A 53,490-nucleotide genomic window follows, 5' to 3' on the forward strand; every position below is an offset into this window, starting at 1 on the left:
AGATGTGTATAAGAGACAGTCCATGGCCCCCGCCGGCCCCGCCCCCGGCACGCGCGTTCCGCTCGGCAGCGATGCGCACAAGACCTTGTTCTGCCGCACCATGCTCGACACGCACGACCCCTATCGCCCCGCGCTGATCGACTGGCCGGTGATCGACGAGGAAACGCGCCAACGCATCGTCTCGCTGCCGATCTGGGATATCGCGGTCGCGACCGAGGGTCGCGCGGGCATGAACGTCAAGACGTACGGCGAGCAGATCGCCGATCCGTTGCTGCGCGACGCGATCGACATGAATGCGTATGAGGAGAGCCGCCACAAGATCGTGCTCGCCGACATGGTCACCTTCTACGGCATCGAGCTCCAGCCCGAGGAAGAGTATAAGCGCCCGCGCGATCCCGAATTCGCCTTCATGCGGACGGGCTTTTCCGAATGCATCGATAGCTTTTTCGGCTTCGGGCTGTTCAAGATCGCCAAGGACACCGGCTTCTTCCCCGAGGAACTGGTCGAGACGTTCGAGCCGGTGATGCGCGAGGAAGGGCGGCACATCCTGTTCTTCGTCAACTGGGTTGCCTGGCACCGCCGCACCATGCCGCTGTGGCGCCGACCGTGGTTCGAACTCAAGGTGTGGGCGGTGTGGATCGCGCTCATCTGGGAACGGATCGACATGGCCAAGGGCATGGGCGACGACAATACCAAGGCGCAGGAGAACAATTTCACGCTCAACGGTTCGAAGGAGCTTGGCGTCGAGATCGAATTCCCCGAGCTCGCAGCGATCTGCCTTGCTGAGAACGACCGGCGGCTGTCGGTCTATGATCAGCGGCTGATCCGTCCGAAGTTTGTCCCTGGCGCGATCCGGCTGGTGTTGCGCTTTATGGGAAAGAAGAAAGCTGTCACAGCGGCTTAACTCTTTCGGAGATGGCGATACGTGGCTGGGGTTGAAGGGTTCGCGCAGCGGCGCAGAGGCGCAGAGATAGTGCGGAAGCCGCGCGCGAAGCGTTTCCATTCCGCTCGGAAGAAGCAAGCGCGCTGCGCCACGAGCGCACCCCCTCCGCGTCTCCGCGTCTCCGCGCGAATCCTTCCCCGGCCAGACTATGCGGGCCCCATAGGGGCCCGCGATCCCGCCGCCCCAAACCCGTCACCCCGGCCCCGTGCCGGGGTCCACCGTGCCGCGCTCGCTCGGCCCGCAGGCCGCGCATCCCGGTGGACCCCGGGACAGGCCCGGGGTGACGAAGGTAGCCCAGCTCCAGGATCGGGCACACGATGAGCCGCTCCGCCCGTATCGGGCTCCTCCTCGCAACGATCGTCGGCCTCGCCGTTGCTGCGGGGACCGTCGGCACCGTCGGGATCGGGCAAGTCCTGGCCGCGATGGCGTCGATCGGCTGGATCGGCATGGCGACGTTCGTGCTCTGGTCGGCGGGCGTGCTCGGCCTGCTCGGCATGGCGTGGCTCGCGGTCGCGACCGACCAGCCGAGCGAGCGGCTGTGGCTGTTCGTCTGGGCGCGCACCACGCGCGAGGCGGCGACCGACATCCTCCCCTTCTCGCAGCTCGGCGGCCTCGTCGTCGGGGCGCGGACGCTCGCCGCGTTCGGCGTGCCACAGCCGGTGATCTACGCCTCGATGATCGCCGACATGACGACCGAGATGGCGGCGCAACTGATCTTTACGCTCGGCGGCGTCGCGGTGTTGCTGATGGTGCTGTCACACGCCCCGGTGCAACAAGGCATCGTCTCGCTCGCGCTCGGCGGGGTGGCGGCGATGATCGCGCTGATGCTGCTGTTCGTGTTCGCGCAGAAGCCGGTGCTGAAACTCGCCGGCTCGCTCGGTGCACGGATGCTCCCCGGATCGGTCGCGGCGATGGCGGCGGTGCGCGACCAGCTCGACGCGATCTATCGCGAGCCCAAGCGTGTCCTTCTCGCCTTCGCCTTCAACCTCGCGGCGTGGCTGGCGAGCGCCACCGGGGCGTGGATCGCGCTGCAGTTCATGGGCTCGCACGTCCCGCTGTGGGCGGTGCTGATGATCGAAGCGCTGATCTTCACGCTGCGCAGCGTCGCCTTCGCGATCCCCGGCGCGATCGGGGTGCAGGAGGCAGCGTATGTGCTGATCGGCCCGCTCGTCGGCCTGCCGCCCGCGACCGCGCTCGCGCTGTCGCTGCTCAAGCGCGCGCGCGACGTGATCATCGCGGTGCCGGCGCTGCTCGCCTGGCAGGTCGGCGAGGCGCGGCGCGTCGTCTCGTGAATTGCCCGACTTCTCGGGCGATCGTATAGCCCGGGCGATCCTCCGGCAAAGGCGACCCCCGATGCGTTCCCTGTTCCTGCTGTTCGCCCCCGTCCTCGTCGCCGCGCAGGCGGCGCCGATGGAGCACGCGCCCGAGACCTGCCCGACCCCCGCCGCGCCGCTCCCCGCCGAACTGGCGGCGTGGAAGACCGGCCCGAGCCTTGCCGCCGCGACTGATCGCACTACGCTCGCCCGCACGCGGCTGACGGTCGGCCGCCGCACCGAGCTGATGCTCGCGCCCGCCGACACCGTCCGCTATCCCTTCACCCCGTCTAAGCCGGGCGAGCCGACCAGCCTCGGCGGCATGGCGAGCTTCACCATCGCGCGCACCGGCACCTACCGCGTGTTGCTCGGCACCCCCGGGTGGATCGACGTGGTGAAAGGCCGCAAGGCGCAGACCTCGACCGCGCACGCGCATGGCGCGGCGTGCAGCGGCATCGCCAAGATGGTCGACTTCAAGCTCGTACCCGGTCGCTACGTGCTCCAGATCGCCGGCAGCAAGGCCGCCGCCGCGCCGGTGCTGATCACGCGTAGTCCCTGACCGGCGGCAGCGGCGCCGCGCGCAGCAGCGCGTCGAGCTCGGCCATCGCCCCGCTGCCTGCCGATTCGGCCAGCGCCGCCTCCAACGTGCGGTAAGCGACGAGCACCGCCGCCCCGGTCGGCGTGAGCGAAGCCCCCCGCCCCGCCCCGCCACCGGCGACGGTCTCGACCAGCCGCTCGACGAAACACCGGTTCATGCTGTCGACGAGCAGCCAGCTGCGCCGATAGCTCATCCCCATCGCGCGCCCCGCGCCCGAGATCGACCCCTCGCGCGCGATCGCGTCGAGCAGATCGGCCTTGCCCGGCCCCATCGCGAGCTCGTCGCCGCAATAGAGCTGCGCCTTGATCTTGAGGCGGCCGATCCGGCTCATCGCGCCAGCCCGAGGCGCGCGCGTACGCGGATCTGCATTGTCGAACCTCCTGGTGATGGCCAACCGACCGTGCAGGGTGTCGCTTTCAAAAGCAAAGCCCGTTAAGCGCTTGTGGATGGCGAAGGCGCACCCGTTCCATTCGATCCACAGCCACGGGCTGATCCGCGTCGGCGCAGCGACCCCGCGCGCGACCGTCGGCGATTGCGCCGCCAATGCCGCGGCGACGATCGCGCTCGCCGAGGACGGTCACGCCAAGGGCGCCGACCTGCTCGTCTTCCCCGAGCTCAACCTCACCTCCTACGCGATCGACGATCTCCATCTGCAGACCGCGCAGCAACGCGCGACCGAGGCGGCCATCGCCGCGGTGGCGGAGGCGACCACCAAGCTGCGCCCGGTTCTCGTGCTCGGCGCGGCGCTGGTGCGCAACGGCCGGCTCTACAATTGCGCAGTGGTGATGGCGCGCGGGCGGATCCTCGGCGTGGTGCCCAAGACCTTCCTGCCCAATTACCGCGAATATTATGAGAAGCGCTGGTTCGCGAGCGGCTCCGGCCTGCCGGTCAGCGACATCACGCTCGCCGGGCAGACCGTCCCATTCGGCACCGACCTGCTCTTCGCCGCCGATGATCTCGCCGATTTCGTGCTCCATGCCGAAATTTGCGAGGATTATTGGGCGCCGACCCCACCCTCGACGATGGGCGCGCTCGCCGGCGCGCTGATCTGCTGCAACCTGTCCGCATCGAACATCGTCGTCGGCAAGGCGCGCGAACGCGCGATGCTGTGCGCCTCGCAATCCGCGCGCGCGGTATGTGCTTATGTCTTCTCCGCCGCCGGCTCGGGCGAGAGCACGACCGATCTCGCCTGGGACGGCCAGGGCATGGTCCACGAACTCGGCGAGCTGCTCGCCGAATCGACGCGCTTCGGGCGCGAATCGGAGCTGGTGCTCGCCGATGTCGATGTCGGGCGAATCGCGCAGGAGCGGATGCGCGTCGGCACCTTCAACGATTCGGCGCGGCTCGCCGGCGACCCCGAGACGCGCTTCCGCCGCATCGGCTTCACGCACCAGCCCGATTTCGGCGACATCGGCCTGCTCCGCGACCAGCGCCGCTTCCCGTTCGTGCCCAACACCCCCGAGAAGCTCGACGAGGATTGCTACGAGGCCTTCAACATCCAGGTCGAGGGCATCCTCAAGCGCTTCGAAGCGGCCCGCGCCGAACGCCTCGTCATCGGCGTGTCGGGCGGGCTCGATTCGACTCACGCGCTGATCGTCGCCGCGAAAGCGATGGACCGGCTCGGCCGTCCACGCGACCATATCCTCGGCTTCACCATGCCAGGCTTCGCAACGAGCGACGGGACCAAGGACAACGCCTGGGCGCTGATGCGCGCGCTCGGCGTGAACGGCGCCGAGATCGACATCCGACCCGCCGCGCGCCAGATGCTCGGCGACATGGGCCACCCGTTCGCGGATGGCGAACCGACTTACGACGTGACCTTCGAGAACGTCCAGGCGGGCCTGCGCACCGATTACTTGTTCCGCCTCGCCAATCAGCGCGGCGGGCTGGTGGTCGGCACGGGCGACCTGTCCGAACTCGCGCTCGGCTGGTGCACCTATGGCGTCGGCGACCAGATGAGCCATTACGCGGTCAATGCAGGCGTCCCCAAGACGCTGATCCAGTTCCTGATCCGCTGGTGCATCCGCACGAACCAGTATGACGGCACGACCGACGCGATCCTCGAAGCGATCCTCGCCACCGAAATTTCGCCCGAACTGGTCCCCGCCGGGGCGGACGGCGCGATCCAGAGTACCGAGGCGCGAATCGGTCCGTATGCGCTCAACGATTTCTTCCTGCACCACGTCGTGCGCCACGGCATGGCGCCGTCGAAGATCGCCTTCCTCGCGCTCCACGCCTGGCGCGATGCGAACGCGGGCCGCTGGCCGCGCGATTTCCCGGCGGCGGGGCGAGTCGCCTACGACCTCCCGACAATCGCCGGCTGGCTCGAGAAATTTCTCCACCGCTTCTTCGCGACGAGCCAGTTCAAGCGCTCGGCGATTCCCAACGGCCCCAAGGTCTCGTCGGGCGGCGCGCTCAGCCCGCGTGGCGACTGGCGCGCGCCGTCGGACGGCACAGCGCGGGTGTGGGTCGAGGAACTGGCGCGCGGGCTGCCGTAACGGCGTCGGCGCTCAGCCCCAGCGTGTCTTGAGATGCGGCGAGGCGACGAGGCTCGCCGGACGCGGGATCGACGGTGGTGGATCGAACGCCCCGTCCGCCAGATACTTGATCGCGTTGACGACACCGGCATGCGAAAACGGCTTGGCGATGACACCGTGCGCGCCCGAGAAATCCGCCGGGATCTTCGAGACGTTCGCGGTCACGAAGATGATCAGCGTGTCGGGCCAATGCTGGCGGATATAGCTGCACACCTCGAAGCCGGTCGAATTGTGCGCCAGATGGAGATCGACGAATGCGAGCTGCGGATTGAGATCGTCGGGCAGCGCCTGAACGTCCTGCAGGCTGGCCGCCTCGGCGAGGACGCGATGCCCGCTATCCTCGATCATCGCCTCGATATCCATCGCCAGGAGCATCTCGTCCTCGACGACCAGCACGTCCATGGTCCGCGTCATGATCGCATCTCGGTCTTGGGGAAGGTGATCGTCACGCACGTGCCGGGCTTGGCGTCGCGCCACGTCGCCTCGGCATTGGCCTGCCGCGCGAGACGCGTGATCAGCGACGTGCCGATGCTCCGGCTCCGCTGGCTCGAGGGCATGCCAGGACCGTCGTCACAGATCTTGATGATCCCGTGATCCTCCTCGCCCTCGACCAACAGGCTCAAACTCCCCGACCGGCCATCGGCAAAGGCGTGCTTGACGGCGTTGGTCAGGATCTCGTTGAGGATCAGGCCGAGCGCCGATGCGTTCGCCGCATCGACGAACAGCGGTTGCGCCTTGATATCCAGATCGATGTCGCCCCGGCCGCTCGACCCCACCACGTCGGAAATCAGATTTTCCGCAAAGCTGCCGATATCGAACCGCGCGATATCGGACGATTGATAGAGCTGGCGATGCACCACCGCCAAAGCGTCGACGCGTTCGAGCATCGAATCGAGCTTGGCCGCGATCGACGGATCGTCGATCGTGCGGACTTGCAGGCGCAGCAGCGAGCCGATCATCGTCAGATTGTTTTTGACGCGATGATCGACCTCGTGGAGCAACAACGTCTTTGCCTCGAGCGCGGCGCGCAGATCGGCGGTGCGACGCTCGACTTCGCGCTCGACCAGCAGTTTCTGGTCGTTGATGATATTCTGCGCCTCGACGCGCTCGGTCACGTCGAACTGCGAGGCGAAGAAGAAGCGCACGACGCCATCGGCGTCTCGGACGGGCGACAGATACAGCGCGTTCCAGAAGGTCGTGCCGTCCTTGCGATAGTTCAGCAAGTCGACGTCGACGGCGTGCCCGTCGCGGACCGCCTCGCGGATTTCCGCGATCTTGGCAGGATCGGTGTCGGGCCCCTGGAGGAATCGGCAATTGCGACCGATGATTTCTTCGCGATCATAGCCCGTCAGGCGCTGAAACGCGACGTTGCAGAAAACGATCGGATTGTCGGGCTGTGCGGGGTCGGTGATGACCATCGGCATGCGCGTCGCGCGAACCGCAGCGGCGAACGGATCGCCGCGGCCGTGTTCATACTCGAGCACGTCGGTAAGATGCCAGTCGTCGCGTTGTCTCAAGATCACCTCCGGCGTCTAGCCGGATGGCTGCGCGCGGAATGTAACGTCAGTTAATAAAAAGCGTTCCTCACCAGCGCACTGGCGCAGACGCTATCGCGACATGCGGATCGCGTCGAACGGGGAGACGCCCCCCGTTCGCGCCGGACGCTTACTTGCGGCTTTTCCGCGCGGCGTAACGCGCGTCGCGCGCCGCCTTCTTGTCGATCTCGGCCTGGATCGCGGCCTGCTCGGCATCCTTGATCGCCTGCTCGGCGGCGGCGGCCTTGGCGAGCTTGTCGAGGCGGGCCTGTTCGAGCGCGGCCTTTTTCTCTTCGCGCTTCTTGGCTTCGGCCTCTTCCTTCGCTTCGCGCGCGGCGGCGCGGGCAGCGACGACGGCGGGATCGACCGGCGGCTTGGCCTTCAACTTCTCGAGGGCGCGCTGCTTGGCGTCGGCCGAGAGGGCGGCGCGGTCTTTGAAGGAAGGTTCTTTGTAGGATGCCATGTGGCGGGCTTTAGCCTTGTCTTGCAGATAAGGAAATGGCGGAGAGGGTGGGATTCGAACCCACGGTACCCGTGAGGGCACGCCGCATTTCGAGTGCGGTACATTCGACCACTCTGCCACCTCTCCGCGAGGTCATATGATGCCGTCTGTGAGGGAGACCCACGAAGCGGCACCGGTCGGTGAGCGGGGGCCACTAACGCAGTCGATCGGGGAGCGCAAGGCTTTGCCGCAGCATTCTCTTGTGCAGCGCGGAACAGGGCCTAAGTTAGACCCATGCACCGCACCCCGATTACCTCCCCGCCCTTCTCCGCCGAAATTCCGCTGGCGCCGATCAGCCACGCACGCTTCGCGATCGGCGACGTCGTGCGCCACCGCATGTTCGATTTCCGCGGCGTGGTGTTCGACGTCGACCCGGTCTTCGCCAACAGCGACGAATGGTATGACGCGATCCCGGAGAACATCCGCCCGCGCAAGGACCAGCCCTTCTACCATTTGCTCGCCGAGAACATGGAGTCGAGCTACGTCGCCTATGTCAGCCAGCAGAATCTGGTGCCCGACGATCTCGACGAGCCGGTCGATCATCCGGCGATCTCGGGGCTGTTCGGCGAGTATGAGGACGGCAAATACCCGCTGCGGCGCGAACACCGCCACTGATTCGCGCCTGCGCGTAACGAGGAGAAAGGGGCGGTGGATCGTGCGATCAGCCGCCCCTTTTCGTTGATCGTGTCGCAACCCAGGCCCGGGAGCATCGCTGCCCCCGGATCATGCTACCCTCAGTATTTGACGCGCAGGCGGGCGTAGTAGAACCCGCCGTTCATGCCGAACGGTCCGCCCGAGCGTGGATAGACCTGGCCGTCGTTCAGCCCGCCCGAAAGCGCATAGATCGGGTTGACCGGCGATGCCTTGATCTTGTCGGGGAAGGTGTTGAACACATTGTTTGCGCCCAACGTCAACGTGAAGTGCTCGGCAAAGGTGTAGCTGACGTCGAGGTCGAACAACGCCTTCCCCCCGAAGATCTGCGACGCCGGTGCCGTCGTTGCGCCGGCGGCCGGTGCGACGAGGTTGTACTCGAGCGCGTTCGACCATTCGCCGAAATAGTTGGCGCGCGCGTTGATCGAGAAGTCGTCGACCTGCCACCCCGCCGACGCGGTAATGCGGTGGCGCGGCGCGAGGTTGGCGATGTTATATTGCTGCTGCAAGCTGACCAGCGGCTGTCCGGTGGTCGTCAGCTTGATGTTCTTCGCCTTCAAATTGTTGTAGCTATACGCCAGCGTGAAGTTGATCGGCCCGCCCAGCAGCTTGGTGCGATAGTTCGCCACCGCCTCGATCCCCTTTGACGAGACGTCGAAGCCGTTGGTGAAATAGTTCACCACGCCGCCGAGACCGACCGACGCGAGCGCCGGCAGCGCCGTGATGTTCGCCGGGGTCACCGTGAAGTTCTGCGAGATGCCGATGCGGTTTTTGATCTGGATGATGTAGCCATCGACCGTTAGCGAGAGCGCGCTGGTCGGCTTCAGGACGATACCCGCCCCATAATTGGTCGACCGCTCGGGTTTGAGCAGCCCCGCGCCGTAGAATTGCGCGATCGCGCTCGACGTTGGATAGGTCCCGGTCTGCACCTGATTGCCGCCGAGGAAGTTCGTCGTCACGACCTGCGTGTTGTTCTGGCCCGGCGAAGGCGCGTGGAAGCCGTTGCCGACCGTAGCGCGCAGCGAGACCGCGTCGGTCACGCGGAAGAGCGCGTTCGCCTTACCCACCAAGACGCCGCCGAAGGTGTTGTAGTTTTCGTACCGGCCCGCAAAGCCGACCGTCAGCGCCTTGGTGATGTCGGTTTCGGCACCGACGTAGAACGCATAGCTTTTCTGGGTCGACACGCCCGCAAAGTTCGGGCTGGTGCCGCCATAGCCGCTGGCGGCCGGCGACTGGGTCGCGGTGACAGGCTGGACGGCGCCGTTGAGCAGGACCGGCACGCCGGCTGCATCGCGCACGATGGTGCGCTGGTACACGCCTGGCGCGACCAGGTCATAGAGTGGCTGCGATGCAAAGGGCCCTGCACCATAGGATTGCAGGTCACCGGTCGTCTTTTCATACCGCTCGCGGCGATACTCCGAACCGGCCGAAAGCACGATCGGGCTGTCGAAGCCGACTTCGAGCGGATAGGTGAAATCGGCGTTCAGCGTGATTTCGCTTTGGATCAGCTTGCCGAACTGAAAGCTCGTCTGGCTCTGCGGGCCGTAGGATGCCGACAGCGAGTTGTTCATCGACAGGTCGAGCGAGTTGCGGCTCAACGTCCCCGACAGGTCGTAGGTGAAGCCGCTGCCGGTCTTGCCCTTGAAGCCCAGCGTCCCATAGATTTGATCGACCTTACCGATGAACCGCGGCGTAAAGCCACCCGGATAGAGGCTCGCGAAACTGTAGGTCGCGCCGTTGTTCAGCGGGAATTGCGTCGACGCCGAATTGACAAAGCCACCCGTCGGGCAGGTCGCATTGCCTGCAGGGCAGGCCGTCGTGAAGATCGGGTTGAACGATCCGTTGCGGCTCAATGTCACAGTTGAGTTCGCCGTGCCATCGTTGCGAACGAACCCGCCATTCGTCTGCGACGGGCGATAGTTGAAGCTCTGGTTGGTCTCGCTATGCGCCAGGTTTCCGGTGAAATAGATTTGGCTCTGCGCGCCCACGTCGAGCGCCGCATTGGCGAACAGCTTGTAGCCATGGCCCGGCGAGGTTCCCCAGATCTGCGCCGGGTTCGGCACGGTGAGCGCGGGGTTGTTCGCCTGGATGGTGATCGCGCTGGCGCGCGTAACGCCGCGGCTGGTCTGGCCCTGGTCGTAATATTCGCCCGCAAGGCTGACGAAGCCACGTTCGCCGAGCTTCAGCCCACCATATCCCGAAAAGATCTTGCTTTCGCCGTCGCCGCGATAGGTCTGTCCGTAAAGCGCCTGCGCCTCGAAGCCGACGTCCTTGCGAATCGAATAGTTGAGCACCCCCGCCAGCGCGTCGGCGCCATATTGCGCGGTCGCGCCGTCGCGCAGCACTTGCAAATTGCCGATCGCGATCGCGGGGATGTTGCCGATGTCGGAGCCTTGCGACCCGAACGACAGCGCCGTGTCGGCACCGGTATAGACGTTGACGAGCGCCGAGCGATTGTACCGCTTGCCGTTGATCATGACCAGGATCTGGTCCGCCCCCAGGCCGCGCAGCGACGGCGCGCGCACGAAGGTCGATGCGTCGGAGATGGTGTTCTGCGGGACGAAGAAGGACGGAACGAGGTTGCGGACGGCGTCGAGCATGTTCACCGCCGGCTGCTGAGCCAGCTCGGCTGAGCTGATCACATCGATCGGCGATGCCGAATCGGTGACCGATCGATCGGTCCGGCGCGTGCCGATGACGACGATATCGCTCGGCGCTTCCTGCGCAACGGCGGCTCCCGCTGCGGTGGTCAGCGCCTGTGCCGGCGCCTCGGGCGCCGTGGCGGGTGCCGTGGCGGGTGCCGCGAACGCAGGTGATGCGCTCAGACCGGCAGCAAGTGCCAGCAACGAAATGGACTGTCTGGACATCACGGCTATTCCCCCTGTTTTGATAGATTTCACCTGAACCTACACCGTATCGTGCACCGCCCGGATTGGACGCGCACAGTCCCCCCTGCCGCTCAACCCGGCATTTACAGAAATACTATTCGACTTCAGACATGCGCTTCTTCAGCGAACACAGAGACTTCTGCGCCGCAGCCTGCACTGTGGAAACCATGCGCTGCTGGAGACTCTCCGGCACTCGTGCTGCGCCGGATTCGTCTTCGCCTCGTCTGTTCCGAATCGGATTGCGCCACAGGTCGTTTAGCGATGCAACATAAACTTCACGATCGGGCATCCACTCATCCAAAATAGGGCGATTTCGGCCCTACTATTGCGTTTGAGCAACGCTTTTGCAGCGCATCGCCCGCACCTCGGCGGTTGACAGCGAGCTCGCTCTCGCATAGCTGGCGCTTCTTTCCCGCGCTCGGCTTGCCGTTGCGTGGAGCACAGGTATTTTTGAAGGTGATGAGGGCCATGTTCGCAATCGTGCGCACAGGCGGCAAGCAGTATCGCGTTGCCGCCGGAGACAAGATCGTCGTCGAGAAGCTCGACGGCGAAGCTGGGGCGTCGATTACGCTCGGTGACATTCTGCTCGCGGGCGAAGGCTCGGAGATGGCATCGCTCGAGGGCCTGACGGTCACCGCAGAGATCATCGCGCAGGCGAAGGCCGACAAGGTCATCGTCTTCAAGAAGCGTCGTCGCCACAACTATCGTCGCAAGAACGGCCATCGTCAGCGTCACACGATCCTGCGCATCACCGCGATCGGCGACCATAAGGCAGCCGACAAGAAGTCCACCGAAGCAGCGGCGCCCGAAGCGTCGGCCGCTCAGGCGTAAGGAGTAATCCCAGATGGCACATAAGAAAGCAGGCGGCTCTTCGCGCAACGGTCGTGATTCGGCAGGCCGTCGCCTTGGCGTCAAGAAGTTCGGCGGCGAAGCCGTCATTCCGGGCAACATTCTCGTGCGTCAGCGCGGCACCAAGTTCTACCCCGGCGTCAATGTCGGCATCGGCAAGGACCACACCCTGTTCGCGCTGACCGAAGGTCGCGTGACTTTCCACCAGGGCAAGCTCGGTCGCAAATTCTGCTCGGTAGAGATGCCGGCAGCGATTGCCGCTGAATAACATCGGGTAACCGGACGGGTTGCCCACCAGGGCGACCCGGGACCGCGCAAGCGGACCGAACAAGGGAGACGGGTCGCCCCGGCTCCCTTTTTTCATGCTCCCTCCCCACCCATTGTCCTTCGTTCGTCATGCAAGACGGGCAAAGGGCGGCGACGAGGAGAGTATCGATGTTTGCTCGGACCCCGAGACTGACGCTGCGGCCCGGCTGGCCGGAGGACGCGGCTGCGCTGACGCAGGCGATCGCGCATTACGACGTGGCCTGCATGCTGTCGCGACTGCCCTGGCCCTACACCAAGGCCGATGCCGAGGCGTGGCTCACGCGCGCGCCGGGTGCGGACGAGGTCAATTGCCTGATCTTCAGCCACGAGCACGCCTATCCCGAACTGGTCGGTGCGATCTCGATCCTCCAGCGCGACCCCGGCGGCGCGCACGAGCTCGGCTACTGGCTGACGCCGAGCGCGCGCGGGCGTGGCTATGCGACCGAGGCGGGCAAGGCGATGCTCGGGATCGCCCGGTATGCGATGGGTCTCGACCGGCTGCGCGCCAACCACTTCATCGACAATCCCGCATCGGGCAAAGTGCTGGCCAAGCTCGGCTTCCGGCCGACTGGAGAGGCGATGCTCCACAGCATCGCGCGCGGCGCCGAGGCACCATGCGCGACGCTCGAGCTCGATCTGGCCGAAGAGGCGCACGGCGCAGTCTTCAGCCTGGCGGCTTGAGGCTGCGTCACCCCGGCCTCGTGCCGGCCGTCACGCGAGGTGCGCGGTGTCAGCGGTGAGCGCGACACCGCGGTCGCGCATGACGCCGGGTCGATCCCGACACGACGGGGCGTGGGGTCAGGCCGCGACCGCCACGCGCGGCAGAACCGCATCGGCATAATCGCTCTCGGCGAGTGCGATCAGCTTGCGGTCATCGTGGTTCCACGGGTGGAAGCCCGGCAGGAAGAAGGCGACCCACGCGCCGAGGATCTTTCGCGCCATCCCCGGCTTGCCGAGCGCGTACCACACGATCCCGCAATGCGCGCGTACACCCGTGATCCCGTCCTGCCGCAGCAGCTCGAGCATCCCCTTATAGCGTCCAGCGAAGAACTTCTGCGTCGTGCCGATCATCACCAGCGCCTTGATCTTCCAGCGCATCCAGCGACTCCAGTCGCGCGTCGCATGGAGCCAGGTGTCGTAGGCGACACCCTTATGCTCGATCTCCTCGGCGGCGTGCCAGCGCCACAGCGCCGCCGCCTGCTCGTCACCGCCTGCCAGGTGGCGCGGATCGGCAATCAGTTCGTGCGCCAGCATCGCGGTAAAATGTTCGAGCGCCATCGTCGCGGCGAGGCTCGCGATCGGCGGACGGCCCTTGGTCAGCGCGAGCGCCTGGTCGATATGCTGTTCGAGCAGCTTGGTGTCATATCCCTGGTCGGTGACATGGCGATTGAACGCGACATGCTCGCGCGTGTGGATCACTTCCTGCTTGATGAAGGCCTGGATCTCGGCGTGGAGCCGCGGCGGCGTGCCCTCGCGGAAATTGCGGACGCTGTCGACGAAGAACCCCTCGCCCTTCGGAAACGTCACCGACAGCGCGTTGTAGAACGCGGTCGCGAACGGATCGTTGTTGAGCCACCAGCGCCGCATCTGGACGCCGCGGCCGAAGCGCAGGTCGCGCGGGGTGATGGTGAGATCGGCGGGACTGGTTGCTTTCGCCACGAAAATCTCCAAACAGCAAGACAACAGGCCTCGAATTAAGCGTTACTTACACCAGTGTCAATAGTCCGCAAACGTCTCAGCCCCGAAGAATCGCGCGAGGCCGCGATCGAGGCCGCCCGCGCCTTGCTCGTCGAACAAGGTCCGCAGGCCGTCACGCTCAAGGCCGTCGCTGCGCGAATCGGGCGGACGCATGCCAATTTGCTCCATCATTTCGGTTCGGCGGCGGATCTGCAGAAGGCGCTGATCACGCATCTCGCCGATACGATCACCGCGCAGATCGGCGCCGCCGCCAAACGCGCGCGCGCGGGCGAGCAGGATCCGCGCGTCGTCGTCGACATGACCTTCGACGCCTTTGCGCAAGGCGCGGGGGCAATGGCGAGCTGGATGATCCTGACCGGCAACGAGGATGCGCTCGACCCGATCCTCGAGGCGATTCACCGGCTGGTCGACGATCTCGCCGCCGATCCCGACATGGTCGGCGGCAAGCCGATCCACGAGGAAACGCTGCAACTCGTGCTGATGGCGCTGGGTGATTCGCTGCTCGGCGGGCCGATGGCGAAGGCGCTCGGCCTGCCGCTCGGCAAAGCGCGCGAGCTCGCGCTCGAACAGCTGATATCGGCGCGCGTGGCGCTTCCCGCAGCGACTGGCTAAAAATCGTATCTTCGGCTAAGGGCCGCCGATGCATTTTCTAGACCAAGCAAAGATCTTCGTCCGGTCGGGCGCGGGTGGCCAGGGCGCCGTCAGCTTCCGCCGCGAAAAGTTCATGGAATATGGCGGCCCCGACGGCGGCAATGGCGGCAAGGGCGGCGACATCATTTTCGAGGCCGTGCCCGGTCTCAACACGCTGATCGACTTCCGCTACACGCAGCATTTCCGCGCACCGCGCGGGCATGGCGGCTCGGGCTCGAACCGCACCGGCGCTGGCGGCGACGACCTCCTCATCCGCGTTCCGGTCGGCACGCAGGTGCTGTCCGAGGACAAGGAAGAGGTGCTCGCCGACTTCACCGTGCCGGGCGAGCGCGTCGTCTTCCTGCGCGGCGGTGACGGCGGGCGCGGCAACGCGACCTACAAGACCTCGACCAACCGCGCGCCACGTCAACACGGCACCGGTTGGCCGTACGAGGAAATGTGGATCTGGCTGCGGCTGAAGCTGCTCGCCGATGCAGGTCTCGTCGGGCTGCCCAATGCCGGCAAATCGACCTTCATCAATGCGGTGACCAATGCGCAGGCCAAGGTCGGCGCCTACCCCTTCACCACCGTGCGCCCGCAATTGGGCGTCGTGAGCCGCCACAATCGCGAATTCGTGATCGCCGACATTCCCGGCTTGATCGAAGGCGCGGCCGATGGCGCGGGGATCGGCGATCGCTTCCTCGGGCATATCGAGCGCTGCAAGGTGCTGCTGCATCTGGTCGATGCGACCGAGGACGATCCTGTGGGTAACTACCGGATCGTCCGTGGAGAACTCGACGCGTACGGCGCGGGACTTGTGGATAAGCCGCAAGTCATCGGGCTCAACAAGATCGACGCCCTGGATCCCGCCGAGGTCAAGAAGCTCGTCACCAAGTTGAAGCGCGCGAGCAAGGCCGATGTCCTGCCGATGTCGGGCGCAGGCGGCACGGGGATCGAGGCGGTGGTCGAGCGGCTGATCGAGGAAATCGGTCCGCCCGAAGGCGCCCCGGCGCGCGATGATGATTCGCCGGGGGAATGGTCGCCGGTTTGAGACCGGTAGCGGGTATGATATGAGCAGGGCATGGCTACGCGTCCTGTCTATCCGCTGCTGACCGCCGAGCAATTCCTTGAAATCGACTTCGGCGATCTCAAGGCGGAACTCGACAATGGCGTGATTCGGATGATGGCGGGCGGGACGCAACGCCACGCTCGTGTGCAGAGCAATCTCATCGTAGCGCTCGCCCCACGTCTTCGCGGGACGGGCTGCGCCGCCTATGGACCCGACATGGCGACCAGAACGCGCGACATGTCGATCCGCTATCCCGATGTGAGTGTGTTTTGCGGGCGCGAAAGCGCTGAGCATGACGACGACACGTCCGCGCCCGACCCACGAATCCTCTTTGAAATTCTATCCGACGGCACGGCCCGAACGGACCTGGGGATCAAGCTCGCCGAGTATCGGGCGCTGCCGAGTGTGGATACGATTGTCTTTGTCGACATCGCGATCGAGCGCTTGCGCGTGATCCAACGTACCGGTCCCAACGGGTGGAACGACACCGCGCATAGCCTTCCGCTTGATCTCCCCCTCCCCGCACTCAGTCTCACGATCCCGCACGACGAGATCTTCGCGCGCGACTGAACGCGGTTGGCGCACGCCGCGCTGCGCGCTAACGCTCGTCGCAATGTCCGTCTTCGCCCCCGCCGCTTGCCCGCGCCTGATCGTCAAGGTCGGTTCGTCGCTGCTCGTCGCGCCCGATGCCACGGTGCGGCGCGCCTGGCTGGCGAGCCTCGTCGCCGATATCGCCGCGCGCGCGCGCGCTGGTCAGGAGATCGCAGTGGTCTCCTCGGGCGCGATTGCGCTTGGTGCGCGGCGCCTGAAGCTCCCCAAGGGCGGCCGCGCCAGCCTGGAGGACGCGCAAGCCGCCGCCGCGACCGGGCAGATCGCCCTTTCGCAAGTCTGGGCCGAACTGCTCGGCGCCGAGGGGCTGACCGCGGCGCAGATGCTCGTGACGCTCGACGATCTCGAGGATCGCCGGCGCTATCTCAACGCCTCGGCGACGCTCGGGCGATTGCTGTCGCTCGGCGTCGTGCCGGTGATCAACGAGAATGACAGCGTCGCCACCGCCGAGATCCGCTTCGGCGACAACGACCGTCTCGCCGCACGCGTCGCACAAGCCGCGGGCGCGCAGGGCGTCATCCTGCTGTCGGACATCGACGGGCTCTACGATGCCAACCCCAACACCAACCCGAATGCCACGCTGATCCCGCGCGTCGAGCGGATCGACACGCGAATCGAGGCGATGGCCGATGGCGGATCGGGCTCGGGCATGGGCTCTGGCGGGATGGTCTCGAAGATCGCAGCGGCGCGAATCGCGACCGCCGCGGGCGCGCATCTCGCAATCGTGTCAGGGCATGTCGAGCATCCGCTCGCCGCATACGACACGAGCGGGCGCGGGACGGTGTTCGTCGCCGAGAAAACCGCGCCGGCGCGCAAAGCCTGGCTCGCGGGCGGGCTGACCGCCAAGGGCGACATCACGATAGATGCCGGCGCCGCGGCCGCGCTGCTCGGCGGCAAGAGTTTGCTCGCGGCAGGCGCGACATCGGTTTCGGGCGGCTTCGCACGCGGCGATCTGGTCGCGGTGGTCGGCCCCGACGGGCGCACGCTCGCCCGCGGCTTGAGCGAATATGACATGGCCGACGCCGTCGCGATCACCGGCAAGCGCAGCACCGATCATGCCGCGATCCTCGGCTACGCGCCGCGCGCCGCGTTGATCCATCGCAACCACATGGCGTTGCTGTGACGCGCTCCGTCCTGCTGAAGGAATTCAATTCATGAGCGTTCTCGCCCTCACCGGCGGCACCGGCTTTGTCGGATCGCATGCGATCACGCTTGCGCTCGCCGCGGGACACGACGTCCGCGCCCTCACCCGCCGCCCGCAACCGCCGCGCGCAGGCGTCACCTGGATCGAAGGCGCGCTCGACACATACGACGCGCTCGATCGCCTCGTGATGGGCGCGGACGCGGTCGTCCACATCGCGGGCGTGGTCAACGCACCCGACCGCGCCGGCTTTGCCGCGGGCAATATCGCGGGCACGCAGGCGATGATCGACGCCGCGACTCGCGCTGGCGTGCAGCGCTTTGTCCACGTCTCCTCGATCGCCGGACGCGAGCCGTTGCTGTCGAATTACGGCTGGTCGAAAGCCGAATCCGAACGCGTCCTCGCCGCGTCGGGGCTCGACTGGGTCGTGGTGCGTCCCCCCGCGATCTATGGGCCCGGCGACATGGAGATGCGCGACCTGTTCCGCATGGCGTCGCGCGGCATCGCCTTGCTCCCGCCGGGCGGGCGTGCGTCGATCATCGCCGCCGATGACATCGCCGATCTGCTGATCGTCCTCGCCACGAACGCAACGCCGCGGCTGATCCTCGAACCCGACGACGGCCGCCCCAATGGGTGGAGCCATGCCGAGATGGCCCGGGCGATGGGGGTCGCGGCCGGACAACACCGCGTGCTGCCGATCGCGCTCCCCAAGGCGATCCTGACGCTCGGCGCGAAACTCGATGGCGCGTTTCGCGGCAAGGGTGCCAAGCTCACCGCCGACCGCGTCGGCTATCTTTCGCATCCCGACTGGGTCGCCGACCCCGCCAAACGCCCCGACCCCGCTGTGTGGCGCCCCAAGGTCGCGACGGCTGCGGGGTTTGCCGAGACGGTGGCATGGTATCGCGCCAACGGCTTGCTATAGGCTTGCTGCAAAACTGCCGCATTTGTGCGGCAACGACCAACAGAGTGATCAAGGACCGACCATGAGCGACCGCCAGGCCATTTACGATACCGTCACCGCACAGATCGAACCCTTCAACAAAAAGGGCGTCACGCTGAGCGATGCGACGACCTTCCAGGGCGATCTCGAATGGGACAGCCTGACCGTCATGGATTTCGTCGCGGCGATCGAGGACGAATTCGACATCATCATCACGATGAACATGCAGGCCGAGATCGAGACCGTCGGCCAGCTGGTCGACGCCGTTGCCAAGTTGAAGGGGTGATTCGATGACCGATGCCGGCCTTGTCGCAGAGAAGCTGCCCGTCGATCCCGTCGAGGTCGCGCCGGAACGCGACCTGATGTCGAAATTCGACGCGCTGATCGCCGAACGCCAGGCGCTGATCGACACTGGCGTCACCGATCCGTTCGCGATCGTGATGGAGCAGGTCAAGTCGCCGACCGAGGCGGTGATCGCCGGCCGCGACACGATCCTGCTCGGCACCTACAATTATATGGGCATGACCTTCGACGCCGACGTGATCCAGGCAGGCAAGGACGCGCTCGACCAATACGGATCGGGCACCAACGGCAGCCGGATGCTCAACGGCACCTTCCGCGACCATATCGAGGTCGAGGACGCGCTGCGCGATTTCTACGACGTGTCGGGGGCGATCGTCTTCTCGACGGGCTATATGGCCAATCTCGGGATGATCTCGACGCTCGTCGGCAAGGGCGAATACGTCATCCTCGACGCCGATAGCCACGCCTCGATCTATGACGGCTGCAAGCAGGGCAATGCCGAGATCGTCCGCTTCCGCCACAACGACGTCAACGATCTCGACAAGCGCCTCGGGCGCCTGCCCAAGGACGCCGGCAAGCTCGTCATCCTCGAGGGCGTCTATTCGATGCTCGGCGACATCGCCCCGCTCAAGGAAATGGTCGCGGTCGCCAAGAAGCACAATGCGATGGTGCTGAGCGACGAAGCGCATTCGATGGGCTTTTACGGCCCCAACGGCCGCGGCGTGTACGAAGAGCTCGGCTGCGAGGGCGATGTCGATTTCATCATCGGCACCTTCTCCAAATCGGTCGGCACCGTCGGCGGCTTCTGCGTGTCGAACCACCCCAAGTTCGAGGCGATCCGCCTTGCGTGCCGCCCCTATATCTTCACCGCGTCGCTCCCGCCTTCGGTCGTCGCGACCGCGGCCACCTCGATCCGCAAATTGAAGCATGCGCACAAGAAGCGCGCGCAGCTGTGGGAGAATGCCCGCTCGCTGCATGCCGGCCTGAAAGCGCTCGGCTTCAAGCTTGGCACCGAAACCTCCGACAGTGCGATCATTGCGATCATCCTCGATGACCAGGAGCGCGCCGTCGCGATGTGGCAGGCGCTGCTCGACGGCGGGCTCTACGTCAACATGGCGCGCCCACCCGCGACTCCGGCAGGCACCTTCCTGCTGCGCTGCTCGCTCTGCGCCGAGCATACGCCCGCGCAGATCGCGACCGTGCTCAAGATGTTCGAGGCTGCGGGCCGAAGCCTGGGCGTGATCGGCTGAACCCCCGCCCAGACCGCCGCTCGGGCCTATTCACCAGTTTTGCCATAGGTTAGACTGATCCGATGAGCGGGATAGTGGGCGAAGCGAGCGACGAGGATACGTCGCGGTCGATCTGGCGCACCATCACGCTGGTCGTGGTGGCGGCGCTGGGCGTGTTCGTGCTCGTCGCGCTGATCCTGACGCTCGGCGACGCCAATCGCCAGCGCGACCGTGCGCTGAAGCTGCAGACGCACAGCTACGAGGTGATGATCCTTTCGGCGAACCTGTCGGGAACGATCGCGCGCGCCGAGGCGTCGCTCGGGCGCTACGTCATCAGCGCCGATACCAATCTCGGCCAGACCTATTCGGCCGACTGGCAATTGGCCGGCCAGCAACTCGCGCGGCTCGACCGGATCACGCGCGACAATGCCGAGCAGCAAGCGCTGATCCTCCCGTTGCGTCGCGCTTTCGACGCGCGCGGCGCCGAGCTGTCGACAATCGCGCTCAATACTTTCTACAAGCGCAACGGCCAGGCGATTCCGCTCTATTACAAGGCCCGCCAATCGGCCTCGCTGAGCCAGATCGACGACCTGCTCGACAAGATCGGCACGCAGGAGCGCGCGCTGCTCGCCGACCGCACAGGGGATGCGATGCGCTCGGTCGCGCGCTCGAGCGGACTTGCCAGCACGCTGTCGGTGCTCGGCATCCTGCTGCTCGTCGGCGCGGTCGCACTCGGCTGGCTGACCGTCACCGCGCTCGGCCAAAGCGCGGTCGCACGCGCCGAGGCCGATGCCGAACGCGACCGCGCGATCGAGCTCGAGGCCGCGGTCGAGCGCGCCTCGGCGGTATTGCTCGCGCAGGAAAGCAAGCTGCGCCAGGTCCAGAAGATGGAAGCCGTCGGCCAGCTTACCGGCGGCATCGCGCATGATTTCAACAATATGCTGGCGGTCGTGCTGGGCGGGCTGGAGCTCGCCAAGCGCCAGCTCGGGGCCGAGGCGAGCGCCGCGCACCGGCATATCGACAACGCCACCGAAGGGGCCAATCGCGCCGCCGCGCTCACGCGCCAATTGCTCGCTTTCTCGCGCGAAGAGGCGCTGCGCACCGAACCGATCGAGCCAGTCGCGCTCGTGCTCGGCATGTCGGACTTGCTCGACCGTACGCTCGGTGACGGCGTTTCGGTCGCGGTCGATGCCGCGCAGGACGCCGCCTGGCTGGTGCGCTCGGATCGCCATCAGCTCGAAAACGCCGTGCTCAACCTCGCGGTCAACGCACGCGATGCGATGAACGGGCGCGGCAAGCTGACGATCACTGCCGCCGGGGTCACGCTTGCCGAAGGTGCGGTCGGGACGTGCCATGCCGGCGACTATGTCGCGCTGAGCGTCGCCGACAGCGGCTGCGGCATGAGCGCCGATCTGCTCGAGCGCGTGTTCGAGCCGTTCTTCACCACCAAGCCGGCGGGCAAGGGCACCGGGCTCGGCCTCAGCCAGGTCTTCGCCTTCGTCCGCCAGGCCGACGGCCAGGTCGGGATCGAATCGGTCGTCGACCAAGGGAGCATCGTGACGATGTACCTGCCGCGCTACCGCGAAGGATCGGCGGTCGCGCCGCGGGTCGAGACCGCGCCCGATACGGTGATCGAACATCTAGCCCTCGACATTCTGGTGGTCGAGGACGATCCGCGCGTGCTCGCCGCGACGATGGGCGCGCTCGAGGAACTCGGCCATCGCCCGATCGCGTGCGACGATCCGCTCGCCGCGCCGGGGATGTTGGCACAGGCCGCGCATGTCGACTTGCTCGTGTCCGATGTTTTGATGCCGGGGCAGACCGGCCCCGAAATGGTGGCGGCGTTGCTGCCGGCAAACCCCGAGCTCGCGGTGCTGTTCGTCACGGGCTATGCCGGCGAAGCGGGCGGCGAGGCCGAATTCGGCGGGCATCACGTGCTGCGCAAGCCCTTCACGCTGGTCGCACTCGAACGCGCGGTCGCCGCCGCGATCGCCGCGCGTGCGGCAACGATTCTAGACCGCCTTGCCGCCGCGTGATTTGGTAGCTGACGCGGCGTCTGCGGCTCGATATAGCCGCGCGATGCGGGTGTTCCCCTCCCTCCGGCCAGAAGCCCTTCGCCCCAGCTCATGAAGTCCATCGACCGCTATCTGGTGCGATTGATCGCGGTGCCGCTCTTTGCGACGCTCGTCATCTTCGCGATGCTGCTCGTGCTCGACCGCATGTTGCGGCTGTTCGATTTCGTCGCGACCGAGGGTGGCCCGGTCAGCGTGGTGTGGCGGATGCTCGCCAACCTGCTTCCCGAATATTTCGGGCTCGGCATCCCGGTCGGGCTGCTGCTCGGCACGCTGCTCGCCTTCCGCAAGCTTGCCACCTCGTCCGAGCTCGACGTGATGCGCGCGGTCGGCATGAGCTATCCGCGGATGCTGCGCGTGCCCTATATGTACGCGATCGCGCTCTGTGCGCTTAACTTCGCGATCGTCGGCTTCGTTCAGCCCGACGCGCGCTACAATTACGAGAAGCTGCGCTTCGAGCTGCGCACCGGCGCGCTCGGCGCGTCGATCAAGGTCGGCGAGTTCACGCATTTCGGCAACGACATGACGCTCAGGATCGAAGAAAGCCACGACAATGGCCGCCGCCTGTCGGGCATCTTCCTGCGCAAGGACGACAATAAGGGCGGCTCGATCGCGGTGACCGCCGAGACCGGCCAGTTCTTCGCGACCGACAATCCCGACGAGATCATCTTCCGGCTGACCAACGGCACGCTGGTGCGCACCGAAGCCAAGGTCGCGACGCCGCGCGTGCTGCGCTTCAGCAGCAACGACCTGCCGATCCCGCTGCCCAAGACCGAGAATTTCCGTGTCCGCGGCGGCGAGAATCTCGAGCGCACGCTGCCCGAGCTCGCGCGCATCGGCAGCGACCGCAAGGCCGACAAGGAACTGCGCGACACCAGCCGCGCTGCCTTCCACTTCCGCACCGCCGAAGTGCTGTCGATCCTGCTCCTCCCGCTGCTCGCACTCGCGCTCGGCATCCCGCCCAAGCGCTCGACCTCGGCGCTCGGCGTGTTCCTCGCGATCATCATGATCGTCGCCTATCACAAGGTGAACGAATATGCGCAGGCAGTCGGCGGGCTCGGCAAGATCGATCCGGTACTGGCGATCTGGATCCCGTTCACGGTGTTTGCCGGGCTGACGCTGTGGATGTTCTACACGATCGCCTATGTCCCCGGCGGGCAACCGATCGGTGCGCTCGAACGCGTCTTCTCGAAGCTCGCGAAATCTGTCCGCAAGCTGCTCCCCGGTCGTCGTGATAAGGGCGCCAAGGCATGATCTCGCTCGAACTGTTCCCGTCGCGCACCGTCTCGCTTTACATGGGCAAGATGTTCCTGATCCGCACCTTCGCGGTGCTGGCGATGTTCGTGCTCGTGCTCCAGGCGCTCGACTTGCTGAGCGAGAGCGGCCACATCCTGGCCTATGCCGGCAATGGCCAGGCCGAGATCACGCGCTATCTCACGCTGCGCATCCCCGAGATCATCGCGACCTTCCTGCCCTTCTCGGTGCTGCTCGGCACGATCATCACGCTGTCGACGCTCAACCAGAACAGCGAAGTCATCGCGCTGAAAGCATCGGGACTGTCGGCGCACCAGATCCTCGCGCCGTTGCTCGTCGCGAGCCTCGGCGTCGCGATCATTTCGTTCAGCTTCAACGACCGGATCGTGAGCCGCGCGACCGCGACGCTCAATCAGTGGCAGAAGGTCGATTACGGCCCGATGCCGATCGACCGCGGCGACCGCGCCAATGTCTGGGTGCGTGACGGCGACGATCTGATCCAGGTCGAACAAGTCCGCGGGCATGGCGATGCCGCCAAACTCGGCGGGATCACGCTGTTCGACCGCGAGGGCGGCAGCCTCGTCGCGGTCGTCTCGGCCAAGACCGGCGTGCGCGTGTCGGGTGGCTGGAAGATCGGTCCTGCGACGCGCTTCGACGTGGCGAGCGGCAAGCTGACCCGGCTCGCCTCGGTCGTGATCGGCCGCGACGTACGGCCCGATCAGTTCACGCTTGCGACGATCGACGCCAACGGGCTGTCGTTCGGCGGGCTCCACGCCGCGATCGCCGATCTGAAGGCCGGCGGACGCCCGACCAAGGCGCTCGAGGGCGCGATGTGGCACAAACTGTCGGGGCCGCTATCGTCGATGCTGATGCCGCTTCTGGGAGCAGTCGCGGCGTTCGGGCTGGCGCGCTCGGGCAAGCTGTTCGTCCGCGCGGTGATCGGAATGATGCTAGGCTTCTTCTACTTCGTCGCCGATAATTTCGCGCTGGCGATGGGCAATCTCGGCGCGTACCCGCCGTTCCTGGCCGCGTGGGCGCCGTTCCTGCTGTTCCTGATGATCGGCGAAGCGGTCCTGATCCGCACCGAGGAATAAGCGCCTGCCGCCATCGGGACAGGCGCGCGACGCCATTGCATCGTAGGGAATAGTGGGTCCCCGGCAATGGTCCGGGTCCGGGCAAGGTGGGCTCGCCCATGTGCAGTGGACCGGCCCGCTACTGGGCCCCGGCCTTCGCCGGGGAACGCGCAAGCCGGGGAGGCGAGTGCTAGCCGCGGCGTCCCATCGTGCTGCGCACCAGCCGTGAGACCAGCCCCGGCAGCCCCTTATAGCTCGCCTTATGATACGGCGAGTCGGGTGCGAGCGCAGCCGACAGGCGACGATGCGCCTCGGCCAGGCCGTGATACGGCACGCCTGGGATGAGATGATGCAGCGCGTGATAGCGCAGACCGACCGGCGCCCACAGCACGGGCAGCAAAGCCGGCGGCGGCACATTGACCGTGTCAAGGTATTGCGCCGTGACGGTCATCGTCTCCCCCTCATTCTCCCACAGATGCGCGACGAGCGTGCGGACCTGGTTGAGGACATAGGTGACCGACAGAATCGCCCCGAAGATCGCCGCCTGCCGCAGCGGGAGCACGCCCGTCGCGATCAGCACGATCAGCGTGATCGCCCAAACGCTGCACGCAATCTCGAGCAGCAGCATCTGCCGCGCGACCTCGCCCTCGGGCATGCGGCGGCGGAACGACGGGTTGATCGACAGCGACGAATAACGCTCGATCAGCGTGCGGCGCAGACCCGGCACGACGAGCGACAATGGGCTCAGCACGCCGAAGCGGACCAGCAACGCGATCGGCGCGAGCAGCGCGGTCAGGATGAACACCGGCAACGTCCACGGCTTCATCAAAGCGAGCGGCAGATATTCGGGATCCTCGACCGTGCCGTAGCGCGTGCGGGCGTGATGAAGGTTGTGGACGCCCTCGTACATGAAGCTCGGCACCAACAGCGGCACGCCGGCGATCAGGTTCCAGCCCAGCCGGAAGCCGGGCACCGATGCGTGCCGCATATGCGTGATTTCGTGGATGAAGCTGCCCGCACGATACAGGCCGAGGATCGCGACCAATGCCGCAACGAGACCGAGGCCAAGCGACGGAGTCGTCATCGCGATCGCAAGCCCGGCATAACCGACTCCCGCCGAAAGCAGGAAGTCGGTCCAATAGATCAGCGGGCGTGGCGCGTTGAGATCGCGCGTCAATTCCGCAACCGTGCGCAACATCGCGCGATCATCGGCAATGCTCGACAGCGCGACGCGCGGAGCAATCGTTGGCGCGGCCGCGCGCTGGTCCAGGGAAATCGAAGCGTTCATGGAGTGTGCCATTGCAAGAAGATAGTGGCTAGACGGTGGCAAAACAGGGGGGAGCTGCGCGATTGCTTGACAGTGAGCGGACAGACCCGGAAGGGCGTTGACCGATCTTCTCGAGGTGAACCGCTCATGGCCCCTGCCCCGCTAACCATCCGGCCGATCGACAGCAAGGCCGATCGCAAGCGCTTCGTCGACCTGCCGTTTCGGCTCTACGCGAACGACCCCAATTGGGTTCCACCGCTGAAAGGCGAAGCGCTCGGGCTGATCACGCCCGAGAAGAACGGCTGGTTCAGCCATGCGATCGCACAGCTCTTCCTCGCCGAGCGCGGCGGCAAGGTCGTCGGGAGGATTTCGGCGCATATCGATACGCTCGCGCTGACGATGGATCCGTCCAAGGGCTTCGGCCCCGGGTGCGGACAATGGGGCCTGTTCGACGCCGAAGACGCGACGATCGCGGCGGCGCTGATCGCGGCGGCCGAGGGCTGGCTGCGCGACCAGGGCATGACGCGCGCGCTCGGGCCGATCAGCATGTCGATCTGGGAAGAACCGGGACTGCTGGTCGAGGGCTTCGATCATCCCCCGACGATCATGATGGGCCATGCCAAGCCCGAATATCGCGGCTGGATCGAGGCGGCGGGGTATCACAAGGTCAAGGAGTTGCTGACCTATGACCTCGACATCACCAAGGACTTCCCGCCGCTGCTCCAGCGGATCATCGCGTCGGGCGAAAAGAACCCGCGAATCCGCATCCGCAACGTCGACAAGACCAAATTCGAGGAAGAAGCCGCGATCATCCTCGCGATCCTCAACGATGCGTGGGCCGACAATTGGGGGTTCGTGCCCCTCACCCCGCCCGAGATCAAGGATGTCGGCGTCAAGCTGAAGCCGATCGTGTTCAACGATCTCATCCGCATCGCCGAACTCGACGGACGCCCGGTCGCGTTCATGATCGACCTTCCCGATCTCAACGAAGTGATCAAGCCGCTCAAGGGCAATCTGCTCCCCTTCGGCTGGGCCAAGATCCTGCTGTGGCTGCGCAAGCCGAAGGTGCGCACGGTCCGCGTGCCGTTGATGGGGGTGCTCAAGGAGCTCCAATCCTCGCGGCTCGCCAGCCAGCTCGCCTTCATGCTGATCCAGTACATCAAGGATGCTTCGGTAGAGCATTACGGCGCGACGCGCGGTGAAATCGGCTGGATCCTTGAGGACAATCAGGGGATGCGCTCGATCGCCGATGCGATCCAGTGCACGATCAACAAGCGCTACTGGATCTTCGAAAAGACGCTGTAGCGCAGGCGGTCGATGGTGCCGCGCGGGTCGCGGCACCATCCGATCGGTCAGTCGGCCTTGGCGAGCGGATCGACACCCTCGTCGGCAAGCCAGTCGGCGCGCGTCTTGCAGGTCCGGCGTGGAATTCGCGAACCGGTGACCTGGTTGACGACGCAATAGCGAGTCACGCGTTGCGCCGTCGGTGCGCGCGTGCCAGCCTCGATCGACTGCGAGGATGGCGTCGCCGCCGGGCGCGCCTCGCCAGCGAAGGGGGCGGTTGCGATGCTCAGGGCGCTGGTGGCGAGAAGCAAAAAGATGGTCATGGTCTGTCCTCCGCAAAGTTCGCGAGTTCCGCTGAACGGCTCGCGACTGAAGCAGTGCATTAGTCATGCCGAACACTTAACAGACTGATTTAGATAGCTATTTTTCGATTCTTTCATTCAGATGAATGGCCTCGCACACCAAGCTCCGGCGGATAATACCGATTGTCGGTGGCAAACCTCAGCGCAGCGTCACCCAAGTCGGCGCATGGTCGCTTGCCTTCTCGCGCGCGCGATACGCCTTGTCGACGCCGGCATCGAGCAGCCGATCGGCTGCCATCGGGCTGAGCAGGAGATGATCGATGCGGAAGCCGGCATCACGTTGCCATGCGCCTGCCTGATAGTCCCAGAAGGTCCACACCCCGCCACCCGGGTGACGCGTGCGCAGCGCATCGGTCCAGCCTTGCGCAACCAGCGTGCGGAAGCCGGCGCGGCTCTCTGGCTGCATCAGCGCATCGTCCTGCATCGCGCGGACCGAATAGGTGTCGTCGTCATTGGGAATGACATTATAATCGCCCGCGAGCACGACGGGCAGCTCGTCGGCAAGCAAAACGCGCGCCCGCGCGGCGAGGCGATCGATCCAGCGCAGCTTGTAGTCGAACTTGGGTCCCGGCTGCGGGTTGCCGTTGGGGAGGTAGATCGAGGCGACCACCAGCCCGTCGATCTCGGCCTCGAGATAGCGGCTGTGCTCGTCCTCGGGCTCGCCCCCGAGGCCGCGCTGGCGCTCGACCGGATCCTGCCCCTTCGCGAGGATCGCAACGCCGTTCCAGCTCTTCTGGCCGTGCCACAACACGCCGTAGCCCGCCGCGCGGATGTCGGCCTCGGGGAAGGTCTCGTCGCTGGTCTTGAGTTCCTGCAAGCACACGACGTCGGGCTGCTGCTCGGCGAGATATTCCAGCAGGCGCGGCAGGCGCGCCTTGATGCCGTTGATGTTGAATGTAACGATCTTCACGTGGCGCTGCCCCTTGGTTGGGGCCGGACGTTACACCGAGAAGCTGGAACCGCAACCGCAACCCGACGCCGCCTGCGGGTTGGTCACCTTGAACGCCGCGCCGCCGAGTTCCTCGACATAATCGACGGCCGCGCCGCGGACGAGATCGAGGCTGATCGAATCGACCACCAGACGCACGCCGTCCTGCTCGGCGACGGCATCATCGGCATCGACCGAATCGGCAAAGCCGAATTTGTACTGGAAGCCCGAGCATCCCCCGCCATCGACCGACAGCCGGAGGATCGGGGGCTTGCCTTGCTTGCCCGCGATCATCGCGACGCGAGCGGCGGCAGAGGGCGTGAGCGCGATTTCGGGAGCGAGTGTGGCCATGCCGCCAAGATAAGCCTTTGCAGCGCCAACGGCAACCAGCGCGCAGATCAGTCCGCCGCGGCAGGCCCGCCGACCGAGACCGGGATCGTCGAGATCGACTTGTCCTGCGCCGCGACGAGATAGTCGGCGGTCTGCAGGAACGGCACGGGGTTCACCGCGCGACCGTCGATCCGCACTTCATAATGGAGGTGCGGCCCGGTCGAACGCCCGGTCGAACCCATCAGTGCGATCAGCTGGCCGCGATGCACGCGCGTGCCCGGCTCGACCAGGATCTTCGAGAGATGGCCGTAGCGCGTCTGGATCCCCTTGCCATGATCGAGCTCGACCATGTTGCCATAGCCGCCAGCGCGCTCGGCGCGATCGACCATGCCGTTGGCGGTAGCGTAGATCGGCGTGCCGACCGGGCCAGGGATATCGACGCCGGCATGCATCGCGGCGGTGCCGCGGAAGGGATCCGAGCGGATCCCGTAATTGCTGGTGTAATTGAGATGCGCGACGGGCTGCGCCGAGGGGATCGCGATCACGCCCTGCTGGAGCGTGTCGAGCTTCTTCCACGTCATGAACAGCGAGCGGAACTGCGTGTCGGCGCGTAGGTCGGCTTCGGTCGCGGCGCTGTCGGCGGCTTCGTACGGGCCACCCATTGCGGGCTGCTTGGCGACGATCCGCGCCGGGTTGAGCCCGAGGCTGCGGACATGCGCGACAGCCTTTGCAAAGCGCTGGTCGACGACACGGCGCGCCTGCACCGCGACCGCGACTTGCTGCAGTTCGATCTTCTTGAGCGGCGCGACGACATCGGCGGCGAGCGCATCGGCCTTGGGGTCAACGCTAGGGGTAGGCTTGGTCAGTGCAGCGACATCGCCCTTGCCCGACACGACCGCGACGAGCAGCGCCTGGCGCTGGTCGATCCGCGCGGCGTGCGCCTGTGCCGCGGCTTTGATCGTCGCGACGTCGGCCTGCATCTTGCTGACGCGAATGCGCAGCTGCGCGACCTTGGCTTCGGGCGAGAGCGGCGCATCGACGATACCGCTCATCGCTGCGGCGCCGACCGCGGCCTGCGCCACGCCGTAAGCCGAGAAGCACAGCGTCACGCCAGCGACACCCGCCATCATCGCCTGCGCACGACCGCCCAGGCTGAAGCGCTTGAGATCACGTCCGTCATGGAAGATGAAATCGCGGGTCTTGAAATATGCCTTCAGACGCGACGCAAGTCGCACACCAGACTCGATCGAAATTCGGTTCATTGGACCCCGGCGATCAAATTGCGTTTGCCGGATAATGCCAGCGCCCGCCCCACTTTCGATCCGGCTACAACCCCCTGCACCCGGACACGCAGTGTGTGACCGATAGCGCGCGTGTCACGCAAGGGCTGGATAGGTCCGGCGCGGCCAAGCGGCTGATCGCCACGGCGAGTCGTTTAGCGCATCGTAAAAATACTGATGGAATCGACAGATGCGGGGAACCGTCACGCGATTGCGCGAACCGCCTCGAGCACTTCGGCGACATGGCCGGGCACGCGCACCTTGCGCCAGGCGCGCACGAGCACGCCCTTCGCATCGAACAGGAACGTCGCGCGCTCGATCCCCATATAGGTCTTGCCGTACATCTGCTTCTCGACCCACACACCGAACGCCTCGAGCACGACCGCGTCCTCGTCGCTCGCCAGCGGTACCGCAAGATCATATTTGGCGATGAACTTCTGGTGCTTCGCGGGCGTGTCCCGCGATACCCCGAGCACGTCTGCGCCGAGCGCATCGAAATCCGCCTGATGCGCGCTGAAATCCTGTGCTTCGCGAGTACACCCGCTCGTATCGTCCTTGGGGTAGAAATAGAGCACGAAGATCCGGCCGACCCGGTCGCGCAAGGCGGTTTGCGCGCCGTCGGGCAGGACGAGGTCGAGATCCGGCAGCGAATCGCCCACATCGACGGTCGTCTGGGTGGTCGTCATGGTGTTGGTTCCTCAACATGCTTGAGCCAGGCGGATACCTCCTGCCGCGTCGTCTCGAGCGAGGCAACCACCGCGGGCCAATCCGTCATGCCGAGCGCCTGCGCGACGAGCGCTTGCGTCGCGGAGCACGGCGCACGCGCATCGGGCGCGACCAGCCGCAGCGTGACGAGCAGCCGCGTCAGCAGATCGTGCGCGGGGAGCATCGCCGCGGGCGCCAGACCCGCCGCGTCCAGCGCAGCGATCGCGCGGCGCAGATTGGGATCGAGCCCCTGCCCGCTTTGCAGCTGCACCATGTGCACCGCGAATTCGAGATCGACGAGCCCGCCGGGAAGCAGTTTGGCATCGAGCGGCCCGAGCGGCGGCTTGTGCGCGGCCATGTCGGCGCGCATCTTCGTCCCCTCGGCGACGACGTCGCGCCGTGGTCGATCACCGCGCAGCACCGCGCCGACGATCGCCGAAACCGCCGCCTCGGCGTGAGCACTTCCGAACACGCACCGCGCGCGCGCGAGCGCCATATGCTCCCACGTCCACGCGCTTTCGCGCTGGTAGCGCGCGAACCCGTCGAGCGAGACGCTGAGCGGCCCTTGCGTCCCCGACGGGCGCAACCGCGTATCGACCTCGTAGAGCGGTCCCGATGCGGTGGGCACCGACAGTGCGGCGCTGATCCGTTGCGCCAGCCGATTGTAATACAGCACCGCGCCGAGTGGCTTGGCGCCGTCGGATTCGGCGAGATAATCGCCGGTGAAGAGATAGATCAGGTCGAGGTCCGACGCGTGCGTCAGCGCCCCGCCGCCCATCCGGCCGAGCGCGAGAATGACCAGCTCGCTGCCCGGCACATGGCCATGCGCGAGCGCAAACTCGGCGATCGTCGCGGTGGCGAGCACGCGGATCGCGGCCTCGGCGACGCGCGCATAGCCGGCCGAGACGATCAGCGGATCCGACACGCCCGCGATGATCTGCGTGCCGAGCGCGAAGCGCTTTTCGCCCACGACTCGGCGAACATGATCGAGCTGCGCCTGATAATCCGCGCCGCCGCGCATCTCGCCCGCGAGCGTGGCGACATCCTCGACCGGATCGAGCGCAGTCGCGTCGATCAGCCCGTCGATCAGCTCGGGCCGCCGCGCGAGATCCTCGGCAAGCGTCTCGGCATGGCTGAGGATCAGACCGAGCAGCCGCGCGAGCGCTGGCCGTGCCTCGAGCAACCGGAAGAAATTGACCGCGCTCGACAGTCGCGCGAGCATCCGGTCGAGCCGCACGATCGCGCCTTGCGGATCGGGCGCGCCACCGAGCGCCGCGATCAGGCCGGGCAACACCGCCTCGAGCGCCGCGCGCGCCGCCGGGCTGCGCAGCGCGGGGTAGCCGCCGCCACGCCATTGCTCGATTCGCTGCGCCGCAAGCTTGGTCTCGACAAAGCCCGCTTCGGCCAATTGCGTATCGAGCCGATCCCCCTCGAACGACAGCGCATCGCCCTCTTCGGGGTCGAGCGCGTCATAGCTGCGCACCGTCGCGGTGACCGCCGGGCGAAGCAGATCGAGCAACGCGCCGGCATCGGCAACACCGTGCAGCTTCGCGACGCCATCGAGCGCCTCTCCGGTCGGGAGTTGATGCGTCTGGCGGTCCTCGATCATTTGGACGCGGTGTTCGATCGTGCGAAGCAACGTATACGAGTCGCTCAGCGCCACCGCCTCGTCCGGATCGACCCAGCCCGCCGCAGCGAGCGCCGCCAACGCCCCGCGCGTATCGGCGACGCGCAGCGCGGGATCGCGGCCGCCGTGGATCAGCTGGTGGATCTGCGCGAAAAATTCGACCTCGCGGATGCCACCGCGCCCGCGCTTGAGATCGTAGCCCGGGCCGAACGCCTGCCCCTGCGCATAATGATCGCGAATCCGCCGCGAGATACCGCGAATCTCGCCGATGGCGCCGAAATCGAGCGCGCGGCGCCACACAAACGGCTGCACCGCGGCAAGGAAGCGCTCGCCCAGCGCGATGTCCCCCGCTGCCGCACGCGCGCGGATGAAGGCGGCGCGCTCCCAAGGCAGCGCCAGCGATTCGTAATAGGAAATCGCCGCATCGACCGACAAGGCGATCGGCGTGATCTCGGGCGACGGGCGCAACCGCAGGTCGACGCGCAGGACATAGCCGTCGCCATCCCGCGCCTGCAGGATCTCGACGACGCGCTTGGCGATGCGGACCGCGGCTTCCTCGGGCGCCTCGCGCGCGCGATGCGGCAGCGTCGCGGGATCGAACAACAGGATCGGATCGATGTCGGAGGAATAATTGAGCTCGTGGCTGCCCTGCTTGCCGAGTGCAATTCCGGTAAAGCCGATCGGGGCGGCGCCAGGCGTGCGTTCCTCGATCGCGGTCAGGATCGCGGTATGCAGCGCGCGATCGGCAAAGTCCGACAAAGCGCGCGTTACCGCCGACAAATCCTCGCGCCCCGACAGGTCGCCGATCGCGACTCGCAGTGCCAGCCGCCGGCGCTCCAGCCGCAGCCGACGTGCCGGGGGCATCGTCAGGTCTGCGATCTCGATCGTGCGCAGCGCGGGCAGAATCCCGCCCGCAAGGCTCTGCGCTAGTTCAGGCTCGCGTTCGAGCAAGACAGCGAGGAACGGCGACCAGCGCCTGGCGCGATCGACGGCTGCAACAACATCTTGATCGGAGACAGCGTTTTTCATGGTCGAGATCATGCCTTGAGCCAGGACAGGCCAAATAGCACGCAACTAACGGTGTGGTCGGCCGTTGTTGACATATGTCAAAGTCCTATGCCTCGACTGGACAAAACCTGCCCACCACGGCGTACCTCGTCGCGGCGCCGGCTCGCTCGGACATCATCTCGTCGGCGCTCCGCAGTGCGTATCCGCAAGCGCACGCAGCGACCGACCCGTTCAGTGACATCCTTGCGGTCCTCGACACGATCGACCTGCAAAAAGTGCGGCGCTGAGCGCGCGACACGACGGCTAGCGTCGCTCGCGGCTCAATTCATCGACTTCGCCCATGATCGTGTCGAGCGCGGACATACCGGGCTCGTTGCTGTGGGTGCGCCGCGATGCGAGCGAATTGTCGTTCATCACGGCTTCTAGGGCGACGCGACCACGCGCGACCCGGCTCTTGATCGTGCCGACCGCGACGCCGCAGATCTCCGCGGCCTCTTCATAGGCAAAACCACCCGCGCCGACGAGGATCAAGGCCTCGCGCTGGGGCTGCGGAAGATGCAGCAAGGCGCGCTGCATGTCCCCGAGCTCGACATGCTTGTCCTGGCTCGCCGGCGCCGCGAGAATCCGATCGGCGACTAGATCGTCCCATTCGCCCTTGAAGCGCGACCGGCGCATCTGGCTCAGATACAGGTTGCGAAGGATGATGAAAGTCCAGGCGCGCATGTTTGTGCCGGCCTGGAAGCGCAGCCGCGCCGCCCAGGCCTTCATCAACGTTTCCTGGACGAGATCGTCTGCGAGATCGCGATTGCCTGAAAGCGACCGACCAAAGGCGCGCAGGTGCGGAATGACCTGTGCCAGCTGCGCCTTAAATTCCGGGTCAGAGAGCGAAACATGCTCCACCACGGGTTCGGGCGCATCATCTTCGTCATGGTCGATCGCGTCGGTCATGTAATCCAGTCTCGGCTTTGCAGAGCTCAAATGGGGGCATCGGACATCAATGTCCAATACGACCGGCTAAGCGACTTTATCGTTGGGAGAAAAACAGCAGGACCGCGAAGATCACAATGATCAGGGTCAGCGATATGCCCAGCACGTACCGCGTGACATGGGGTGTCGAACCGGCGCGGGCATCTTGCTTGCTCAATTCGATCGGATCGTCATGGTCCATGCGCGCCCCCTGTCGTTGTGGTTCCGTATCGTATGGAACCCAACACACAGGGGCGCGAATGGGTTCCCTCAGATGACGGGAACGGTTGCCTGGTCGAAGAACAGCGCCTGGGCGATTGCCGCCTTGACGGTCGAACGCTGGAACGGCTTGGTGATGAGGAAGGTCGGCTCGGGCCGCTCGCCGGTCAGCAAACGCTCGGGGAACGCGGTGATGAAGATTACGGGAACCTCGAATTCGGCGAGGATGTCCTTGACCGCGTCGATGCCCGAACTGTCATCGGCCAACTGGATGTCGGCGAGTACCAGGCCAGGACGATCTTCCATCGCCAGTGCAACGGCTTCGTCGCGCGTAACCGCCACCCCCGTCACGTCATGGCCCAGATCGCGCACGATCGTCTCGATATCCATCGCGATGATCGGCTCGTCCTCGATGATCAGCACGCGCGCGCGCGTCTGCTTCTCGATTTCGGCAAGGGCTTCGGTGACGAGCAATTCGACTTCGCTCGTATCGACATCGATCAGATAGGCCGCGTCCTCGGGCGTGAAGCCTTCCATCGCGGTCAGCAGCAAGGCCTGACGCGACAACGGGGTCATCCGCGCAAGCCGCGCCCGCGCGATCGATTCCTGACCGTCGAGATCGCCCGCGCTCATGTTCTCCGGAGTCTCGTCGTAATTCGTCGAGGTCCAAATCGCCTGGAACATGCGATACAGGCCGAGGCGCGGATCGACTTCGCGTGGGAACTCGTCGGGAGCGGCAACGATCGCTTCGAGCGTAGCGCGCACATACCGGTCGCCGTGCGTCTGGCTCCCGGTCAGCGCACGACCATAGCGACGCAGGAACGGAAGATGGGGGGCAAGCTGCTGTCCTAACGACATGACTGTCGGGGTCTCCCTGAGGTAATGATCGGGGGACCTTGTGGAAGCGGCCCCCTGGCAATGCAACGCGTTTTCGTACCCCAAAAAACCGGAATTAAAATCGCGTCGAGTGCGGAACCATCGAACGCTTATTTGGTTTCATGCTGGAACATCGGTCGTTGCGATTGTCCGACAGTCGATCTACGAGCCGTTTGTTACGGTACCATATTCACACGACCGGGTCTTCCGGTGTGACCCAGGGGGACTGCATTGCGTTCGGGCGACGAATCTTCGAAGAAGCCGGTTGCGGCGCGCGCGTCCAATCCTGGTGCGAAGGTTCAAAGCAAGGACCGCGATATGGGTGCGGCCTTGCGGACGGTGTATCAACGCACTGTCGAAGAGACGATTCCGCCCGAGATGCTGGACTTGCTGGGCAAACTAGACTGAGCGTTGCATGACTGACATCGCTGGCGACACCGCCCCCCCTCTTCAGTCCGGGCGGATCGGTGGCGCGCTCGACCGGATCCCGACCGGCGCGAAGGTCTTTCTGATCCTCGGCATCTGTCTTTTGCCACTGGCGATCATCGCCTTCTTCGCGACAATCCGTACCGCACAGCTCGCCGACGAAGCCACGCGTGCGCAGATGCAGGTCACCGCCACCGAAAGCGCGCGTAAGCTCGCGATCGAGTTGGTCGGTGACATGACCGCGCTGCGGGTTTCGCTCAACGCCCTCGAAAGCGATCCCGGCGACGCGCCGAGCTGCGCACGTGCGCAAGGCGTTTTCGCGCCGCAAGCCGCGATGGGTACCCGATTCGTCATCTCCGACTCCACTGGACGCGTGATCTGCGGCGAGCCGCTTCGCGCGGGGGCAGCGCCCAGCGCGACCAAGCCGGGCACGGCGATTGCCGCGCATCTCATCCCCGGCCAGGGCCTGACGCTTTCGACCACAAGCACCAGTGGCCGGACCAACGCCGCCGCGTTTTTCCCGACGCGCGTGCTCGCCGCCACCGCGATGCCGAGCAACGCGCCGCTCCCCTATGAAGCGCATCTGGTGCTCGATCGCGACGCGCTTCTACTCCACGCCTTGCCGCCGCGGACCGCGCTCGAACGCCGCGCGACGATCAATACCGTCATCGGCGTGGGGTCCGTCGTCCTGACCACCGAAGTGCAGGGTGCGCCGATCACCTCGCCGGTGCTGGTCGCGCTGTTGCTGCCGATTATCATGTGGGCCGCCGCCGCCGGTATCAGCTGGTTCGTCGTCGACCGCCTGCTGATCCGCTCGCTGCGGCAATTGCGCACGCGTGTCGCGAACTTCGTGCCGGGCGAGGAAATCGATCCGGGCACGATGCAAGCCCTGCCCGCGCAGGAAATCCGCGAACTCGGCGAGACCTTCCGCGCGATCAGCCGGACGGTCGCAGAGCACGAAGCCGGCCTCGCCGAAGGGCTGGTCCGCCAGACCAAGCTGACGCGCGAGGTGCACCACCGCGTCAAGAACAACCTTCAAGTCATCTCGAGCCTGATCAATTTCCACGCCCGCGCGGCCCGCAGTGTCGAGGCGACGCAGGCCTATGCTTCGATCCAGCGCCGCGTCGACGCGCTGGCGGTGGTGCATCGCAACCATTTTGCCGAGCTCGAGGAAAATCGTGGGCTATCGCTGCGCTCGGTGCTCGGTGAATTGGCCGCGAACATCCGCGCGACCGCGCCCGAGGACGCACCGATCGCGATCCAGCTCGACATTGCGCCCTACCTCGCCAACCAGGACGTCGCGATCGCGATCGCCTTCTTGCTGACCGAAATTATCGAACTCGCGATGACGGTGAATCCGACAGCCAACATGCGCATCTCGATCGCCGCCGCCGATGTGGCCGATCGCGCCGTCCTGCGGATCAACTCGCCGGCGCTGGTCGACAACGACCGGATGCGCGCGTTGGTGGCGGAGCGCTATGGCCGCGTCATCGAGGGGTTATCGCGCCAATTGCGCTCGAAACTCCATTACGATCCGATGGTCGGAGCATACGAGATCGCGGTCGCGGTGACGGGGCGCGATTGATCCGCCCGGCGGGACCGAAAAAATCGCCGACGCGCATCTTTTCTCGGAACCGATCATCGCGATGGCCGTTTTGATATTCGGATAGCGAATTTATGCCCCCCCGCTCTCGCTATCCAAGACATGGGCCCGGACGCGCTACCCCTCCCCCCCCCGGGTCGCGCTTCCGGGCCCAATTATTTCCTGCACCTTATCGCCCCAAACGTACGGGCGCCGCGATAGCGTTGCGGAACGATTCCCCACATCGATCATTGGACGCATGAGGCCGCCAGCTTATGGCGGCCCCGGCATTTTTCAGGAGTATTATCATGCGTAAGGCTACCTCGTTCGCGATCCTCGCCGCCGCCCTGCTCGTCGGCGCGTGCAACACCGTCGAAGGCGTTGGCAAGGACGTGAAGTCGGCTGGCGACACCGTCGCAAAGACCGCCGACGGCGCAAAGTAAGCCGCGCTTCAGCAACACGGAAAAGGGCTGTTCCCGCGTTCGGGAGCAGCCCTTTTTCGTGTCAGTCGTATTGAGGAGCCGCTACGCGTGCGGCGCGAAGATCAGCTCTCGACGAGCTCGGTCGACGCGTCCTTCACACGCTTTCGCTCGGTGAACCAGATCGCCACGAGCGCGAGCTCGTACAGCGCGACCAGCGGGATCGCGAGCATGATCATCGAGCCCGCGTCGGGCGGCGCCAGCACCAGCGCGAGCGCGAAGCAGCCGACGATCGCATAGCGGCGCCCACTTACCAGCTGCTTGCGCGTCACGAGCCCGGCGCGCTCGACCAACATCAGCAGGATCGGCATCAGGAAAGCGAGCCCGAACGCGAACAGGAACTGCATCACGAAATCGAGATACGACGCGACCGAGGTCATCGCCTCCTGCTGCACCCCGCCAAGATTGCCTTGAAAACTGTAGAAAAAGCGCAGCGCCGACGGGATGGCGACGAAATACGCCATCGTCGCGCCGACGATGAACAGCACCGGCGTCGCGAAAAGGAAGGGCAGCAGCGCGCGCTTCTCCTTCATGTACAGGCCAGGCGACACGAACGCCCACAGCTGCATCGCGATGACCGGAAACGCGATCATCAGCGCGGCGAACAACGCCACCTTCAGCTGGACGAAAAAGCCGTCGAACACGCCGACCGTAATCAGCTTGGTCTGCCCGGCGAGCAGCAGCGGATGGACCAGGACGGTAAAGATCTCGCGCGAGAAGACATAGGTGCCGATGAACACCAGCAGGATCGCGACCAGGCAGAAAAACAGCCGCTTGCGCAGTTCGACAAGGTGATCGAGCAGCGGCGCGCGGCTGGCTTCGAGATCATCGACGGGTGCGTTCACGGATGCGCCCTAGGGTTATGCTCGGCGGTTTCGGGCTCGGCCGGGTGCGGCGCCGCGTCATGCGCGCCGGGGCCGGCAGGTTCGGCGATGACCGGCGGTGCCGTCAACGCCGGTGTCTCGACCATCATCGGCGGGGCATCGCCCTCGGTCCCGTCATAGCCGACATCGGCCGCGTGATCGGGATGTCCGGAAAGCGCGGCGCGCTGCGACGGCTCGGGCGGATGCTCGCGCATGATGCGCTCATTCTCCGCCGCCCACTTCTTTTCCATTTCCTGCAGCTCGGCCTCGCGCACCATCGTGTCGAAGCCCGAGCGAAACTGGTTCGCGACGCCACGCACCTTGCCGACCCAATGGCCGGCAAAGCGCATGGCCTTGGGCAGATCCTTGGGCGGGATCACCAGCAAGGCCACGACCCCCAGCAGGATCACTTCGGACGATGCGACATCAAACATGGCAGCGCGGTGCCGCTGATCAGATTTCGGTGTCGCGGATGCGATTGCCGTCGCGGTCGAACACAGGGTCCGCCGACGCCTTGGCTTCGATCCGGCCCGGAACACCATTGGGTTCGCGTTTCGGCTCGTCGTCCTCGGCCATGCCCTTCTTGAACGACTTGATGCCCTTGGCGACGTCACCCATCATGTTCGAGAAACGGCCGCCACCCAGGACCAGGATCGCGATCCCGCCGAAGATCAGCCAGTGTACAATACTCAAACCACCCATGATCGGTCTCCTAAGGTCATCCCTATCTAGTCCTCCTCGTCGGAAACTTCCACCTCCGCGTCGGAGTCGATCCGCTCGAAGGCGAGATCGACCGGGTCGAGCAGCCCCGCCGCGCGCAGATCGTCGATCCCCGGCAGATCGCGCCGGCTCGCCAATCCGAAATGCGCGAGGAATTCCGGGGTCGTCGCATAGAGCAGCGGCCGTCCCGGCACCTCGCGCCGCCCGGCAGGCCTGATCCAGCCCGCTTCCATCAATACGTCCAAGGTGGCCTTAGAGATGCCGACGCCGCGAATTGCCTCGATTTCGGCGCGCGTCGTCGGCTCGTGGTACGCGATGATCGCGAGCGTCTCGATCCCGGCGCGGGTGAGTTTGCGCGGTTCCTCGTGCGTACGGCGCAGCAAGTGCGCCATGTCGGGCGCGGTCTGGAAGTGCCAGCGCTCACCGCGCTTGACGAGTTCGATCCCGCGCCCGGCATAATCGGCCTGCAGCGTGGCGAGCGCGGCGCGGACTTCGACGCCCTGCAGATGCGTGCGGATCGCGTCCGCGGTCATCGGTTCGGTCGCGGCGAACAGCACGGCCTCGACCGCGCGGACGACCGGATCGGGTGCACTCACGCCCGCGGCTCGACGGGTGTGCGCAGGTATAACGGCGCGAAGGGCGATTGCTGGCGGAGTTCGGCCCTGCCCTGCTTGGCGAGTTCTAGCGCGGCGACGAAGCTCGAGGCGAGCGCCGATTTGCGGAACACGCCCGTCGCCGCCGGCGGGAGGAAGGTCTCGATCGTCCGCCATTCCATCGTGATCCCGAGCAGCCTCCCGACGCGTTCGAGCGCGGCCTCGAGCGTCATCACCTCGCGCTGCGCGACGACGTGCATGACGGGGCGCGTCCGCGCGGTGATGACGCCGTACGCCGCGATCAGATCGTAGATCTCGGCCTGCCACAGCGCCTTGCGCTGCGTGCGCAGTCCCTCCGGCGCGCCGCGCGCGAACACGTCGCGCCCGATCCGGTCGCGCGCGACCAGCCGCGCGCCCGCCTCACGCATCGCGCTTAGGCGTTCGAGGCGGAGTTGCAGGCGCAGCGCGAGCTCTTCGGGGTTGGGCTCTACCTCGGGATCGCGGGGCAAAAGCAGCCCCGATTTGAGATAGGCGAGCCACGCCGCCATCACGAGATAATCCGCCGCCAGCTCGAGCTTGATCGCGCGCGCCTCCTCGACGAAGCGGAGATATTGATCGACCAAGGCGAGGATCGAGATCGCTTTCAGATCGACCTTCTGATTGCGCGCGAGCGCGAGCAGCACGTCGAGCGGGCCTTCCCAGCCGTCGAGATCGAGCGTCAGCGTTGCGGGGTCTTCGGTCATTGCGCGAACGGTAGCAAAGACGCTCGCCGAGCGGCAGCCCCTTCTAAATCCTCACCTGGTACCGCGGCGAGGGGGAAGTCAGGTGAGCGCGAGCAACGCGTCGCGTTTGGCAATGAGCGCGGCGAAATCGCCGTCGCCACGCACCCCTGCCACGCTCGCCATCGCGCGATCGAGCCGCGCGCGCGAGATCGCAGAAATCTCCCCGAGCCGCGCGGCGATATCCTCCATCTCGTCCATCCGCCCCCAGCAATCGAGCACCAGGTCGCATCCCGCCGCGATCGACCCGGCCGCCTTGTCGCCGGCCGTGCCCGACAGCGCCTTCATGTCGATATCGTCGGTCATCAACAGCCCGTCGAAGCCGATCCGCTGGCGGATGATCTGCTCGATCACGACGGGCGACAGCGTTGCAGGGCGCGCCGGGTCCCAGGCGTCGAAGACGATATGCGAGGTCATCCCCATCGGCGCATCGCTCAGCCGCGCGAACGGCTGGAGATCGATTTCGAGCTCGGCATCCGTCGCGGTGACGGTCGGCAGATGATAATGCGTATCGAGCTTGGCGCGGCCATGCCCCGGCATGTGCTTGACGACACCGACCACGCCGCCGCGCTGCAGCCCGTCGAGCGTCGCCTTGCCGAGGGCTGCAACGCGCATCGGGTCTGATCCGAAAGCGCGCGTAGCGATCGCCTCGGTCGTATCGGGCTGCGCCACGTCGAGCAGCGGCAGGCAGTCGACGTTGATGCCGACCTCGGCAAGCATCAGCGCGATCGCTTCGGCATTGGCGCGCGCAGCCTCGATCGCCGAGATCGGCGCGACGTCGTAGAGCCGGTCGAACGCGGGGCCTGCCGGAAACGCGGGCCATTCGGGCGGCCGCATCCGCGCGACGCTGCCGCCTTCTTGATCGATCAGGATCGGCACGTCGTCGCGCCCCGACAGCGCGCGCAAGCTGTCGGTCAGCGCGCGGAGTTGCGCACGGTTTTCGATGTTGCGCTTGAAGAGGATGTAGCCGGCGGGATCGGCAGCAGTGAAAAAGCTGCGCTCGGCAGGCGACAGTTCGAGGCCGGATAGGCCGAAGATGACGGGCTTCATGCCACGGGCTTAGCAACAAGCGCGGGGCTTCGCACCATTCCGAATGCGACCCGCGCCATTCCTTCCGATACGTCACCCCGGGCTCGTCCCGGGGTCCACCGGGACGCGCGTGCTACGCTCCCAACCCTTGCGGCCCGGTGGACCCCGGCACAAGGCCGGGGTGACGGGTACCGCGCGGAGCCGTCGCGATCAGCCCCGCGGCACGAAGCAGGCCTGCCCCGCCGCCGCCAGCTTCGCGCACAGGCTCGTGGCCTGGCCCGCGCTGCCGGCATTGACGCGCAGGCGATAGACGGTCTTGCCGCCAACCTGCGCCGCCTGGACCGACTTGCCCATCGGCGCGAGATCGGCATGCTTTTTCGAGATCGCGCGCCAATTCGTATCGGCTTCGGCCTCGCTGCCGAACGACCCGAGCTGCACCAGCGCGCCGCCCGACGCCTTTTCGGCCGACGGGATCTTGGCAACGGCCTTGCTCGCGCCAGCCTCGGCCTTGGCAACCGGAGCCTTCTTGCCCGCGATCGGCTTTTCGGGAAGCGCCTTCATGTCGATCGCGGCGTTGCCGGTGGCGGCGCCGTTGCTCGTCGCGATCGCACTGTCGCCTTCGCCGTCGACCTTGATGCCACCGGGATCGTCGGGCTTGACCTTATAATCGCCCTCTTGCGCCGCGATCATCGCGCCGTTGCCGTCGACGCCCTGGTGCTGCTTGTAATATTGATAGCCGAAGATCACCGCCGCGACGACGAGCAGCGCCGCCACGATCAGGCCGATGATCTTCACGACCGACGGGCCATCGTCATAATCGTCCTCGACCGTTTCGAGCCAGGGAAGGCGATCCTCGTCGCGCATATCGTATTCGCCTGCCATCAGTTCATCTCCTGGACCGCCTGGACGCCCATGATGCCCAACCCGTTACGGATAATCTGCCCGATTGCATCGGCCAAGAAAAGCCGCGCGCACGTCATCGCCGGATTATCGGGCAGGAGGAAGCGCCGGTCGGGCCGATCGTTGCCGACGTTCCACAAAGCATGGAGCGAAGCGGCCAAGTCGTACAGATAAAAGGCAATCCGGTGCGGTTCGCGCGCCGCAGCAGCGGTGTCGACGATCCGCGGGAACTGCGCGGCGAACTTCACCAGCGCGAGGTCCTCCGTGTCAAGTTGGGACAAGTCGACCGTATCGCAGACGATTCCCGCCTCCGCCGCACGCCGATGGAGCGACGCGACGCGCGCATGCGCGTAGTTCACATAGAAGACCGGATTGTCCTTCGACGCCTCGACTACCTTGGCGAAGTCGAAATCCATCTGCGCATCGGCCTTGCGTGTCAGCATGGTGAAGCGGACGACGTCCTTGCCGACTTCGTTGACGACATCGGCGAGGGTGACGAAATTGCCCGCGCGCTTCGACATCTTGATCGGCTCGCCAGCGCGCATCAGGCGGACCATCTGCACCAGCTTGACGTCGAAGCGCGTCTTGCCCCCCGTCAGCGCCTGCACCGCGGCGACGATCCGCTTGACGGTGCCGGCATGGTCGGCGCCCCAGATGTCGATCAGCGCGTCGGCCGACTGCGCCTTCTGGAAATGGTACGCGAGATCGGCGCCGAAATAGGTCCACTGCCCGTTCGACTTCCGGATCGGCCGATCCTGGTCGTCGCCGAACTGGGTCGAGCGGAACAGCGGGAGCACGACGGGCTCCCAATCTTCGAGCTCCTGGCCCTTGGGGGCTTCGAGCACGCCGTCGTAGATCAGGTCGCGCGAGCGCAATTCGGCCTCGGCCTCCTCGGGCTTGCCCGCTGCCTGCAGCTCGGCCTCGGACGAGAACAGGTCGTGATGAATGCCGAGCAAGGCGAGGTCGGCCTTGATCAGCACGAGCATCGCCGCGACCGCCTTGGTGCGGAACAGCACGAGCCACTCGTCTTCGGGCTTGCCGACATAGGCGTCGCCGAATTCGGCGGCGAGCGCCTGGCCGACCGGGATCAGATAATCGCCGGGATACAGGCCCTCGGGGATCTCGACGGTCTCGCCAAGCGCTTCGCGGTAGCGCAGGTGCACCGAGCGGGCGAGCACGTCGACCTGACCGCCGGCATCGTTGACATAATATTCGCGGATCACCTTGTGGCCGGCGAATTCGAGCAAGGCGGCGAGCGCATCGCCCACCACCGCGCCGCGGCAATGCCCCATGTGCATCGGCCCAGTCGGATTGGCCGAGACATATTCGATGTTCACGGTCGTGCCGGCACCGCGGTTCGAGCGGCCGTAATCGTCGCCGCCGTCGCGGATCGCCGAGAGTTCGGCGCGCCAGGTGTCGTCGGTCAGGCTCATGTTGATGAAGCCCGGCCCGGCGATCGACACTTTCTCGACCTCGTCGAGGCCGGCCAGCTGCGCGACGATCTTCTCGGCGAGCGCACGCGGGTTGGTCTGCGCGGGCTTGGCGAGCACCATCGCGGCGTTGGTGGCGAGATCGCCATGGCTCGTGTCGCGCGGCGGCTCAACCGTGATGTTCGCGCGGTTGAGCCCGGCGGGCAAGTCGCCGCTGGCTTCAAGGGCATCGAGCACCGCATCGATATGCGCGGCGAAACGGGTGTAGAGGGTCATTGGGGCACGTCCGGTGGTGTCTGCGAGCGCGGCGCATAGCGGATACGGGGAGCGGCTTCAAACACTCCTACCCGCCACGGGGAGCGTGACCCTTTTGCCCCTTCAGCAAAAGGCTGAAGAAGCCGAGCGGTCCCCCTCCCCATTCCGGGGAGGATTTGGGTGGTTGATCGCAGCATCACACTGCGCCTACCAACGGCATATCTCCGTTCCGAAAGGTCGCCCATGAAACGCCACGCCCTTCTGCTCGCCGCCACCGCCGCGGTGATCGCGCTCGCGCCGGTCCACGCCCAGCAGAAGGCGCCGGCCGCAGCCGCGGTCGGCGGCGACATCCCCGCCAAGTTCAGCCCGCCCGAGGCGCAGAACGATTACGTCAAGCGCGAGGTGATGATCCCGATGCGCGACGGGACCAAGCTCTACACCGTGATCGTCTACGCCAAGGGCCTGACCAACGCGCCGATCGTCCTCACGCGCACGCCGTACAACGCCAAGGGCCGCGCGCACCGCACCGACAGCGCGAGCGAACTCTCCACGCTGCCGCTCGCCGACGAGATGTTCGTCAAGGGCGGCTATATCCGCGTCTATCAGGACATTCGCGGCAAATACGGCTCGGAAGGCGACTATGTCGTCACGCGTCCGGTCATCGGCCCGCTCAACCAGACCAAGGTCGATCACACGACCGATGCGTACGACACGATCGACTGGCTGGTGAACAAGGCGAACCTGCCGGAATCGAACGGCCGCGTCGGGATGATCGGATCGTCCTACGAAGGCTTCACCGTGGTGATGGCGCTGCTCCATCCGCACCCCGCGCTGAAGGTCGCAGCACCGCAGAGCCCGATGATCGACGGCTGGATGGGCGACGACTGGTTCCACTACGGCGCGTTCCGCTTGCCGAATATCGGCTGGCTCGGCTCGCAAACCGGCTACAAGGGCGAGGGCAAGGCGCCCCCGTCGGGTGGCTATGACGATTACGATAATTTCCGCACCATCTCGGCGGGCGATTGGGCGAAGAAGTCGGGCTACGACCAGCTGCCGTACTGGAAGCGGATGGTCGAGCATCCCGCATACGACGGCTTCTGGTCGGGCCAGGCGCTCGACACCTTGCTCGCCGCGAGCCCGTCGAACGTTCCCACGCTGTGGGAACAGGGCCTGTGGGATCATGAGGACATGTGGGGCGGGATCCACAGCTATGAGGCACTCGTCAAGGCCGGGCATCAGTCGAACAATTATCTCGTGATGGGCCCGTGGCGCCACAGCCAGGTCAATCGCGAGGGCCGCACGCTCGGGCCGCTGACGTGGAACGGCGACACCGCGCAGCAATATCGCGAAGACATGGTGCTGCCGTTCTTCAATCAGTATCTGAAGGACGGTCCGGCAGTCACGCTGCCCGCCGCCGCAATCTATAACACCGGGGCGAACCACTGGGACAGTTTCCCGAAATGGCCGCTGTCGTGCGACGCCGGCTGCGATACGCCGCTGACCCCGCTGTATCTCCAGGCCGACAAGGGCCTCGGTTTCGAACGCGCGGCGAGCGGCGGCGACAGCTATGTATCAGATCCCGCCAACCCCGTCCCGTATCTGCCGCGGCCGATCAATTTCGACGATGGCCGCTGGGGCGACTGGCTGGTGTCCGACCAGCGCTCGGTCGATGGCCGCACCGACGTGATGAGCTATTCGAGCCCGGTACTGACCAAGACCGTCAAGGTCTCGGGCGTGCCGTGGGCCGACATCTTCGCCAAGACGACCGGCAGCGACGGCGACATCGTTGTCAAGCTGATCGACGTCTATCCCGACGAAGTGGCGAGCAACCCCAAGATGGGCGGCTATCAGCTCGCGATCAGCCTCGACATCTTCCGCGGGCGGTATCGCGAGAGCTTCGCCAAGCCGAGTGCGATCCCGGCGAACAAGACGCAGCAGTATCGGTTCCGTCTGCCGGCGGTGAACCATGAGTTCCTGCCGGGGCACAAGATCATGGTGCAGGTGCAGTCGTCGCTGTTCCCGGTCTACGACCGCAATCCGCAGACTTTCGTGCCCAACATCTTCCTGGCGAAGCCTGCCGACTACAAGAAGGCGACGGTGACGATCGAGCATGGCGCCGCGGGCGCGAGCGCGGTGTTGCTGCCGGTGGTGGTAAAGTAAGCAACGCTTTTGCGCTGCCCCCTCCCCCGTTCGGGCTGAGCCTGTCGAAGCCCTGCCCTCCCCACGCGACCGCGTCGCGCGGGGCACGGGCCCTTCGACAAGCTCAGGGCGAACGGGAGAGGGAGCACCGGCGCTCCGGGGCGCGGAAGACGCCCGTCATGCCGGGCTTGAGCCGGCATCCATGAATCAAGTCCGGGGTGACGGCTGCGTCACACCAACCCGTCGACCGCCTTCGTCCCCTTGCTCAGCGGGAACAGCGCCGCCATCGCGCGCGCTGGCTCGACGCCGAAATGCCCCGCAACCGCGCCCGCGATGAACGCGTCGAGCTGCAGCGTCGGCTTCAGATCGCGCCCCTCGAACAAAGCCGCTGCTTGCAGCCCCGGCCAGTCCGCCAGCACCCGTCCGCCGCGCACCGCCCCGCCGAGCAGCATCGCCGAGCTGCCCGTGCCGTGATCGGTCCCGCCGGTGCCATTGACCGCGACCGTCCGCCCGAACTCTGTCGCGACGAGCACCATCGTGTCGCTCCACAACGGCCCCAGCCCCGCCTGCAGCGCGCCGATCATCCCGTCCAGCCCCTTCAACTGCGCGCCGAGCCGCTGGCGCTGCTGCGTATGCGTGTCCCACCCGCCGGTCTCGATCATCGCGATCCGCGCGCCATTGGCGGGCGCGAGTAGCCGCGCGGCAAGCGCCCCCGTCGCCACCGCATTGGCGCCGCCGCCCGCCGCGAGGTCGCTGGTGAGCTCGCGCGTGCTCATCGCCTCGCTCCACAGCCCGTGGAGCTGCGCGTCGCCCTGATAGAGCATCGCCACGCGCTGCATCAGATCGTCCGACGCCTGCGGCAGGTTGGAGGGGGCATAGGACGACACGTCATGCTTGCCGCGCAGCGCGAGCGGCACCGTCGCCGACACCGCGATCGCCTTCGCTTCGGTCGGCGGCAGCACGCCGAGCAGCCGGTTGAGCCAGCCATCCTTGACTTGATACGCGCTCAGCCCGCCGCTCTCGAGCACGTTCTGCCCGTCGAAATGCGAGCGGTCGCGGTAGGGCGAGGCGACGGCATGCGCGAACAGCGCTTGCTTGCGGCCATAGAGCCCCTGCAGCGCCGTCATCGTGGGATGCAACGCGAACATCCCGTCGAGCTTGGGCGCGCTCGCGAAATCGGCGGCGAGATCGCCACGCGCGCCGACGAACGCCGGATCGCCGACCGGCGCGACGATGCCCATCCCGTCGGCTGCGCCGCGCTGGATGATGAAGATGAAGCGCTTGTCGGTCTCGGCCTTGGCGAATGCCATGCGCGGAGCAAGCGCGAGCGCGAGCGCCCCCGCACCGAGGAACGCGCGACGATCAAGAATAGGGGAATACATGGCCTATCTCCGCATGAATTCAGGAGCGACGAGCAGCAGCGCGAGCGCTTGCGCCGGACTCTCGCAATTGGCGAGCGCCGTGCTCGTCGCCGGGGTTACCGCACCTGGCAGGATCTTGGGGCCAAGCGCCCGCGCGTCGACGCTTGCCGCGCGCGAGGCGAAGCGTTCGGCGGCCTCGACACGGCGCAGCACCGCATCGGGCCCGGCCCAGCTGCCGGCGATATCGTCATAGCCGATCGGCTGCCCCGGCTTCCACGTCGGCTGGCCGAGCTGGTTGAGCAAGCCCACCATCGCCTGTGGATCGGCGGTCTTCACGTTCAGCGCGCGCATCGAGGAGATCGTCCATTCCCACGGCGTCTTGAACTTAAGCGGTTGCTCGACCCACGCCTCGGGCGAAGCGATCAGCGCGCGATACACCGTTGGCAGATCGCCGCCCGATTTGACGAATGCCGCCTGTAACCGCGCGACCATCGCCGGCGGCGGTGTGTCGCCCGCGAAATGCCGCGCGAGCTTGGTCGCGATGTGGCTCGCGGTGGCGGGCGAAACCGCCACGTCGGCGAGCACCGCGCTCGCCTGCTCGACTCCGCCTGCGGGATAGGTCTTGCCCATCACCATGCGGTCGCCTGGTTCGTGCAACGGTGCGGCAAAGACGAAATCGCCCGGCAAGCCATCGGTCCCGGCGGCGCGAGCGCCCGGCCCCTGCCCGATCCCGGCGACGGTCCAACCCGTCATCGCGCGCGCGAATTCGGTGACGTCGGCCTGGCTATAGCCCGTCCGCACGCCGAGCGTATGCAGCTCGAGGATCTCGCGCGCGAGATTCTCGTTGAGCCCGACCTTGCGCCCACCATTCCCGGCCGCGCGTGCGGCGATCCGTTGCCCGAGCGGCGAATTCGGACCGACCGACACCGCCTGATCGAGATAGAGCAGCATCGCGGGATGCTGTTCCACCGCCATCAGCATGTCGTGGAAACTGCCGAGTACATGCGGCCGGATCGCCTCGAATTCGAGCGTTCCCGCCAGCCCGACCACCTGGAGCTTATCGGCCGAGACCGCAAAATGGTTCGCCCAGAAATGGACAAGTCGCTCGACGAACGGCGTGTCGGTGATCAGTGCCTGCGTCACCCGCGCGCCGACCGCGCCGGCATAATCCCCGCGCCCGGTGCGCGCGGCGAACTGACGCGCCTGCTTCATCGCATCGTCGGGCATCGGCTTTGCGGCCGGCGACGACGGCGCCATCCCCGGCGGCTGGACCGACTGCGCCCCCATCTGCAGTCCCGCGGGTGCCGATCCCGGCATCGGCGCGACTGCGGCAGGAGGACCAGGCGGCACGCCCGGTTTGCCACCCTGCTGCGCGCGCAGCGCGCGCTGCTGGCGGAAATAGTCGGCGAGATCGGCCGATACCGCCGCGCTCGTCGGCGCCGAGGCGATCGCATCGGGACGCGGATCATAATGCGCGAACTGCCCGTTGAGCCACGCAACCGGGTCGGTCGGAATCGGCTGATCGCCGCGTGCGCCCAAACCGAACCGATTGAGTGCGATACTTGCCTTCGTCATCACCGCGTCCTTCTTTACGCCGTGCGGAGGTATCACCGCAATCTGTCGCAGAATTATGCCCGCTACGGTCAGACGCTTTCGTTTCGTGCAACTGGTCGCGCATTCTTTGCGCTTGGGCTCATGCTGCACCGCAAAATGTTAGTCCCATCATCACAATCATCTTCTGTGGAGAGGATGCGCGATCGGCTTTCGAAATTCGGAAGGAACGATCATGATCAAGACCATTTTCGCCGCTACGGCCCTGCTTGCTGCCACGGTTTCGCCTGCGCTTGCCACGGATTCCGCCAGCCACACCTTCACGCGCGACGGCGAGACCTACACCTACAAGACGATCGACAAGGGCGACCACGTCCTGATCAGCGGCCGCCGCCAGTCGGGCAGCGCGTTCGAGCTCAACGTCCGCGGCGACCAGGTGACTGGCGTTTCGGGCGGGACTCCCGTCTCGTTCGTCGTCCCCAACGCGCAGGCCAAGCTGACCTCGTCGACCGAGCTGGCATTCCGCTAAGCCGTTCGGGCCGGGCGTGTTGCTCCGACTGCCGATGGCAAGCGGAGCGACACGCTCAAGCCGTATGGAGTGCGGGGTTCAGAAACCTTCGGGCAAATCGATTGGGCCGACCACCTCGCGGTAACGCGACACTGCGTAATGATCGGTCATCCCGGCGATGAAATCGGCGATGTGGCGGCTGCGCCGCGGCTCATCAGCCGGGATCCGCGCCGCCCAATCCGCCGGCATCAACCGCGCATCTGCGCGATAGGCGGCAAACAACCCTGTTATGATCCCTTCCGCCGCGCGCGCCGCCTCGAGCTGGCGCGGGTGGTGGTAGAGATTCGCGTACATGAAGCGCTTGAGGATCCGCTCGTCCTCGCGCATTTCGGGCGAGAAGCCGACCAGGCAGCGCCCCGCCCCGCGCACGTCGGCGCTATCACCAATCCCGACCAGCCGCGACCGAGTCTCGGCGATCAGATCGTTGACCATCGCGCCGATCTGCGAGCGGATCAGCTCGCCGACCAGCCGCGCGGGTACGACGTCGGAAAAGCGCGCGCGTACGGCATCCCAGCCGCGCGCGATCAGCGGCACTTCGAGCAATTGGTCGAGCGTCAGCAAGCCAGCGCGCAGGCCATCGTCGATATCGTGATTGTCATAGGCGATGTCGTCGGCAATCGCCGCGACTTGCGCCTCGAGGCTCGACCAATTGCCCAGATCGAGTGGAAACGCCGCATCGCAATCCGCCAACGCCCAGCGCGGCTTCTTTACCGGGCCGTTATGCTTGGCGAGCCCCTCGAGCGTTTCCCATGTCAGGTTGAGCCCGTTCCAGCGCGGATACGGGCTGTCGATCGTCATCAGCGCGCGCAGCGTGTTGCCGTTATGGTCGAATCCGCCCTGCTCGGCCAGCGCCGCCTGGAGCGCATCCTCGCCGGCGTGGCCGAACGGCGGATGGCCGATGTCGTGCGCGAGCGACAGTGCCTCGGTCAGATCCTCGTTGAGCCCGAGCGTGCGCGCAATCGTGCGCGCGATCTGCGCGACTTCCAGGCTGTGCGTCAGCCGGACGCGGAAATGGTCGCCGTCGGGCGCCATGAACACCTGCGTCTTGTGGCGCAGCCGGCGAAAGCTGATCGAATGGATGATCCGGTCGCGGTCGCGCTGGAAGGCATCGCGGGGCCCGCGCGCGCCACCGGGCGTGCTCCCCTTTTGTTCTTCATGGAGGCGACCGCGGCTGCGCTCCGGGTGAGAGGCCCAGGGCGCAAGCAGCGTCATACCGGTCGGTAGTCCATCAATCGAAGGGTCATTTGGCGCCGAGCTTGGAGATCTTCTGGCCAGCGTCGCTGACGAAGACGAAGCCCGATACGCCGTCCTTGGCGATCTTGTTGACGAACGCCTGCGCTTCGTCGTCGGTCTTGAACGGGCCGGTCAGGATACGGTTGGTCGCGCGCAGCGGCGTCGTCCAGCCGCTGCGGCCGGCGAGTTGCTTGTTGCCGCTGCGCAGCTTCGACCATTGCTTGGGCAGATCGTTCTCGTTCGCGCCGCCCGCGACCTGGACCCAGATCCGCGACGGCTCGAGCAGCTTGGGATCGTTCTTGCGCTTTTCCTCGGCCGCCTTCTTGGCATCCGCCAGTTTCTTGTCAGCGACGGCTTTCTTCGCGTCGGCGATCTTCTTGTCGGCAGCGGCCTTCTTGGTCTCGGCGAGCTTCTTGTCGGCAGCCGCCTTCTTCGCTTCGGCGAGCGCCAGCTGATCGGCGGCTTTCTTGTCGGCGAGCTTCTTCTCGGCTGTCAGCTTCTTCTGCGCCGCTACTTCATCGGCGCGGGTCGTATCCACGGGGGGGACCACAGCGCGCGCACGCTCGATTGGCGCCGGGGTCGGGCTCGGCGCGGTTTCGACCGGCGACTCGTTGGCGGGCACCTTTATGTCGGAGATGATCGCCGCGAGGATCGAATCCTCGCTGCGGACGGGTGTCGGGGCCGCTGGCGTAGGCGCGACCGGGGTTGGCGCGACGGGAACCGGTGCAGGCGTTGCTGCAACGATCGTCGCGCTTTCCGCCGCCGCTGCGAGCGTGCCGCCGGGCGGCGCCGTGGCGGTTTGAGTCGGAACAGTCGCCGGCGACGGAACAGCCGCGCCCGCCGTGCTGGTGCTTGGTGCTGCGACGAGCCCGCCCGGCGTCGCGCCGAGGCGCGTCGTCGACGCCGCTGTGCCACGATCGCCGCCAGACAGCGGCGTGTTCGACGCGGCGAGCACAACCGGCGCGGCCGTTGCCGAGGCAAACGCTGTCGGCGCGGGCGCTCTCACCACCGGAGCGCTGACTTGCGGCACCGCGACGGGCAGCGGCGCAGCGACGGTCGCTGCCGGCGCCGCGATCGTGGCCTGGGTCGGCGCTGCGGCCATCTCAACCGGACGCGACGGCACGGTCACGCTCGGCGTCGTGGGAAGGGCGCGAAGCTGCGCCATCGCTGCTGTGTTCGCGGCTTGCGCGGCCGTCACCGGCGCGCGTTGGACGTAGCGCGGCGCGGGCAAAGCTTGCGCGTAGGGCGAGGCCGGCAGCGGCTGGACATACGGCGTGGCGGGCGCGCGCTGCGGTTGCGCGTAGGGCGATTGCACCGCCGGCGTACCTGGCAGGCGCTGGACAAAGGTCGCCGTCGGCGCGCCCGTCATCGGCGTATTGGCGGCAAGCGCGGTGCGCGGCGCGATCGCTCCGTACGACGGGGGTGCGGGCAGCGGCGGCGGTGGTGGTGGCGCCACGCTCGCGACGACCTCGACGCGTCCACGATTGCGGCGCGCTTCCTTGGCGCGGCGGCGTTCCTCGCGCGCGTCGACCACGACGGGTGCCTTGACCACCGCCGCGACCTGAACCGGCGCGGTCGGATCGGGGCCGAGCGCCGCGAGCGGGGGCACGAGCCGCGCGTCGTTGACGCGGTCGAGGCTCGGCCGCACTTCGCCGAAATGCACCGCGAACGCGCGGTCGGCGGGGCGCAAACTCGACAGGATCTCGAAGAACGGCTGCAACCCTTGCGCCATCCCGCTAGGCATCATGCTCGTCGCGATCTTCTCGGCGCCGGCCTTGTCGCCCGCCATCGCCAGGATGAAGGCGCGCGCGCGCCACGCGCCACGATCGCTCTTGCGCAACAGCTGGTCGATCTGCGTCAGCGCGAGCTCGCGCTTGCCCGAAATGCCGAGCGACAGCGCATAGCGTCGCTGCGTCTCGTCATTCGCGCCAGCGCGCAGGGCCACGCGGTAGTCGCGCTGCGCGCGCTCCTGCTCGCCGATCAGGTCATAGGCCAGACCGCGGTCGGCGGCGAAACTGCGCGGATCGGCGCCCAACCGCTCGGCCTCGGCGAAATGGCGCAGCGCGTCGCCGGGCCGCTCGGCTGAGACGAGCAAGCTGCCCTCGCCCGCCTTGACCCGCGCATTACGGGGATCGATCCGCTCGGCGCGCGCGAAGAAGGCGGCAGCTGCGGTATCATCGTCGAGCCTCAGCGCGAGTTCGCCCGCCCGGATCAGCGCCTGCAAATCCTGCGGATTGGCCGCGAGCAGCCGGATCTGGCTCGCGAGCAGATCGGCATCCGAGAGCGGCTGCACGCTATAAGGCGACGGCACGCTGGCATAAGGCGAGCTGCCATAGGGCGAGGGATAGCTCGACTGCGCATTCGCCGCAGACGCGAGCGTCAGCGCAGATACGGAGGCAATAAGACGAACGGCGCGCATGGTCAGTCCTAGAGCGGTTTATCGCGCAGGCGGCAAGCGACCGCCCGGCCGCGCTGCGACCAATCGACACCCAGTGACGGCGAGCGCCCGATCGGGAGCGCTCGCCGTGATCCGCCGCGGATCGTTACTGGTTGTTCTGCCGATGCAGGAAGCTGTCTCTTATACACATCT

General features: G+C 66.2%; 53 protein-coding genes and 1 tRNA gene. 25 read left to right on the plus strand and 29 right to left on the minus strand.

Annotated elements, in window-relative coordinates; translation table 11 throughout:
• Positions 1–22 precede the first annotated feature (22 nt).
• The 3 genes from QN347_RS08970 to QN347_RS08980 all read left to right on the plus strand — a co-directional run bounded on the left by QN347_RS08970 (position 23) and on the right by QN347_RS08980 (position 2,815).
• Positions 23–904, plus strand: coding sequence for a ferritin-like domain-containing protein (locus QN347_RS08970; RefSeq protein ID WP_323494016.1), 882 nt, complete (start codon positions 23–25; stop codon positions 902–904).
• A gap of 356 nt (positions 905–1,260) precedes the next feature.
• A complete protein-coding gene (locus QN347_RS08975) occupies positions 1,261–2,235 on the plus strand; it encodes a lysylphosphatidylglycerol synthase domain-containing protein (protein WP_322160427.1) in 975 nt (324 codons plus the stop codon).
• Positions 2,236–2,296: 61 nt separating this feature from the next.
• Positions 2,297–2,815 (plus strand): hypothetical protein, encoded by a 519-nt coding sequence (locus QN347_RS08980; protein ID WP_322160429.1) that lies wholly within the window; start codon positions 2,297–2,299, stop codon positions 2,813–2,815.
• On the opposite strand, the gene QN347_RS08985 is transcribed toward QN347_RS08980, so the two are convergent.
• Entirely contained in the window at positions 2,799–3,185 is a 387-nt protein-coding gene (locus QN347_RS08985) for a ModE family transcriptional regulator (RefSeq protein ID WP_323494017.1), read from the minus strand. The genes QN347_RS08980 and QN347_RS08985 overlap by 17 nt on opposite strands.
• Before the next feature lie 115 nt (positions 3,186–3,300).
• On the opposite strand from QN347_RS08985, the gene QN347_RS08990 reads away from it, so the two are divergent.
• The gene (locus tag QN347_RS08990; RefSeq protein WP_322160430.1) at positions 3,301–5,352 is read left to right on the plus strand and encodes an NAD(+) synthase; all 2,052 of its coding nucleotides are present in this window, start codon (positions 3,301–3,303) and stop codon (positions 5,350–5,352) included.
• Between the two features lie 12 nt (positions 5,353–5,364).
• On the opposite strand, the gene QN347_RS08995 is transcribed toward QN347_RS08990, so the two are convergent.
• From QN347_RS08995 to QN347_RS09010, 4 genes are all read right to left on the minus strand, one after another.
• Positions 5,365–5,805 carry a response regulator gene (locus tag QN347_RS08995; protein WP_189675445.1) on the minus strand — a complete coding sequence of 147 codons (441 nt, stop codon included), beginning with the start codon at positions 5,803–5,805 and terminating at the stop codon, positions 5,365–5,367.
• The gene (locus QN347_RS09000; RefSeq protein WP_229839240.1) at positions 5,802–6,914 is read right to left on the minus strand and encodes a PAS domain-containing protein; all 1,113 of its coding nucleotides are present in this window, start codon (positions 6,912–6,914) and stop codon (positions 5,802–5,804) included. Before QN347_RS09000 ends, QN347_RS08995 begins: the two co-directional genes overlap by 4 nt.
• Before the next feature lie 142 nt (positions 6,915–7,056).
• Positions 7,057–7,389, minus strand: coding sequence for a DUF6481 family protein (locus tag QN347_RS09005; RefSeq protein WP_133189919.1), 333 nt, complete (start codon positions 7,387–7,389; stop codon positions 7,057–7,059).
• A gap of 36 nt (positions 7,390–7,425) precedes the next feature.
• Positions 7,426–7,515, minus strand: a tRNA-Ser gene (locus QN347_RS09010).
• Between the two features lie 147 nt (positions 7,516–7,662).
• Here QN347_RS09010 and hspQ point away from each other — a divergent pair.
• Positions 7,663–8,043: a heat shock protein HspQ gene (hspQ, locus tag QN347_RS09015; RefSeq protein ID WP_133189921.1), complete on the plus strand. Its 381-nt coding sequence runs from the start codon at positions 7,663–7,665 to the stop codon at positions 8,041–8,043.
• Positions 8,044–8,162: 119 nt separating this feature from the next.
• Here hspQ and QN347_RS09020 read toward each other — a convergent pair whose 3' ends face one another.
• On the minus strand, positions 8,163–10,946 hold the full coding sequence (locus QN347_RS09020; RefSeq protein WP_322160433.1) for a TonB-dependent receptor plug domain-containing protein: 2,784 nt from the start codon (positions 10,944–10,946) through the stop codon (positions 8,163–8,165).
• Positions 10,947–11,435: 489 nt separating this feature from the next.
• Here QN347_RS09020 and rplU point away from each other — a divergent pair, with 489 nt between their 5' ends.
• From rplU to QN347_RS09035, 3 genes are all read left to right on the plus strand, one after another.
• Positions 11,436–11,798: a 50S ribosomal protein L21 gene (gene rplU / locus QN347_RS09025; RefSeq protein ID WP_133189923.1), complete on the plus strand. Its 363-nt coding sequence runs from the start codon at positions 11,436–11,438 to the stop codon at positions 11,796–11,798.
• A 13-nt stretch (positions 11,799–11,811) separates the two neighbouring features.
• Complete coding sequence (rpmA, locus tag QN347_RS09030) at positions 11,812–12,084, plus strand: 50S ribosomal protein L27 (RefSeq protein ID WP_133189925.1); 273 nt, start codon at positions 11,812–11,814, stop codon at positions 12,082–12,084.
• A gap of 167 nt (positions 12,085–12,251) precedes the next feature.
• The gene (locus tag QN347_RS09035; protein WP_189675448.1) at positions 12,252–12,803 is read left to right on the plus strand and encodes a GNAT family N-acetyltransferase; all 552 of its coding nucleotides are present in this window, start codon (positions 12,252–12,254) and stop codon (positions 12,801–12,803) included.
• 117 nt (positions 12,804–12,920) lie between these two features.
• Here the strand turns inward: QN347_RS09035 and QN347_RS09040 are convergent, their stop codons facing one another.
• On the minus strand, positions 12,921–13,781 hold the full coding sequence (locus tag QN347_RS09040; protein WP_189675449.1) for a metal-dependent hydrolase: 861 nt from the start codon (positions 13,779–13,781) through the stop codon (positions 12,921–12,923).
• 54 nt (positions 13,782–13,835) lie between these two features.
• On the opposite strand from QN347_RS09040, the gene QN347_RS09045 reads away from it, so the two are divergent.
• From QN347_RS09045 to lptG, 10 genes are all read left to right on the plus strand, one after another.
• Entirely contained in the window at positions 13,836–14,432 is a 597-nt protein-coding gene (locus QN347_RS09045; RefSeq protein WP_133189927.1) for a TetR/AcrR family transcriptional regulator, read from the plus strand.
• Between the two features lie 28 nt (positions 14,433–14,460).
• On the plus strand, positions 14,461–15,501 hold the full coding sequence (gene obgE, locus QN347_RS09050) for a GTPase ObgE (RefSeq protein WP_133189938.1): 1,041 nt from the start codon (positions 14,461–14,463) through the stop codon (positions 15,499–15,501).
• A gap of 30 nt (positions 15,502–15,531) precedes the next feature.
• Positions 15,532–16,089: a Uma2 family endonuclease gene (locus tag QN347_RS09055; RefSeq protein WP_322160440.1), complete on the plus strand. Its 558-nt coding sequence runs from the start codon at positions 15,532–15,534 to the stop codon at positions 16,087–16,089.
• A gap of 43 nt (positions 16,090–16,132) precedes the next feature.
• Entirely contained in the window at positions 16,133–17,251 is a 1,119-nt protein-coding gene (proB, locus tag QN347_RS09060) for a glutamate 5-kinase (RefSeq protein ID WP_322160442.1), read from the plus strand.
• Between the two features lie 31 nt (positions 17,252–17,282).
• On the plus strand, positions 17,283–18,191 hold the full coding sequence (locus tag QN347_RS09065; protein WP_322160443.1) for an NAD-dependent epimerase/dehydratase family protein: 909 nt from the start codon (positions 17,283–17,285) through the stop codon (positions 18,189–18,191).
• Positions 18,192–18,252: 61 nt separating this feature from the next.
• Positions 18,253–18,495, plus strand: a complete 243-nt coding sequence (locus tag QN347_RS09070) for an acyl carrier protein (protein WP_010185174.1) — start codon at positions 18,253–18,255, stop codon at positions 18,493–18,495.
• Positions 18,496–18,499: 4 nt separating this feature from the next.
• Positions 18,500–19,762, plus strand: coding sequence for a serine palmitoyltransferase (gene spt, locus QN347_RS09075; RefSeq protein WP_133189946.1), 1,263 nt, complete (start codon positions 18,500–18,502; stop codon positions 19,760–19,762).
• 62 nt (positions 19,763–19,824) lie between these two features.
• Positions 19,825–21,777: an ATP-binding protein gene (locus QN347_RS09080; protein WP_322160446.1), complete on the plus strand. Its 1,953-nt coding sequence runs from the start codon at positions 19,825–19,827 to the stop codon at positions 21,775–21,777.
• 90 nt (positions 21,778–21,867) lie between these two features.
• Entirely contained in the window at positions 21,868–23,067 is a 1,200-nt protein-coding gene (gene lptF / locus QN347_RS09085) for an LPS export ABC transporter permease LptF (RefSeq protein ID WP_189675456.1), read from the plus strand.
• On the plus strand, positions 23,064–24,161 hold the full coding sequence (gene lptG, locus QN347_RS09090; RefSeq protein ID WP_322160448.1) for an LPS export ABC transporter permease LptG: 1,098 nt from the start codon (positions 23,064–23,066) through the stop codon (positions 24,159–24,161). Before lptF ends, lptG begins: the two co-directional genes overlap by 4 nt.
• A gap of 169 nt (positions 24,162–24,330) precedes the next feature.
• On the opposite strand, the gene QN347_RS09095 is transcribed toward lptG, so the two are convergent.
• Positions 24,331–25,428, minus strand: coding sequence for a fatty acid desaturase (locus tag QN347_RS09095; RefSeq protein ID WP_322160450.1), 1,098 nt, complete (start codon positions 25,426–25,428; stop codon positions 24,331–24,333).
• 126 nt (positions 25,429–25,554) lie between these two features.
• On the opposite strand from QN347_RS09095, the gene QN347_RS09100 reads away from it, so the two are divergent.
• Complete coding sequence (locus tag QN347_RS09100; RefSeq protein ID WP_322160452.1) at positions 25,555–26,712, plus strand: N-acetyltransferase; 1,158 nt, start codon at positions 25,555–25,557, stop codon at positions 26,710–26,712.
• A 47-nt stretch (positions 26,713–26,759) separates the two neighbouring features.
• Here the strand turns inward: QN347_RS09100 and QN347_RS09105 are convergent, their stop codons facing one another.
• The 6 genes from QN347_RS09105 to QN347_RS09130 all read right to left on the minus strand — a co-directional run bounded on the left by QN347_RS09105 (position 26,760) and on the right by QN347_RS09130 (position 32,952).
• Complete coding sequence (locus QN347_RS09105) at positions 26,760–27,014, minus strand: hypothetical protein (RefSeq protein WP_133189954.1); 255 nt, start codon at positions 27,012–27,014, stop codon at positions 26,760–26,762.
• A gap of 178 nt (positions 27,015–27,192) precedes the next feature.
• Entirely contained in the window at positions 27,193–27,963 is a 771-nt protein-coding gene (gene xth / locus QN347_RS09110; RefSeq protein ID WP_322160454.1) for an exodeoxyribonuclease III, read from the minus strand.
• 30 nt (positions 27,964–27,993) lie between these two features.
• On the minus strand, positions 27,994–28,332 hold the full coding sequence (gene erpA, locus QN347_RS09115) for an iron-sulfur cluster insertion protein ErpA (RefSeq protein WP_133189958.1): 339 nt from the start codon (positions 28,330–28,332) through the stop codon (positions 27,994–27,996).
• 47 nt (positions 28,333–28,379) lie between these two features.
• Positions 28,380–29,573: a M23 family metallopeptidase gene (locus tag QN347_RS09120; protein WP_322160455.1), complete on the minus strand. Its 1,194-nt coding sequence runs from the start codon at positions 29,571–29,573 to the stop codon at positions 28,380–28,382.
• A gap of 221 nt (positions 29,574–29,794) precedes the next feature.
• Positions 29,795–30,277 carry a peroxiredoxin gene (locus QN347_RS09125; RefSeq protein ID WP_189675462.1) on the minus strand — a complete coding sequence of 161 codons (483 nt, stop codon included), beginning with the start codon at positions 30,275–30,277 and terminating at the stop codon, positions 29,795–29,797.
• Positions 30,274–32,952: a DUF294 nucleotidyltransferase-like domain-containing protein gene (locus tag QN347_RS09130; RefSeq protein WP_322160457.1), complete on the minus strand. Its 2,679-nt coding sequence runs from the start codon at positions 32,950–32,952 to the stop codon at positions 30,274–30,276. Before QN347_RS09130 ends, QN347_RS09125 begins: the two co-directional genes overlap by 4 nt.
• Before the next feature lie 74 nt (positions 32,953–33,026).
• Here QN347_RS09130 and QN347_RS09135 point away from each other — a divergent pair, with 74 nt between their 5' ends.
• Positions 33,027–33,218 (plus strand): hypothetical protein, encoded by a 192-nt coding sequence (locus tag QN347_RS09135; RefSeq protein ID WP_322160459.1) that lies wholly within the window; start codon positions 33,027–33,029, stop codon positions 33,216–33,218.
• 16 nt (positions 33,219–33,234) lie between these two features.
• Here QN347_RS09135 and QN347_RS09140 read toward each other — a convergent pair whose 3' ends face one another.
• The 3 genes from QN347_RS09140 to QN347_RS09150 form a co-directional block, all read right to left on the minus strand.
• Positions 33,235–33,879 (minus strand): sigma-70 family RNA polymerase sigma factor, encoded by a 645-nt coding sequence (locus tag QN347_RS09140; RefSeq protein WP_133189967.1) that lies wholly within the window; start codon positions 33,877–33,879, stop codon positions 33,235–33,237.
• A gap of 76 nt (positions 33,880–33,955) precedes the next feature.
• Positions 33,956–34,099, minus strand: a complete 144-nt coding sequence (locus QN347_RS09145) for a hypothetical protein (protein WP_165954505.1) — start codon at positions 34,097–34,099, stop codon at positions 33,956–33,958.
• A gap of 68 nt (positions 34,100–34,167) precedes the next feature.
• Entirely contained in the window at positions 34,168–34,974 is an 807-nt protein-coding gene (locus QN347_RS09150) for a response regulator (RefSeq protein ID WP_133189969.1), read from the minus strand.
• Positions 34,975–35,223: 249 nt separating this feature from the next.
• Here QN347_RS09150 and QN347_RS09155 point away from each other — a divergent pair, with 249 nt between their 5' ends.
• From QN347_RS09155 to QN347_RS09165, 3 genes are all read left to right on the plus strand, one after another.
• Positions 35,224–35,400, plus strand: a complete 177-nt coding sequence (locus tag QN347_RS09155; RefSeq protein WP_229839242.1) for a NepR family anti-sigma factor — start codon at positions 35,224–35,226, stop codon at positions 35,398–35,400.
• Positions 35,401–35,407: 7 nt separating this feature from the next.
• Positions 35,408–37,003 (plus strand): sensor histidine kinase, encoded by a 1,596-nt coding sequence (locus tag QN347_RS09160; protein ID WP_322160460.1) that lies wholly within the window; start codon positions 35,408–35,410, stop codon positions 37,001–37,003.
• Positions 37,004–37,308: 305 nt separating this feature from the next.
• Positions 37,309–37,443, plus strand: a complete 135-nt coding sequence (locus tag QN347_RS09165) for an entericidin A/B family lipoprotein (protein WP_189675467.1) — start codon at positions 37,309–37,311, stop codon at positions 37,441–37,443.
• Between the two features lie 101 nt (positions 37,444–37,544).
• Here QN347_RS09165 and tatC read toward each other — a convergent pair whose 3' ends face one another.
• The 8 genes from tatC to argS form a co-directional block, all read right to left on the minus strand.
• Positions 37,545–38,324, minus strand: a complete 780-nt coding sequence (gene tatC / locus QN347_RS09170) for a twin-arginine translocase subunit TatC (RefSeq protein ID WP_322160462.1) — start codon at positions 38,322–38,324, stop codon at positions 37,545–37,547.
• Positions 38,321–38,776, minus strand: a complete 456-nt coding sequence (tatB, locus tag QN347_RS09175) for a Sec-independent protein translocase protein TatB (RefSeq protein WP_322160464.1) — start codon at positions 38,774–38,776, stop codon at positions 38,321–38,323. The genes tatC and tatB overlap by 4 nt, the downstream gene beginning before the upstream one ends.
• A 19-nt stretch (positions 38,777–38,795) precedes the next feature.
• Positions 38,796–39,044, minus strand: coding sequence for a twin-arginine translocase TatA/TatE family subunit (locus tag QN347_RS09180; protein ID WP_133189979.1), 249 nt, complete (start codon positions 39,042–39,044; stop codon positions 38,796–38,798).
• 26 nt (positions 39,045–39,070) lie between these two features.
• Positions 39,071–39,658, minus strand: coding sequence for an SMC-Scp complex subunit ScpB (gene scpB, locus QN347_RS09185; RefSeq protein ID WP_322160466.1), 588 nt, complete (start codon positions 39,656–39,658; stop codon positions 39,071–39,073).
• Positions 39,655–40,398: a ScpA family protein gene (locus tag QN347_RS09190; RefSeq protein WP_322160467.1), complete on the minus strand. Its 744-nt coding sequence runs from the start codon at positions 40,396–40,398 to the stop codon at positions 39,655–39,657. Before QN347_RS09190 ends, scpB begins: the two co-directional genes overlap by 4 nt.
• Before the next feature lie 78 nt (positions 40,399–40,476).
• Positions 40,477–41,484, minus strand: coding sequence for a glycoside hydrolase family 3 N-terminal domain-containing protein (locus tag QN347_RS09195; protein WP_322160469.1), 1,008 nt, complete (start codon positions 41,482–41,484; stop codon positions 40,477–40,479).
• Between the two features lie 189 nt (positions 41,485–41,673).
• Positions 41,674–42,345, minus strand: a complete 672-nt coding sequence (locus QN347_RS09200; protein WP_206365566.1) for an SPOR domain-containing protein — start codon at positions 42,343–42,345, stop codon at positions 41,674–41,676.
• Entirely contained in the window at positions 42,345–44,069 is a 1,725-nt protein-coding gene (gene argS, locus QN347_RS09205; RefSeq protein WP_322160471.1) for an arginine--tRNA ligase, read from the minus strand. Before argS ends, QN347_RS09200 begins: the two co-directional genes overlap by 1 nt.
• 222 nt (positions 44,070–44,291) lie before the next feature.
• On the opposite strand from argS, the gene QN347_RS09210 reads away from it, so the two are divergent.
• Positions 44,292–46,208 (plus strand): CocE/NonD family hydrolase, encoded by a 1,917-nt coding sequence (locus tag QN347_RS09210; RefSeq protein ID WP_322160472.1) that lies wholly within the window; start codon positions 44,292–44,294, stop codon positions 46,206–46,208.
• A gap of 209 nt (positions 46,209–46,417) precedes the next feature.
• On the opposite strand, the gene QN347_RS09215 is transcribed toward QN347_RS09210, so the two are convergent.
• On the minus strand, positions 46,418–47,569 hold the full coding sequence (locus tag QN347_RS09215; protein WP_322160474.1) for a DUF1501 domain-containing protein: 1,152 nt from the start codon (positions 47,567–47,569) through the stop codon (positions 46,418–46,420).
• Positions 47,570–47,572: 3 nt separating this feature from the next.
• Positions 47,573–49,123, minus strand: coding sequence for a DUF1800 domain-containing protein (locus QN347_RS09220; RefSeq protein WP_322160475.1), 1,551 nt, complete (start codon positions 49,121–49,123; stop codon positions 47,573–47,575).
• Between the two features lie 211 nt (positions 49,124–49,334).
• On the opposite strand from QN347_RS09220, the gene QN347_RS09225 reads away from it, so the two are divergent.
• The gene (locus tag QN347_RS09225) at positions 49,335–49,628 is read left to right on the plus strand and encodes a hypothetical protein (protein WP_189675475.1); all 294 of its coding nucleotides are present in this window, start codon (positions 49,335–49,337) and stop codon (positions 49,626–49,628) included.
• 78 nt (positions 49,629–49,706) lie between these two features.
• Here QN347_RS09225 and QN347_RS09230 read toward each other — a convergent pair whose 3' ends face one another.
• The gene (locus QN347_RS09230; protein ID WP_322160476.1) at positions 49,707–50,879 is read right to left on the minus strand and encodes a deoxyguanosinetriphosphate triphosphohydrolase; all 1,173 of its coding nucleotides are present in this window, start codon (positions 50,877–50,879) and stop codon (positions 49,707–49,709) included.
• Between the two features lie 28 nt (positions 50,880–50,907).
• The gene (locus QN347_RS09235; RefSeq protein WP_322160477.1) at positions 50,908–53,319 is read right to left on the minus strand and encodes an SPOR domain-containing protein; all 2,412 of its coding nucleotides are present in this window, start codon (positions 53,317–53,319) and stop codon (positions 50,908–50,910) included.
• Between the last annotated feature and the right edge of the window lie 171 nt (positions 53,320–53,490).

Source organism: Sphingomonas sp. 10B4, assembly GCF_035019905.1.
GTDB lineage: Bacteria > Pseudomonadota > Alphaproteobacteria > Sphingomonadales > Sphingomonadaceae > Sphingomonas > Sphingomonas glacialis.

What these genes read in the sequence shown, in the direction of transcription:
- QN347_RS08970 (WP_323494016.1), top strand. Translation starts at nt 23, where the DNA reads ATGGCCCCCGCCGGCCCCGCCCCCGGCACGCGCGTTCCGCTCGGCAGC.
- QN347_RS08975 (WP_322160427.1), top strand. Translation starts at nt 1,261, where the DNA reads ATGAGCCGCTCCGCCCGTATCGGGCTCCTCCTCGCAACGATCGTCGGC.
- QN347_RS08980 (WP_322160429.1), top strand. Translation starts at nt 2,297, where the DNA reads ATGCGTTCCCTGTTCCTGCTGTTCGCCCCCGTCCTCGTCGCCGCGCAG.
- QN347_RS08985 (WP_323494017.1), bottom strand. Translation starts at nt 3,185, where the DNA reads ATGAGCCGGATCGGCCGCCTCAAGATCAAGGCGCAGCTCTATTGCGGC.
- QN347_RS08990 (WP_322160430.1), top strand. Translation starts at nt 3,301, where the DNA reads ATGGCGAAGGCGCACCCGTTCCATTCGATCCACAGCCACGGGCTGATC.
- QN347_RS08995 (WP_189675445.1), bottom strand. Translation starts at nt 5,805, where the DNA reads ATGACGCGGACCATGGACGTGCTGGTCGTCGAGGACGAGATGCTCCTG.
- QN347_RS09005 (WP_133189919.1), bottom strand. Translation starts at nt 7,389, where the DNA reads ATGGCATCCTACAAAGAACCTTCCTTCAAAGACCGCGCCGCCCTCTCG.
- hspQ (WP_133189921.1), top strand. Translation starts at nt 7,663, where the DNA reads ATGCACCGCACCCCGATTACCTCCCCGCCCTTCTCCGCCGAAATTCCG.
- QN347_RS09020 (WP_322160433.1), bottom strand. Translation starts at nt 10,946, where the DNA reads ATGTCCAGACAGTCCATTTCGTTGCTGGCACTTGCTGCCGGTCTGAGC.
- rplU (WP_133189923.1), top strand. Translation starts at nt 11,436, where the DNA reads ATGTTCGCAATCGTGCGCACAGGCGGCAAGCAGTATCGCGTTGCCGCC.
- rpmA (WP_133189925.1), top strand. Translation starts at nt 11,812, where the DNA reads ATGGCACATAAGAAAGCAGGCGGCTCTTCGCGCAACGGTCGTGATTCG.
- QN347_RS09035 (WP_189675448.1), top strand. Translation starts at nt 12,252, where the DNA reads ATGTTTGCTCGGACCCCGAGACTGACGCTGCGGCCCGGCTGGCCGGAG.
- obgE (WP_133189938.1), top strand. Translation starts at nt 14,461, where the DNA reads ATGCATTTTCTAGACCAAGCAAAGATCTTCGTCCGGTCGGGCGCGGGT.
- QN347_RS09055 (WP_322160440.1), top strand. Translation starts at nt 15,532, where the DNA reads ATGGCTACGCGTCCTGTCTATCCGCTGCTGACCGCCGAGCAATTCCTT.
- proB (WP_322160442.1), top strand. Translation starts at nt 16,133, where the DNA reads ATGTCCGTCTTCGCCCCCGCCGCTTGCCCGCGCCTGATCGTCAAGGTC.
- QN347_RS09065 (WP_322160443.1), top strand. Translation starts at nt 17,283, where the DNA reads ATGAGCGTTCTCGCCCTCACCGGCGGCACCGGCTTTGTCGGATCGCAT.
- QN347_RS09070 (WP_010185174.1), top strand. Translation starts at nt 18,253, where the DNA reads ATGAGCGACCGCCAGGCCATTTACGATACCGTCACCGCACAGATCGAA.
- spt (WP_133189946.1), top strand. Translation starts at nt 18,500, where the DNA reads ATGACCGATGCCGGCCTTGTCGCAGAGAAGCTGCCCGTCGATCCCGTC.
- QN347_RS09080 (WP_322160446.1), top strand. Translation starts at nt 19,825, where the DNA reads ATGAGCGGGATAGTGGGCGAAGCGAGCGACGAGGATACGTCGCGGTCG.
- lptF (WP_189675456.1), top strand. Translation starts at nt 21,868, where the DNA reads ATGAAGTCCATCGACCGCTATCTGGTGCGATTGATCGCGGTGCCGCTC.
- lptG (WP_322160448.1), top strand. Translation starts at nt 23,064, where the DNA reads ATGATCTCGCTCGAACTGTTCCCGTCGCGCACCGTCTCGCTTTACATG.
- QN347_RS09095 (WP_322160450.1), bottom strand. Translation starts at nt 25,428, where the DNA reads ATGAACGCTTCGATTTCCCTGGACCAGCGCGCGGCCGCGCCAACGATT.
- QN347_RS09100 (WP_322160452.1), top strand. Translation starts at nt 25,555, where the DNA reads ATGGCCCCTGCCCCGCTAACCATCCGGCCGATCGACAGCAAGGCCGAT.
- QN347_RS09105 (WP_133189954.1), bottom strand. Translation starts at nt 27,014, where the DNA reads ATGACCATCTTTTTGCTTCTCGCCACCAGCGCCCTGAGCATCGCAACC.
- erpA (WP_133189958.1), bottom strand. Translation starts at nt 28,332, where the DNA reads ATGGCCACACTCGCTCCCGAAATCGCGCTCACGCCCTCTGCCGCCGCT.
- QN347_RS09120 (WP_322160455.1), bottom strand. Translation starts at nt 29,573, where the DNA reads ATGAACCGAATTTCGATCGAGTCTGGTGTGCGACTTGCGTCGCGTCTG.
- QN347_RS09125 (WP_189675462.1), bottom strand. Translation starts at nt 30,277, where the DNA reads ATGACGACCACCCAGACGACCGTCGATGTGGGCGATTCGCTGCCGGAT.
- QN347_RS09130 (WP_322160457.1), bottom strand. Translation starts at nt 32,952, where the DNA reads ATGAAAAACGCTGTCTCCGATCAAGATGTTGTTGCAGCCGTCGATCGC.
- QN347_RS09135 (WP_322160459.1), top strand. Translation starts at nt 33,027, where the DNA reads ATGTCAAAGTCCTATGCCTCGACTGGACAAAACCTGCCCACCACGGCG.
- QN347_RS09140 (WP_133189967.1), bottom strand. Translation starts at nt 33,879, where the DNA reads ATGACCGACGCGATCGACCATGACGAAGATGATGCGCCCGAACCCGTG.
- QN347_RS09145 (WP_165954505.1), bottom strand. Translation starts at nt 34,099, where the DNA reads ATGGACCATGACGATCCGATCGAATTGAGCAAGCAAGATGCCCGCGCC.
- QN347_RS09150 (WP_133189969.1), bottom strand. Translation starts at nt 34,974, where the DNA reads ATGTCGTTAGGACAGCAGCTTGCCCCCCATCTTCCGTTCCTGCGTCGC.
- QN347_RS09160 (WP_322160460.1), top strand. Translation starts at nt 35,408, where the DNA reads ATGACTGACATCGCTGGCGACACCGCCCCCCCTCTTCAGTCCGGGCGG.
- QN347_RS09165 (WP_189675467.1), top strand. Translation starts at nt 37,309, where the DNA reads ATGCGTAAGGCTACCTCGTTCGCGATCCTCGCCGCCGCCCTGCTCGTC.
- tatB (WP_322160464.1), bottom strand. Translation starts at nt 38,776, where the DNA reads ATGTTTGATGTCGCATCGTCCGAAGTGATCCTGCTGGGGGTCGTGGCC.
- QN347_RS09180 (WP_133189979.1), bottom strand. Translation starts at nt 39,044, where the DNA reads ATGGGTGGTTTGAGTATTGTACACTGGCTGATCTTCGGCGGGATCGCG.
- QN347_RS09190 (WP_322160467.1), bottom strand. Translation starts at nt 40,398, where the DNA reads ATGACCGAAGACCCCGCAACGCTGACGCTCGATCTCGACGGCTGGGAA.
- QN347_RS09195 (WP_322160469.1), bottom strand. Translation starts at nt 41,484, where the DNA reads ATGAAGCCCGTCATCTTCGGCCTATCCGGCCTCGAACTGTCGCCTGCC.
- QN347_RS09200 (WP_206365566.1), bottom strand. Translation starts at nt 42,345, where the DNA reads ATGGCAGGCGAATACGATATGCGCGACGAGGATCGCCTTCCCTGGCTC.
- argS (WP_322160471.1), bottom strand. Translation starts at nt 44,069, where the DNA reads ATGACCCTCTACACCCGTTTCGCCGCGCATATCGATGCGGTGCTCGAT.
- QN347_RS09210 (WP_322160472.1), top strand. Translation starts at nt 44,292, where the DNA reads ATGAAACGCCACGCCCTTCTGCTCGCCGCCACCGCCGCGGTGATCGCG.
- QN347_RS09215 (WP_322160474.1), bottom strand. Translation starts at nt 47,569, where the DNA reads ATGTATTCCCCTATTCTTGATCGTCGCGCGTTCCTCGGTGCGGGGGCG.
- QN347_RS09220 (WP_322160475.1), bottom strand. Translation starts at nt 49,123, where the DNA reads ATGACGAAGGCAAGTATCGCACTCAATCGGTTCGGTTTGGGCGCACGC.
- QN347_RS09225 (WP_189675475.1), top strand. Translation starts at nt 49,335, where the DNA reads ATGATCAAGACCATTTTCGCCGCTACGGCCCTGCTTGCTGCCACGGTT.
- QN347_RS09230 (WP_322160476.1), bottom strand. Translation starts at nt 50,879, where the DNA reads ATGACGCTGCTTGCGCCCTGGGCCTCTCACCCGGAGCGCAGCCGCGGT.
- QN347_RS09235 (WP_322160477.1), bottom strand. Translation starts at nt 53,319, where the DNA reads ATGCGCGCCGTTCGTCTTATTGCCTCCGTATCTGCGCTGACGCTCGCG.